The organism is Sphingomonas citri, assembly GCF_019429485.1.
In the GTDB taxonomy this organism is placed as follows: Bacteria; Pseudomonadota; Alphaproteobacteria; order Sphingomonadales; family Sphingomonadaceae; genus Sphingomonas; species Sphingomonas citri.
Map to the genome: position 1 here is coordinate 1 of NZ_JAHXZN010000001.1, position 55271 is coordinate 55271.

Below are 55271 nucleotides of genomic sequence, written 5' to 3' on the forward strand. Positions count from 1 at the left end.
GAGCGCCGCGCCCGGCGCCGGCCGCGCGCCGCGCGCGGCACCCGCGCGCTCGCTCACGTCCGCGGCGGGTCGCGCCGGCCGACCGGCGCCGGACCGCTCGCTCGTTCCTCCGGCCGGCCGCGCCACCCTCGCACTTCGCGGTGCATCGCCCGCGGCGCCCGCCACCCGCGTCCCCGCGCCGCGCCCGGCGCGCTGGTCGCGCACCGTCACCGGCTCGACCGGCAGCCGCGTCGCCGCGGGCGAGCGCAGCGTCTGGCGGAAGCCGGCGAGATCGGCGGCGCGCACCTCGCCGACACCGCCCACCGGCAGGTCGCCGAGCACGAACGGGCCGTAACGGGTGCGGATCAAGCGCCCGACGCGAAGCCCCAGGTGCTCGAGCACGCGCCGGACCTCGCGGTTCTTGCCCTCGCGCAGCGTCATCTCGATCCACACGTTGGCGCCGGTGCGGCGCTCGAGATTGGCGTCGATCGCGCCGTAGCGCACGCCCTCGACCTCGACGCCGTGGATCAGCTCCTCGAGCTGCCCCTGCGTCACCGCGCCATAGGCGCGCGCGCGATAGCTGCGCTCCACGCCGGTAGCGGGGAGCTCGAGCTCGCGCTTGAACTCGCCGTCGGTGGTGAGTAGCAGCAATCCCTCGGTGTTGAGGTCGAGCCGCCCCACCGGCACCACGCGCGGCAGGTTCTTCGGCAGCCGGTCGTAGATGGTCGGCCGCCCGCTGAAGTCGCGCTCGGTGGTGAGCACGCCGGCGGGCTTGTGGAACAGGAACAGCCGCGCCGGCGCGGGCGCGGCGACGGGCTGGCCGTCCACCGTGACGCCGTCGAGCGTGGCGAGCAGCGTCGCGGGCGTGTCGAGCACGACCCCGTCGCGCGCCACGCGCCCCTCGGCGATCATCCGCTCGATCTCGCGCCGCGAGGCGACGCCGGCGCGCGCGAGCAGCTTGGCGATACGATGCTCGGCGCGTCGCGCCGCGCGCCCTTCGGGATGGGGGTCGACCATCGCGGCCGCTTAGCCGATCGTCGCGCACTTAGCGGCATTTATTTGCACCCGCGCGCCCGCCCGCGCGTTGTGCCGGCGTAACGACGGTGAGGGCACATGGTCTTCGGGCGCAAACAGCGGGTTCTCGAGCGGCTGCTCCTGGTCGAGGACGAGCCGCTGGTGGCGTTCGACGCCGAGCATCTGCTCACCGATCAGGGCTACAGCATCGTCGCCACGGTGGATCGAGTCGCCGACGCGCTGGCGGTGCTCGCCGCCGAGACGCCGGTCGACCTCGTGCTGGTCGACGTTACACTCGCCGACGGCAGCGGCGTCGAGGTGGCGCGGGTCGCGCGGGCGCGGGGCGTGGCGGTGCTGTTCGTCACCGGCGACTGCCCCGACGAGGCGGCGACGCTGGCGAGCGGCTTCCTCGCCAAGCCCTACGCGCAGCGCGACCTGCTCGCCGCGATCGTGGCGATCGAACAGAGCGTCGCGGGCAAGCCGCCGCGGCGGCTGCCCGGAGGATTCCAGCTGTTCCACTCCGGCGGTGCGGCGACCGCCTGAGCGCGCGCGAATGTTGCGAATGTTGAGTCGCCGGCACGGTTCGTGTGCGGGACTCAACATTGGCCTTGATTTGAGATCCTGAGTGAGATCCTGTCCGTAAGATCCAGCGCCGGCTGGGCTTTGTTCATTTCCTTGACCTTTGCGTGAGAACGAGGCGCGGCTGTCGCGCGAAGCGAACGTTGAGTCATGTTGGAGGGAGGCCGGGGTCGCGCGCGTCGCTGCGACCACATGAGCGGTGGCGGAAGGCGGCATGCGCCCACTTTGCCACGGCGACGCAGGTGTAGGACAGCGCGATCGCCTCGCTGCCGCGAGACTGCATGCCGGGCCGCGGCGATCCGGTCGTTCACATGGATCGCGCGAAGGCGCGGAGGCGCGGAGAGCGCCCGCCTTCGGCCCGCGGCGCGCACCAGACCGATGCTGGAGGATCAGAGCGGCTGCGCGGCGGCGTGAGGTGACATTTCGGCGCCCGCGCGCGAACACCGTCTTTGCGCCGTCGCGTGAACTCACTGCTCGCGCTACGCCGCCCCGTCCACCGTCCGCACCGCCCTGCCGCAAGCCCGCGGCCGCCGCGCCTTCCGCTCGCGGCGGGGATCGTCTAGCGCTCGCTGTCCGGCGCGCGCCGCGGCGGGGCAGAGGACGGAGCGGATCGAGTTGATGGCGACGCGCGCGGACGGCACGACCTGGCGGGACGGGATCAGGCCCTATGTCGAGCGGGGGCCGCTCGCCGCCTTCGCGCTGGGCGTCTCCTCCGGCTTCCCCTACGCCATGATCGCCGCGACGCTGACGACGCGGCTGGCGCAGGACGGGATCGACAAGAAGACCGTCACCGCCTTCAGTCTCGCCTTCCTCGCCTATAACCTCAAGTTCCTGTGGGCCTGGGTGGTCGACGGCGTGCGGCTGCCGTTGATCGGGCGCCTGGGCCAGCGCGTGTCGTGGCTGCTGTTCGCGGGCACGCTGGTGATCGCGGCCGTAGTGCATCTCGCCTTCGCCGATCCGAGGGCCAGCATCGCCGCGACCGCGGTCGCCGCGGTGCTCGTCGGCGTCGCGGGGGCGACCTACGACATCGTCATCGACGCCTATCGAATCGAGATCCTCGAGCCGCGCCAGCTCGGCGTGGGCTCGGGGATGAGCCAATATGGCTGGCGCATTGGCTCGGCCGGGGCGGCGTCGCTCGCGCTGATCGTGGCGGCGCGCTACGGCTGGACGGCGGCCTATTGCGCCTGTGCCACTTTGGCGCTGCCCGCCATGCTCGCCGCGCTGGTGGTGGGCGAGCCGCGCCGCCACCGCGATCCGGTGCGTCGCCGCGGCATGGGCGAGGCGCTCGCGGCGACGTGGCAACCGTTCACCGAATTCTTCCAGCGGCCCGGCGCGGTGGTGATCCTGCTGTTCATCCTGATCCACAAGATCGGCGACACGCTGGGGCAGTTGGTGCTGCGGCTGCTGCTCGACTCGCTCGGCTTCAGCAACGACGAGATCGCGCTGTACGACGTCGGGGTCGGCTTCTGGGCCTTCCTCGTCGGCATCTTCATCGGCGGCTGGCTCTACGCGCGGTTGGGCATGAAGCGCTCGGTGCTGCTCAGCCTCGTGCTGATGGCGGTGTCCAACGTCAGCTTCGCGCTGCTCGCCGCGACGGGGCACAGCAATCTGGGGCTGGCGGGCGCGATGATCTTCGAGAACGTCGCCTCGGGGATCGGCGGCGTGACCGTGGTCGCCTATTTCTCGGCGCTGTGCGACCTGCGCTTCACCGCGGCGCAATATGCGCTGATCTCGGCCGCCTCGAGCATCGTTGGGCGGATCGTCACCGGCACGACCGCGGGCGCGCTGGTGGAGCGGTTCGGCTATGTCGGCTTCTACTGGCTGACGGTCGCGGCCGCGCTGCCGGGCGTGCTGCTGTTCTGCTGGATGGGGCGCTCGGGGCTGATCGATCGCTCGGTCGGCAGCGCCGGCACCGAGGGACCGGGCGACGCGCGCGACGGGCGGATGGCATAGGGAGCGCCCGCTGGTTCCTTCCCGCCGTCATCCCCGCGGAGGAGGGGATCCAGAGCCGCTGCCGTGGCGACTCCATCGCTAGCGTCAGCGTGTCTGGATCCCCGCCTCCGCGGGGATGACGGTGAGAAGGCGATCACATGAGGGAGAAAAACCGCGAGGGCCACCTGAGCCTCTTTCCCGCCCTCTTCCCACGCCCTCACAGCGACACCGGTCGTCCCTCGTCGGCGAAGGCGGCGGCTACCGCGGCGGCGCTGGCGAGCACGCCGTCGACATGGCGCTGTCCGAGCAGGTCCTGCATCAGCAAGCGCGCGCTCTCCACGCGTGTCTCGACGCGCGCGAGGATCGACAGCAACACCTGCTCCGACGGCGTCATGCGCGCGCAGCAGCACGGCGCGATCGCGATCGGCGCGGCGGCGTTGGCCGCCATGTCCGCCATCAGCGCGCGGATCAGCGTCAGCGGGCGGCGGAACGCCTCGCCGAAGGCGGTGAACAGCGCGTGCGCGGCGCGTGCGTCGGAGAGCCCGTGCGCGCCCATCCGCCGCATCGCGAACAGGACGACGCGGGCGTTGCCGCACTCGGGCAAGGCATAGGGCAGGGCCTGGAGGGTGGCGGCGGCGGAAAGCTCGGACATACGGGCGACTCCTCGATCGTCCCGCAGGGTCGTTCACGCGCTATTGATAGTCAATCGCAAAGTTGTGGGTCAGTCGGGCAGCTCGTCGTTCGCCTTCAACGCCTCACCGGCGAGGTACAACGAGCCGAGCACGAGCACCGCGCCGGGCCGGCTGCGCGCCACCTCGGCGAACGCCGACCCGATCGTCTCCGCGGTCGCGGTGGCGGGCACGCCCAGCTCGCGCGCGAGGGCGGCGAGATCGGCCGGATCGTGGTGCGCGTGGCCGGGCACGGGCAGCGTGACGAGCTGCCCGACGCGGTGCGCGATCGGCGCGAGCAGGCCGCGCGGGTCCTTGTTCGCCAGCATGCCGAGCACCAAGGCGAGCGAGCGCGCCTCGCCCGCGCCGGCGACCCGGTCGATCGCGGCACCGAGCGCGCGACCGGCCGACTCATTGTGGCCGCCGTCGAGCCACACCGGGGTGGCGCCGAGTGGGGCGGTGAGCGGTCCTCGCGCGAGCCGCTGGAGCCGTGCCGGCCAACGTGCGCCGCGGGCCGCTTCCGCGAGCGCGGCGTCGCCCACCGCGAGCCGGTCCTGCGCGCGCAGCATCGCCGCGGCGAGCGCGAGATTGTGCGCCTGGTGCGCGCCCGGCAGCGCGGGGAGCGGAAGGGTGACGCTGCCGCGCCGGTCGCTGAGCACGACGCCGGTCTCGGCGACGCGGTGCTGCCACGCCGCGCCCTCGGCCAGCAGTGGCGCGCCGGCCGCCGCGGCGGCGCGCGCCACCGGCTCGGCCGCCTCGGGCGGGTAGCGCATCGTCACCAGCGGCGCGCCCGGCTTGGCGATCCCCGCTTTCTCCGCCGCGATCTGCGCGAGCGTGTCGCCGAGGAAGGCCTGGTGGTCGATCCCCAGCGCGGCGACGCCGCAGACCAGCGGCGCGGGCAGCACGTTGGTGGCGTCGAGCCGGCCGCCGAGCCCGACCTCGATCACGCAGGCATCCGCGGGCGTGCGCGCGAAGGCGAGGAAGGCGGCGGCGGTGGTCACCTCGAAGAAGCTCGCGCCGAGGTCGCCCGCGACGTCGAGCACCTCCGCCAGCAGCGGCGCGAGCGCGTCGTCCGCGATCAGCCGGCCGGCGAGGCGGATGCGCTCGTTGAAGCGGACGAGGTGCGGGCTGGTATAAGCGTGGACGCGGTGCCCCGCCGCCTCGAGCGCGGCGCGGAGATAGGCGCAGGTCGAGCCCTTGCCGTTGGTCCCGGCGACGTGAAACACCGGCGGCAGATGGCGCTGCGGGTCGCCGACGCGCGCGAGCAGCCGCGTGATCCGCTCCAGCCCGAGCACGTCGGCGCCGGGCGAGAGCGCCCACAGCCGGTCGAGCTGCGCCTGGACGCGCGGGTCGGCGGAGACGGCGTGGTCGGCCATCGGGCGGGGGCGCGTCGCCTCAGGCGGCGCGGCGCTCGCCGCAGAGATAGCCGATCACGGTGGCGAGCCGGTCGCGCAGCTCGCGGCGGTGGACCACCATGTCGATCAGCCCGTGCTCGAGATAATATTCGCTGGTCTGGAAATCCTCGGGCAGCTTCTCGCGGATCGTGTTCTCGATCACGCGCCGCCCGGTGAAGGCGAGCGTCGCCTTGGGCTCGGCGATCTGCACGTCGCCCAGCATCGCATAGGCCGCCATGACGCCGCCCGAGGTCGGGTCGGTCAGCACGACGATATAGGGCAGGCCGGCGTCGTGGAGCAGCTGGATCGCCACCGTGCTGCGCGGCATCTGCATCAGGCTGAGGATGCCCTCCTGCATGCGCGCGCCGCCGCTGGCGGTGAAGACGATGAAGGGCGCGCGGTCCTTGATCGCGGCCTCGACGCCCTGGACGAACGCCTCGCCGACCGCCTGGCCCATCGAGCCGCCCATGAAGGCGAAGTCCTGCACGCCGATGACGACGCGCTGGCCATGGATCGTGCCGCGCGCGTTGACGAAGGCGTCCTGCTCGCCGGTGCTGGCGCGCGCCGTCTTGAGCCGGTCGGCGTAGCGCTTCGAGTCGCGGAACTTGAGCGGATCCTCGGCGGCGCGCGGCGGCGCCAGCACCTCGGTGCTGCCCTCGTCGAGCAGATAGGCGAAGCGCTCCTTCGGCCCGATGCGCTCGTGGTGGTCGCAGTTGGGGCAGACGAACTGGTTTTCCTCCAGCTCCTTGTTGAACACCATCGTGCCGCAGCCCTTGCACTTGTGCCAGAGCGTGTCGGGCGCCTGCGTCTTGCCGCCGGGCACGAAGCCGCCGATCGCGTTGCGGACGTTGCTGAGCCAGCTCATGCGGTCACCTCTCTTGCCTCGGCGGTGGCTGCGAGGGCTGCCGCGAGCGATTGGACATAGGCGGTGACGGGCGCCGCCGCGGCCGCGCCGTGCCGCGCGACCAGCTCGACGATCGCCGACCCGACCACCACGCCGTCGGCGACGCGCGCGATCGCGCCCGCCTGCTCGGGGGTGCGCACGCCGAAGCCGACCGCCACCGGCAGGTCGGTCGCGGCCTTGAGCCGCGCCACCGCCTCCTCGATCGACGCCTGCACCGCCTGCTGCTTGCCGGTGATGCCCGCGACCGAGACGTAGTAGAGGAAGCCGTCCGCCCCCGCGAGCACCTCGCCGATCCGCTCGCCGACGGTGGTCGGCGTGGCGAGGCGGATCATGGCCACGCCGGCGTCGCGCAGCGCAGGGCCGAGCGCCTCATCCTCCTCGGCGGGGACGTCGACGCAGATCACGCCGTCCACGCCCGCGTCGCGCGTCGCGGCGGCGAACCACTCGGGGCCGCGCCGCAGCATCGGGTTGGCATAGCCCATCAGCACCAGAGGCACCTGCGGGTGGCGCGCGCGGAAGTCGGTGGCGATCCGCAGGATGTCGGCGGTGCGCGTGCCCGCGGCGAGCGAGCGGATGTTGGCCGCCTGGATCGCGGGGCCGTCCGCCATCGGATCGGTGAAGGGCATGCCGAGCTCGATCACGTCGGCGCCGCCCGCGACCAAAGCGTCGAGGATCGCCGGCGTCGCGGCGGCGTCGGGGTCGCCCGCGGTGACGAAGCACACCAGCGCGGCCCGGCCCTTGGCGAAGGCGTCGGACAGCCGCGTCACATGCTCACTCCCAGCGCCGCCGCGACGGTGAAGATGTCCTTGTCACCGCGCCCGCACAGGTTGGCGAGGATGATGCGGTCGGCCGGCATCTGCTTGGCGCGCTGCGCCACCGCGGCGATCGCGTGCGACGGCTCGAGCGCGGGGATGATGCCCTCGGTGCGGCACAGCAGCTGGAAGGCGTCGAGCGCCTCGGTGTCGGTCACGGCGGTGTACTCGACCCGGCCGATGTCCTTGAGCCAGGCGTGCTCGGGGCCGATGCCGGGATAGTCGAGCCCGGCCGAGATCGAGTGCGCCTCGGCGATCTGCCCGTCCTCGTCCTGGAGCAGATAGGTCTTGTTGCCGTGGAGCACGCCGGGGAAGCCGCCGGCGAGGCTGGCGGCGTGCTTGGCGTCGAGCCCCTCGCCCGCGGCCTCGACGCCGAGCATCGCGACGTCATCGTCGAGGAACGGGTGGAACAGCCCGATCGCGTTCGACCCGCCGCCGATCGCGGCGACGAGCAGGTCGGGCAGGCGCCCCGTGCGGTCGAGCAGCTGCGCGCGCGCCTCGCGCCCGATCACGCTCTGGAAGTCGCGCACCAGCTCCGGATAGGGGTGTGGGCCCGCGGCGGTGCCGATGATGTAGAAGGTGTCGTGGACGTTGGCGACCCAGTCGCGCAGCGCCTCGTTCATCGCGTCCTTGAGCGTGCGCGCGCCGCTCTCCACCGCGCGCACCTCGGCGCCGAGCAGCTTCATGCGGAAGACGTTGGGCTGCTGCCGCTCGACGTCCTTGGCGCCCATGTAGATCACGCACGGCAGGCCGAAGCGCGCGCACACCGTGGCGGTGGCGACGCCGTGCTGGCCCGCGCCGGTCTCGGCGATGATCCGCGTCTTGCCCATACGGAGCGCGAGCAGGATTTGGCCGATGCAATTGTTGATCTTGTGCGCGCCGGTGTGGTTGAGCTCGTCGCGCTTGAACCACACCTGCGCGCCGCGCTTCTGACCATCGGGGCCCTCGTCGGCGCTCTGGCGCAGCGTCTCGGTCAGCCGCTCGGCGTAGTAGAGCGGCGAGGGGCGGCCGACATAATGTTCGAGCAGATCGTCGAACTGCGCCTTGAACGCGGGATCCTGCCGCGCCGAACGATAGGCGCGGTCGAGCTCGAGAATGAGCGGCATCAGCGTCTCGGCGACGTAGCGGCCGCCGTAATCGCCGAAATGGCCGCGCGTGTCGGGCTGCTGGCGCAGGCTGTTGGCGCGCGCCGCAGGATCGAGAGCGGGGGTGAGCGTGTCGGTCATAGCTGGGCGACCCGTTGCAGGAAGGCGGCGATCTTGTCCACGTCCTTGACGCCCGGCGCGCGCTCCACGCCCGAGGAGACGTCGACCAGCCGCGCGCCGGTGCGCATCGCGGCCTCGGCGACGTTGCCGGCGTCGAGCCCGCCCGACAGCGCCCAAGGGAGCGGGTGGCGCGCGCCCTCGAGCAGCCGCCAGTCGAAGCGCACGCCCATGCCGCCGGGCAGCGCGGCGTCGTCGGGGGTCTTGGCGTCATAGAGCAGCCGGTCGGCGGCGCCGGCGTAGGCGGGGGCGGCGGCGAGGTCGGCGGCGGTCTTCACCGCCAGCGCGACCCAGCTTTCGACACCGGCGGTTCGGCGCAGCGCGGCGGCGCGCGCGGGCGTCACCTTGTGGAGCTGGATCGCGTCGAGCCGCGCCGCGACGACCGCCTCGACGACGAGCGAGTCGGCGGGATCGACGAAGACGCCGACGCGGCGCGCGCGCTCGCCGGTGCGCGCGGCGAGCGCGGCCGCCTGGTCGAAGGCGAGGTGACGCGGCGAGCGCGGGAAGAAGACGAAGCCGACATGGCTCGCGCCCCCGGCGAGCGCGGCGTCGAGCGTGTCGGGCGTGGAGAGGCCGCAGATCTTGGCGGTGACGGGCATGACTGACTCGAGCGGTGGAGGCGGCGACATAGGCGTGGCGGGGCGGGATTGCCACGTCGCGGCGGCCAACACGACAACCGGGTCACGGTCGTCGAGGTTCTCGCGACGGCGGCCCCCGTCTATGCCGTCGTCGCGACCGTTCCGACCCCTCCTCCCGAATTTTTTCCACCCGTCATCCCGGACGTCGTCCGGGATCCACTCCTCCGCGAGAGTAATACCTACAGAAGGTGCGGGACGGTGGATCCCGGACCAAGTCCGGGATGACGGCAGGGTGGGGCAAGGCAGGTCTCACGCCGACCCAGGTGCGGGTCGTGACCGCGCGATCGCTGTGCTACAGTGTCGCGGCGATCGCGCGCGCGGCGGCGTCGGGGTCGTCGGCCTGGGTGATCGGGCGGCCGATCACCAGGATCGAGGCGCCGTCGTCGGCGGCCTGCCGCGGCGTCACCACGCGCTTCTGGTCGCCGACGGCGCCGTCCGCCGGCCGGACCCCGGGCACCACGAAGAAACCGTCCGGCCACACCGCCTTGGCCGCGCGCACCTCGGCCCCCGAGCAGACGATGCCGTCGAGCCCGGCGGCGCGTGCCAGCTCGGCGAGGCGCAGCACGTGGTCGTGCGCGCTGCCCGCCACGCCGGTGTCGGCGAGGTCGCGCTCGTCGAGGCTGGTCAGCATCGTCACCGCGACCACCCTGGTGTCGGGGTGCGCCGCTGCCTTGGCGTCTTCCAGCATCGCGCGGCCGCCGGCGGCGTGGACCGTCAGCACCGCGGGCGCGAGCGGCGCGAGCGACTGCACCGCCTTGGCGACGGTGTTGGGGATGTCGTGGAGCTTGAGGTCGAGGAAGACGGGGAGGCCGACCTCCTCCAGCGCGCGCACCCCGGCGGGGCCGTTGGCGCAGAAGAACTCGAGGCCGAGCTTGATCCCGCCGACATGGTGACGGACCTTGGCGGCGAGCGCCTGCGCGCGGGCGAGATCGGGCGTGTCGAGGGCGACATAGACGCGGCTGCTCATCACGCGACTCCGGGCGGCACGGCGGTGGGGATCGCGGCGGGCGGTGGCGGCGTGACCGGGACGATGGTGCCCGGCGCGACCGGCTCGCCCGCGCGCGCGGCGGCCAGCGCGCGCTCGGTCTCGAGCGACCGTTCCGCGGCGGTGAGCCGCTGGCGCAGGCGGTAGCGCATCCAATGCTGATAGACGAGCGTCGGCACGAAGCCGAGCAGGAAGGTGGTGAGCAGCAGCAGCGGCAGGTTCACCTCCGCCACCAGGCCGCCGAACAGCTGGATCGAGACGTTGGTCCAGTTGCCGAAGGTGAACACCGCGGCGAGGAACGCCATCAGGCACCAGAACAGGAGCTTCAGGAACTGCATCGCCGCACGCTAGGCGGCGCGTCCCGAATTTACCAGTGCGCGGTGGCGCACCGCGGCGGCGCGGAATGGGACTGGCGTGGCTCGGAAGAGGGAGGCGGCACGACGTGATTACCCTCACGACGCCACCGACGTTTCGGTGGAGCGCGCTTCCGTAAACGTTCGCCGCTCCCGGCTCCCCTTCGTCATAACCGCGCAGGCGGGGATCCATGCACGCTGACGCCTCCCTTCTTGCCGCCACGTCTGCGCGTCTGGATTTCCGCCTTCGCGGGGATGACGAGAGAGGGCGGTGAGGACAGTGACGACGATAGCGCGAGCAACCATCCGGGACAGGGAGGCACGTCGCCGCGTCTCCGCCCGTCACCCCACCTCGCGCCGCAGCGCCGCCACCAGCCCCGGCGAGTGCGTGAGCCGCGCTTCTTCCTCGTCGAGGATGGCACGGAAGGCGGCGCGCTTGATCGCCGCGACGCGCCCCGCGCGCAGCCGCGTCGCCGCGGGTAGTGTCGAGACGGTGATGTCGATCATCCGCTCGGCGCCGTGCAGCCGCCCCCAGAGGTAATCGTTCTCGCGATAGGCGCGGCTGAAGAAGGCCCCGAAGCTGTTGAACTGGATGCCCTTCAGCGTGGCCGCCGCGCCGCCCGAGCGGATCGAGCGGGCGTCGTCGGGCGAGACTCGGTCGACCTTGATCGGGTCGAACTCGTCGAGCCCCTCGCCCTGCAGCAGCGGCAGCGTCGCCACGTCGACGAAGGGGAAGCCGAGATAGTTGAGCAGCATCGGCCGCCGCACCTCGCGCGGTACCGCCGCCAGCGCGGCGGCCATGCGCGCGTCGGTGGCGGCGTCGCGCGCGGTGAGGTCGAGCGAGGCGCCGAACGCGTCGAGCAGCGGCGCGGCGTCGTCGCGCAGCGCGCGCACCTCGCGCCGCAGCGCCGCGTGCGTGTCGGTGCGCTTGGCGGCGAGATAATCGGTGAGCGAGTCGTAGATCGCGTCGCGCAGCGGCTGGAGCGCGGTGGCGCTCGCCTCATGCTCCAACTCGCCGAGCCGCCGCGCGAGCAGCCGCAGCCGGCGCACGCGGAAGTTGAGATCGAAGGTGCGCAGGAAGGCGACCATCGCCTCGCTCGCGCCGCCGGCATAGACCGCGTCGGCACCGAGCCCGCGCGCGGCGAGCGCGGCGTCGAGCCGCTGGCGCGTGCGACTCCACCGTTGCGCGCCAGGTGAACCGCCGATCGAGTGGAGCAATGCGGCGACGAACTCGATCACCCCGGCGGCCTTGAGCTGGCCGTAGCCGACATAGCTGAAGCCGGCACGCTCGGCCGCCGCCTCCTGCGCGCGGCGGCGCCACGCCACCAGCCGCGCGGGGGTCGGGCGGTCGAGGAAGAAGGTGCGCCCGAACAACTCCTCGATCCCGGCGTCGACCTGCGGCCGGATCGCCTCGGTGATCGCGCGCATCCGCTCGATCCGGCGCGACCGTTCGGCCAGCGCCTCGAGATTGTCGCGGATCGGCTGCTGACGCGGCAGCTCGCTGATCGCGCCGAGGATCGTCTGGAAGAAGCCGGGTGGCCCGGCACTGCCCGCGCCGAGCGTCAGCTTATGGCCGGGCGAGGGGTCGACATAGACGAAGCGGCGGTCGATCTCGCGCTTCGCCGGGCGCTCGCGCAACGCGTCGATCGCGGGGCGAAAGGGCGCGTTGGCGAGCACCGAGCCGTCGATCAGCACCGCGCGCTCGGCGGCGCGTGCGGCGGCGTGGCGCGGCAGAACGCGCTCGAGGAAGTCGCGTCTCCCCGGCCAGCGCCGCCGCCGCGCGCGCAGCACGCGGTCCAGCTCGGCCACCGTGAAGGGCGGGAAGGCGCCGGGGAAGCTCGAGGTCGCGCGCGCGGCGAAGGCGAGCTCGGGGACGGCGGCGAGCGTGTCGAGCGCGACGCCATGGTCGCTGAACGGCAGCACCAGGCGGTGCTCGGTCTCCATCACCTCGGGCGGCGAGTGGAGCTGGAGCCGCTCGGGGTGGCCGCCAAAATCGGTGACGGTGAGGAACAGGTCGAGCGGCTGGCCCGGTGGCAGGAGCCTGGGGCCGCGCGGCGCCGCCGCCATCGCCTCGAAGGCGTCGAGCAGCATCGCGGTGAAGCCCTCGCCCGAGAAGGGCGGTTCGAACCAGCGCGAGCGCACGAAATGCGAGAGCTTGGCGCGGACCTCGTCGCGGGTCGCCTCGTCGAGCGCCTCGAGCTGGTCGGCGCTGCGCCCCGCCGCCATCCAGGCGAGCGGCAGCGCCCAGACCTTGGAGAAGCGCGAGGCCGGCGCGGCGTCGGCGTCGATCAGACGCTCGACGTCGGCGCCCTCGAGCCACAGGTCGGTGAGCGGATCGAGCGACTGACCGCTCGCGATCGCCTGCGCCAGGAACACGCCGTTGATCCCGCCCGCGCTCGCGCCCGCGACGATGTCGGGCAGCACGCGCACGCGCCAGCCCGCGCTCTCCTCGATCTCGTCGAGCAGTGCGCGATAGACGCGCGCGCTGGCGCCGTCGCAGGTCGCGTCGTCACGGGCGGCCCGGCTGGCGCGGGCAAGATGCCACACCTCCTTGACGATGCCGTGCATGTAGACCGCCAGGCTGATCCCGCCGTAGCAGACGAGCGCGAGCCGCAGCTCCTTCTCGCGCACCGCCGCCGTGCTCATGCGGCGACGATCTCGGCCCAGATCGGCAGATGGTCCGAGGCGACCCGGGACGCGGGTGACTGGTGGACGCCGCAGGCGGCCACGCGCAGCGCGCGCGACACCATGATGCGGTCGAGACGCGCGATCGGGCGGCGGGCGTGGAAGCTCGGCCCGGTCTCGGCGAAGTGGAAGTCGCGCGCGAAGTCGCTGAGGCAGCCCGAGGCGCGGCTCCACTCGTTGAGGTCGCCCATCATCACCGTCGCGGGGCCGGGGGCGCGATGCGCGGCGTGCTGGAGGATCGCCGCCGCCTGCCGGCGCCGCCACAGCCCCGAGAGATCGAGGTGCATGCCGATCACGCGCACCGCCTCGCCCCCGATCGCCCCATCCATCGCGATATCGACGCACACCGCGCCGCGCGGCTCGAGCGCGGGGAGGTGGAGCTGCTGGCAGTCGAGGATCGTCGCCCCCTTGCGCACCAGCAAGGCATTGCCGTGCCAGCCCATGCTGGTGGCGCGCATCCCGAGCCCGACCGAGCGCCAGTCGCTGTGCTCCTCGAGCAGGTGCGGGGTGAGCACCGCGGCGCGCTGGCCGAAGCGGCGGTCGGCCTCCTGCAACGCCACCACGTCGGCGTCGATCTCGCGCAGCACCTGGAGGATCCGTTCGGGGTTGCGGCGGCGGTCGGTGCCGATCGCCTTGCGGATGTTGTAGCTGGCGACCTTGAGCCTCATCGCACGCGTAACGAGTCGGGCCGCCCCGCGGTTGCAGCAGCGGGCGCTAGTTAGCGTGACGGTAATCACCTGGCGCTACGATGGCCGGCGAGGCAGTGGATGGACGCGGGATGAAGCGAGGGATCAAGCTGGCGCTGGTGCCCGTGGCGGCGGTGCTGGTGATCGGGCTGGGCGCGGCCGGCGGAGTGGTATTCTCGCGCGACGGCGTCGCGGCGGCGGTTGAATCGGACGTGCGCGCGGACGCGGCGCCCGTCGTGCCGGCGGTGCTGCCGGTGCAATTCTACGCCTTCGATCCGCCGCTGACGGTCAACATCAGGGACACCGACGCGGTGCTCCAGGCGGGTGTGTCGGTGAGCACGCGCGACCCGAAGGTGCTCGACGCGCTGCGGCGCGACGATCCGGCGCTGCGCTCGGCGATGATCCTCGCCTTCGGCGACGCCAGCGAGGCCGCCGACATGACCGACGCGGGCAAGCAGCAGCTGCTCGGCGCGATCACCGGCGCGGTCAACCGCCAGCTCGCCGCGGACGGCTACACCGGGCACGTCGACGCCGCTTACTTCACCGACTTCATCGTGCAGGGCGGCAGCGACGACCAGTGAGCAGGGCGCGACGCGCCGTGGAACGGCGAGTCGTTCGGCCGGTTTGTGTCACTTCGATGGCGCACGCGGGTGCGCTGCGGGCGGCGCCGCGCGCCGCCACGAACCGGAGAGTGAGCGTGAGCGCCAGAGTCTGCACCAGCGTGCCGCTGGTCGCCGCGCGTGACGGCGTGGTGATCATCGAGTCGAGCTGCGGCCGCTCCTTCAACGTCAGCGCCGAGGTGGCGATGCAGATGAGCGAGCATCTCATCCGCAGCGCAGCGCGGGCGCGCGGGCAGCATCGCATGATCGGGGACCGCGGCGAGGGCGTGTAGGCCGCGAACGGTCGAAGGGCGTCTCGCCGAGCGGTGTCTGCCGTTTCTCCAAAGATACCACCGCGCCGCAGTCTCGTACCCGAACTTCGGCTCATCGCAGGTCGCGCTACCGATGAACTCGCACTGCGCCCACACCGGATCGCTGGCGATCGCGGTCGCGCCGCACGCCATGTCGCAAGCGCAATGTTCTCAATATGTTCTGTCCTACATCGCGGCCTCGCGCTATGGCTGAGCGCGTGGAAGGAGGTGCCCGATGATCCTGCTCGACGCCCCGTTGATCACGGCCATGGCCGCGGTGATCGGCAGCTTGGCCGCGTTGGTCTGGTCCTGCCGCCGACGGCCGTGACGACGACGATCTGCTGAACCGCGCTCCTGCGTCGGCAGGATCAGCGGTCCTCCAGGTCATGATCGTCCGTGACTGGGCTCCCGCTCGAGCGGGAGCGCCTTTTCACCCTTCACTTCCGCCTCAGCGGTCGTAGGCGCCGCGGATATGGCCGAGCCAGCCGGCGTTGCCGAGCGGCTCCTCGCGCGGGCGAGCCGGCGCGCTCGGCTTGGCGACGAAGGTCTTGGCGCGCGCGTCGTCGGGGTTGATCGGCTGGGCGAAGCGCAGCCCGGCGGCGCCCTGATCGACCCAGATCACCGTCGCGCCCACCGCGGCCAGCGAACCGACCGTGACGAGCACGGTCGCGCCGCGCTGCAGCCGCTCCGCCTGGTCAACCCGCACGCCGGTGCTCGACAGGTCGCGCACGCGGTGGCGAGTCGCGCCGCCGTGGCCGAAGCGCTCGATCAGCGCGCCCAGCATCACGCGATGGCGCTCCGCGCGCGGCTGATGCTCGCGCGCGGCCGAGTCGCTGCTGACCGCGCCGCTCACGTCAGATGTCCTCGTAGCCGTCGTCGTCACGCGCGCCGCCCGACAGCAGCATGATCACCTCGCGCGGCAGGCGCTGCTCGAAGCGGATGCCCGCCTCGCCGTCGTCGCACCACGCCACCGTGCCGACGAGCGTCTCGAGGCCGCCGATGCGTAGCCAGACGCGTTGCGCGGGCTTGAGCGCGACGCCGCGCAGCCGGCAGCCGCGGTTGGAGACATCGATCACCTGGACCGACTCGCTCTCGCCCAGGAACAGGCGAAGGCTGCCCTCGAGCGCCGTCGGCATGCGCAGCTCGCGGCGGTTGTCGCTCCACGACGCCGCCTCCAGCCACACGTCATCGCCGCCTGCGCTCACCTGCTCCACGTCACGTCCACCTGCCTCGCACGATGATCCGCTTATCGCGCGATAGGCTTAACAGCCCGTAACGGCGTGGTGCATCCGTGCCGCGCTGGCCTTTTCGCGGCAGGGCGATAGGAGCGGGACATGATCGAACCGCGTTCCCCCACCGATGGCCAGCGCCGGTGGACCGCGCGCCGCTATCGCGCCCTGCTGCGCGCGCAGGGGCCTCGTTCCGTACGGTTTCGCACGCGCATGGCGATCCTGACCGGAGCGGTCGCGATCGGCGTCGCCGCCACGCTGTTCGCGCTCGCCGCCGACTCGGTGGGAGCGCTGTTCGCGAGCTACGCACGTCGGTACCGCTATGCCCCGCTGCTCACCACGCCGCTGCTCTTCGCCGTCCTGGTGTGGCTGACGCGGCGCTGGGTCCCGCTCGCGCGCGGATCGGGCATCCCGCAGGTGATCGTCGCGCAGCAGGATCCGGAGCGCGCCACCGGCTCGCTGGTGTCGATCCGCACCGTGGCGGGCAAGACGCTGCTGACGCTCGCCGCGTTGCTCGGCGGCGCCTCGACCGGGCGCGAGGGGCCGACGGTGCAGATCGCCGCCGCGGTGATGGGGCTGAGTCACCGGTTGCTGCGCGTTCCGCTGCGCGGCGCGGTGCTAATCGCGGGCGGCGCGGCGGGCGTGGCGGCGGCATTCAACACGCCGCTCGCCGGGCTGCTCTTCGCGATCGAGGAGCTCGCCTCCGCCTATGAGCAGCGGGTGACGCTGCTGGTGATCGCGGCGATCGTGATCGCGGGCATGGTCGCCCAGTCGGTGCAGGGCGATTACGTCTATTTCGGCGTGATCGGCGCGCATCTGGCGCTCGGCCCGGCGCTGCTGGCGGTGCCGGTCGCGGGGATCGCTGGCGGGTTGAGCGGCGGGTTGTTCGCGCGGCTGATGCTGGCGCTCGCCACTGGCCCTGGCCGGCTGACCGTCTGGTCGAAGCAGCGCCCGGTCGCTTTCGCGGCGATCTGCGGCGTGGTGGTCGGAAGCCTGGGCGTGGCCACCGGGCTGACCTGGGGCACCGGTTATGACGCGGCGCGCGCGATGATCGTCGGGGTCGACGCGCCCTTGTGGTTCGGCCCGGCCAAGTTCCTGGCCACGCTGGCGACCGCGGTGGCGGGGCTGCCCGGCGGCATCTTTGCGCCGTCGCTGGCGGTGGGCGCGGGGCTGGGCAACCTGCTGCGCCCGCTGTTCCCGGACGAGCCCGCCTCGGCGATCGTGATCCTCGGCATGGTCGGCTATTTCGCCGGCGTGGTGCGCGCGCCGCTGACCGCGGTGATCATCCTCTCCGAGACGACCGCGAGCCGCGGACTGATGCTGCCGATGTTCGCCGCCGCCTTCCTCGCCGACGGCGCGAGCAGCCTGGTGTGTCGCGAGAAGCTGTACCACGGGCTGGCGCGCACCTTCGCGCGACCCTGAACCCGCTCGATTTGCGGCTCAGTCGCCCACGGCGGCGCGCCCGCGTCCGGACAGGCTGCGCAGCGTGATCGACCAGCGCGTCGCCGCCATCGCGGCGATGCTGTGCTCCCACTCGTACCGCGCCTCGCCAGCGAGATGGTAGAGCCCGCGCGGCGGCAGCGGCGCGGTGCGACGCTCGAACCGCTCGCCGAGGCGGCGGCGGAAGCGCATCGCGGCGGGCGCGCCGAGCGAGACGCCGACGACGTGATCGAAGTGCGGCCGGTCGCGGTGCCAGCCGATGCCCGCGCCGGGATCGTAGCGGATCAGCAGCGCCTGCTCGAGCGTGCCCGGCGGGAGGCCGACCGCCTGCTCGGCGCGATCGCGCACCGCCGCGAGCCACGGCGGCAGCGGGTCGGTGCGCGCCAGCGCGGCGCGATCGAAATCATAGTGGATGCCGAAGCTGTGTGTCAGCCGCTTGCCGAGCCAGCCCTGGAAGCGGAAGGGCGCGAGCGCGAGCGAGTCGATCCTCTCGACGAGCGCGCGCTCCTCGTCGACATCGACGAACGCGGGGACGCTGCGCAGGCCGGGGATCAGCGACAGGTCGAAGAGGTCGTCCATCGGGCTCCCATATAAGCGAGAGGCCGCCCCTCGCGGGACGGCCTCTCCATTGTCGGCCGGGGCCGGCAGTGTGTCAGGCGGCGGCATGCCCCGCAGAAGCGATCATGCCCGCGCCCTGTGCCGATACCGGCTTGTGACAATGAGACATTCGATCACCTCCTTCCCGTTGTTGACGATGACGCGAAGATGGTTGTTTTCACGCGACTTTCAAGTGGTCGAGCGACGTCACCAATCGACGCCGATCTTGCCGAAGTGCCCGGCCGACTGCTGGAAGCGGAAGGCATCGGGCAGCCGCTCGAGCGGGAAGCGGCGGTCGATCACCGGGCGGATGCCGGTGGCCTCGATCGCGCGGACGAACTCCTGCTGCTGCCGGCGCGAGCCGACGATCAATCCCTGCAGCCGCGCCTGCTTGCCCATCAGCGCCGCGGTCGGCACGTCGCCGGTGACCCCGGCGACGGTGCCGATCAGCGCGATCTGCCCGCCGACGCGCACCGCCTCGATCGACTGGGTCAGCGTGCCCGCGCCGCCGAGCTCGAGCACGTGATCGACCCCGCCGCCGCTCCAGTCGCGCACCGCCCGGCCCCAGTCGGCGACCTCGCGATAGTTGACGACATGGTCGGCGCCGAGGTCGCGCGCGCGCTCCAGCTTCTCACCCGATGAGGAAGTGACGATCGCGGTCGCGCCCATCGCCTTGGCGATCTGGAGGCCCCAGATCGCGACGCCGCCGGTGCCGAGCAGCAGGACCGTGTCGCCCGCCTTGAGCGCGCCCTCGCCGACCAGCGCGCGCCAGGCGGTGAGCCCCGCGGTGGTGATCGTCGCCGCCTCGACCGCGTCATAGCCCTTGGGCGCGCGCGTGAAGGCGGTGGCGGGACGGACGACGGTCTCGGTAGCGTGGCCGTCGATACCGTCGCCGGGCGTGCGGCGGAAGTCGCCGATCGTGGGCGCGCCGTCCTGCCAGTCGGGGAAGAAGCAGGAGACGACCGCGTCGCCGACCTGGAAGTCGGTCACGCCCTCGCCCACCGCCTCGACCGTGCCGGCACCGTCGGCGAGCGCGATGACGCGGTCGCCTGCGGGCATGCCGCCGGTGACGACGCCGAGGTCGTGATAGTTCAGCGAGCTGCCGTGCAGGGCGACGCGGATCGCGCGGCGGCCGGGCGCGCCCGGGTCGGCGCGCTCGGTGAAGCCGAGCGTGTCGAGGGTGGGCGGGGCGCCGATCGTCATGGCCTTCATGTCGGGTCCTTCATGCTTCGCGTGTCGATGGAGCGGGCGGCGATGTCGTGTCGCCGCACGCGCGTTCAAGCGCCGTCGCGCGCGCCTTCACGTGTCGCCGCGCTCAGGCGGGCACGCCCTGCGCCGCGGGGAGCTCGACGATGTCGGACGATTCCGCCCACAGGTTGATCCCGCCGTCGCGCGCGAGCGAGTCGATCCGCGCCAGCTCGTCCTCGGCGAAGTCGAGCCGCTTCACCGCGTCGAGCGAGTCGTCGAGCTGCTCGACCGTGCGCGCGCCGATCAGCGCCGAGCTGACGCGCGGATCGCGCAGCACCCAGGCGATCGCCATCTGCGCCAGCGTCTGCTCGCGTGCCGCGGCGATCGCGTTCAGGTCGCGGATCGCGGCGAGGTTCTGCTCGCTCAGCAGCGACTGGCCGAGCGAGCCGCCGCGCGTGGCGCGCGCGCCCTCCGGCACGCCGTGGAGGTATTTGTCGGTTAGCATGCCCTGCGCCAGCGGCGAGAAGGCGATGCAGCCGGTGCCGAGCGACTCCAGCGTGTCGAGCAGCCCGCGCTCGATCCAGCGGTTGAGGATCGAGTAGCTCGGCTGGTGGATGAACAGCGGGACCTTCTCCTCGGCCAGGATCGCCGCGGCGCGCGCGGTCAGGCCGGGCTCATAGGAGGAGATGCCGACGTACAGGGCCTTGCCCTGACGGTGCAGCTGCACCAGCGCCCCCATCGTCTCCTCCAGCGGCGTGTTCGGGTCGACCCGGTGCGAGTAGAAGATGTCGACATAGTCGAGCCCCATGCGGCGCAGGCTCTGGTCGCAGCTGGCGATGAGATATTTGCGCGACGAGCCGACATCGCCGTACGGCCCGGGCCACATGTCCCAGCCCGCCTTGGTCGAGACGATCAGCTCGTCGCGATGCGTGGCAAAGTCGGTCGCGAGCACGCGGCCGAAGGCCTCCTCGGCTGAGCCGTAGGGCGGCCCGTAGTTGTTGGCGAGGTCGAAGTGGGTGACGCCCTGATCGAAGGCGCGGCGGAGGATCGCACGGCCGGTCTCGAACACGTCGCTGCCGCCGAAGTTCTGCCACAGGCCGAGGCTGATCGCGGGCAGGCGCAGCCCGCTGCGGCCGACGCGACGGTACGGCATCCGCCCATCATAGCGAGCGGAATCAGCGGTGTAGGGGGCGGGGTAGGGCATGCGACGGCTCCGTGACGACCGGGTAATGGCGCCCCTAACGTCCGTCGACGCGGGGCGGTGCCGCCCAACGCGGCGACCCGCGATCATCGCTCGCCAAACCGCCGCGAGCCTCTATGATCCGACGGCAGAGGGGAGATGCGAGGATGGAGCAGGGCGAGGCCGCGCTCGAGCGGCTGGCGGAGGACCCGCGCTACCGGCGGCTGGTCCGGCGCCGCGGTCGGCTCGGGCTGGCGCTGACCGCGGTGATGCTCGTCGCCTATCTCGGCTTCGTGCTGCTGGTCGCCTTCGACAAGCCGCTGCTCGCGCGGTCGCTGGCGGGCGGGGCCACCTCGCTGGGCATTCCCATCGGGCTGGGCGTGATCCTGCTGGCGATCGCGCTGACCGGGATCTACGTGTACCGCGCCAACCGCGAGTTCGACGCCGAGGTCGCCGCGATCGTCGCCGAGGCGCGGCGATGACCGGCTCGGGCGGCGGCACCGGATGGCCCGCGCTGGCGATGTTCGGCTGTTTCGTGCTGCTGACCCTCGCGATCACGCGCTGGGCGGCGCGGCGGACGCGCACCGCGGCCGACTTCTACGCCGCCGGCGGCGGCATCACCGGCTTCCAGAACGGCCTGGCGATCGCGGGCGACTTCATGTCGGCGGCGTCGTTCCTCGGCATCTCGGCGCAGATCTTCGCCGACGGCTATGACGGGCTGATCTACTCGATCGGCTTCCTGGTCGGCTGGCCGATCGTATTGTTCCTGATGGCGGAGCGGCTGCGCAACCTGGGCCGCTTCACCTTCGCCGACGTGGCCTCGTTCCGCTTCGCGCAGACGCCGGTGCGCACGCTGGCGGCGATGTCGACGCTGCTGGTCGTGCTCTTCTATCTGATCGCGCAGATGGTCGGGGCGGGGCAGCTGATCCGGCTGCTGTTCGGCCTGCCTTATCCTTATGCGGTGGCGATCGTCGGCGTGATGATGACGCTGTACGTGCTGTTCGGCGGCATGCTCGCGACCACCTGGGTGCAGATCGTCAAGGCGGTGCTACTGCTCGGCGCGGCGAGCTTCATGGCGACGGCGGTGCTGTGGCAGTTCGGCTCGCCCGAGGCGCTGTTCGCGCGCGCGGTGCAGGCCAAGGCAGCCGCCGCCGCCGCCAAGGGCGCGGCGCCGGCCGAGGCGCTCGCCGCCGGGCGCGCGATCATGGGGCCGGGCGGCTTCATCAAGGACCCGGTCTCGGCGATCTCGCTCGGGCTCGCGCTGATGTTCGGTACCGCCGGGCTGCCGCACATCCTCATGCGCTTCTTCACCGTACCCGACGCGCGTGCGGCGCGCACCTCGGTGCTGTGGGCGACGGGTTGGATCGGCTATTTCTACCTGCTGACCTTCGTGATCGGCTTCGGCGCGATCGTCCTGGTCGGCACCGACCCGCGCTACCTCGACGCCGCGGGCGCGCTGCGCGGCGGCGGCAACATGGCCGCGGTACACCTCGCGCACGCGATCGGGGGCGACCTGTTCCTCGGCTTCGTCTCGGCGGTGGCGTTCGCGACCATCCTCGCGGTGGTCGCGGGGCTGACGCTATCGGGCGCCTCGGCGGTGAGCCACGATCTCTACGCCAGCGTGTTCCGCCGCGGCCGCGCGGACCAGGCGGCGGAGCTGCGCGTCTCGCGCGTGACCGTGGTGGCGCTCGCGCTGGTCGCGATCGCGCTCGGCATCCTGTTCGAGAAGCAGAACGTCGCCTTCATGGTCAGCCTGGCGTTCGCGATGGCGGCCTCGGCCAACTTCCCGGTCCTGCTGCTGTCGCTGCTGTGGCGCGGCTGCACCACGCGCGGCGTCGTCGCGGGCGGGGCGGTCGGGCTGGCGCTCGCGCTCGGGCTGACGATCCTGTCGCCCGCGATCTGGGTGACGGTGCTGGGTCACGGCGCCGCGATCTTCCCCTATGGCTCGCCCGCGCTCTTCTCGATGCCCGCGGCGTTCGCGACGATCTGGCTGGTCTCGCGCCTGGATCGAAGCGGCCGGGCGGCGGTGGACCGCGCCGGCTATGTCGCGCAGCGGGTTCGGTCCGAGACCGGCATCGGGGCCGTCAAGGCGAGCGATCACTGATCGGTTCGGAGTGGCGGGAAAGAATCTTTACATAGCCTTAACACCCTCTTTTCAGATCATCGTTTCTGCGGCACGGTCTATCGTGTGGTGCGCCATGTCGGCGACGCGGGAGACCGAGAATGAAGAGGGAATGGACCTTGGCGTTGAGCGCGCTGGGGCTGATCGCGGTACAGCCGGCGGGCGCGGACCGAAGCACCGCGCAGTTCACCTCGGTGACGGTGTTCGGCGACAGTCTGGTCGACGCCGGCAATCTCTACCTCTCCAACGGCGGAACCCGCCCCGACCCGAGCCAAGGCTATTTCCAGAACCGCTTCACCGACGGCTTCGACTATCCCGATCTGATCTCGCTCAAGCTCTTCGGCGTGCCGACCACGCCCTCGCGCGCCGGCGGGAGCAACTATGCCTATGGCGGCGCGCGCGTGGTCGACACCGGTGACGTCATCCCCGACCTGGGCGCACAGCTCAGCACCTTCGCCGCCTCGGGCAAGGCGATCGATCCCAATGGCCTGTACATCCTCAACTTCGGCGGCAACGACGTGTTCGGCGCCAAGGGCGTGTTCGGCCCGGTCGGCGCGATCGGCGACTATCCCGACGTGAACAGCTATCTCGAGGCGGCGGCGAACCAGTATGTCGCCGGGATCAAGGCGCTCAACGAGCGCGGCGCGCGCAACATCCTGTTCACCGACTTCCCGCTCGCCGGCGACCCGTACACCATCGCGGCCAATAACTATCTGCGCACCGCGCTGGGCGGGCTGACCGTCAGCGCAGGGACCGACCTGTACTTCTACAGCCTCAGCGAGTTCAACGTGCGGGTGCTGCAGCACCCCGACCAGTTCGGGTTGCCGCCGCTGCGTGCCGATACCAACTGCGTCGCCGCGGGCGCGCAGGCGAGCGGCTGCGCGGGCTTCTTCTCGTTCGACGGCGTCCACGTCACCGGCGCGGTGCAGGCCGCCGGCTTCCGCGACATGGACCAGCGCTTCGGCCTGACCAGCGCGGTGCCCGAACCCTCGGTCTGGTCGATGCTGATCCTCGGCTTCGGCCTGGTCGGCGCGGCGCTGCGGCTCGGCCGCCGGCGCCGTGTCGCCGCGGCAAGCGCGGCCTGACCGCACGACGGGCGGCGGGACCGACGCGCGCACGATGGTGCGCGAGGAGGCTCACGGCGATCGTCCCGGCGGCATCGGGACGACGTTGGCGTGACGCGCGAGCCAATACCAGCGGCCATGGTGGCGCTGGTAGATGTTGGTATAGCGCCGTCGCAGCGGGGCGGTGCCGTAGGTCCGCCCCAGCTCGCTCGCCGCGGTGGGGGTGAACCGCTCGCTGCCCATCACCACGCCGGTGTCGCCGCTGACGCGAACGCGCTCGATCGTCCGGTCGAACTCTTCCGCGCCGATTCGTCCGTCCCGCATCATCGCCAGGAACTCCTCGCGCGAGAGGACGCGGCCGGTCGGCGCGTTGATCGTCAGCTCGGGCGCGGACAGCGCCGCCAGCTTCGCGACGTCGGCCTGCGCCACCATCTCCTTCTGCGCCATGTCGAGCCGCGCCAGCGCCGCCTCGACACCGCGTGGGGCGGCGGGCGCTGTCGTCGCGACCGCGGAGAGGAGGCCCGCGACGGCGGTCGCGACGATCGACATATGACGCATCGCTGATCTCCCATTGAGCCGGGCAGAATGGCCTGGAGCGAGCCCGGAAACAATCGCCCTGACGGAGCGCGGTGGCGCAAGGGGCAGCCCGGGCATGGAGGCGCCGGCACCGCCTGATCCGCTCCTGCGACCTACCGCGCGCGCGAGGGAAGCGACTCGGTTCGCCCGAGGGGTGGGCTGATCGCTGGACTCGCTCACGGCCACCCGCGGCCGCCGAGACCGATGCGGCGGCAGCGAGCACGCGCGCTCGGTCGGTGGCTCCGTCAAGATCTGGAGCGTGGTCATGTTGAACCGCCGCGATGCTGGACGTCGGCGAGCGGGGGCCGCCGCTCGAACGCGGTGAAGGCGGAGGCGTGGTGCCGGTTGCAGGGATCGAACCCGCGACCTTCGGTTTACAAATCTTCTGGTAAACTTTTCCTAACCAAGGTTAACCCAAGATCAACGGAAATCAGCCATTTTTCAGCATTCTGTGCTATGCCTAGTGGCCTCTCCGAGGTCGATAGCGGGTCAAATCCCCACACTTTTCCCCACACAATGTTCGACTTTTCTCCCCTACCGCGCTAGCGGAGAGGCGAGCCGGATTAGCTCAGATGGTAGAGCAACCGCCTTGTAAGCGGTAGGTCGTCGGTTCGAGTCCGACATCCGGCACCGCAATGGGCCGCGTTCCGGTACTCAGTGTCCTGGTAGCCGATCATAGATGTAATTTCCAATTACACCGACGATGATGGCAAGAACCACTCCGCCTCCAAGGACTTTAAGCATAGCAATTCGTCGATCTTGACGAGGAATATTGTCTCCCCAGTAAAATACGTACCGCGGAAACAAAGGTCTTAAAAGTTTCTCTAAAGGATCAGACAGTAAAAGCAGAAACATCGGCAACAAGACAAGAGGCATGAAGTAGTATGTCATGTCGCTTTCTGTTGAACGCATGGTGTCTACTCTGAAGATGTATTCTGCTAAGGTCCGAGAGGTTCTTCTGATCTCTTTTATTCGTTCGATTTTGCGGTCGGTGGCCGATTCCATCATGAATGTCATGGCGGACAAAGCGCTGACACCGATCAATGGGAAGGCTCGCACAAAGTTTTTTGCGGAGAAAGCGTTTCGGATTTTTGAGCTTTTTACCTTATCTATCCGCTCTTCAATGGTGGACGCCGTCACAAAGGTCCAATCCTTGTCGTTGGATGAGACTGCAAATGATATTGGGATGCTGTCTGAATTTTGTTCATATGCAACATCGCTGAATGTCACCTCCACGTAACATTCAGGATCGACAGGATTAATCGCTTTCAAGCTCATCCTCACAACAGCCCGCGTGCCGTCGTTTTCTTCGCTGACTATCTCCGAAACGCTAGCGTGGTCTGCAATCACCCCGTTCCTGTATTTCACAGCGTATTTGAAAGCGGCGTCGATACCGCCCGACGCTTTCTTTATCTGTTCGTTTTGGGCGTCTTTGATGCGGGTTAGCTCTACTTCATTCAAGAAGAATCCGCTCTTGATCTTCGGCGTCACCTCAGTCTTCACGTGACTCATCCCCCCCGAAAATACCCGTCTTCTTGCCCGATGACCAATCAGTGTCACTTCGCTTGCTAGCGCTTAGCGGTGCAAGCATCCCCCTACCCAACGAGAACGCGCGTCGCTTTACTAGTACGAGATGGTTGAGCGGCTCAAGCTGCTCCATCTGGAGGCGAGCGGTTAAAGCCTAGAAGACGACACCATTCCGGTTGAACCGGTGAACGCTGCCTTAGAGATCTGCGGGTACGTCGGTTGCACGCGGTTGAAAGGCAAGCGAGCGGCCCCTCCACCTAACACATAGCGAACAGCTCACGCGTACTAGGAGACTGCTCAGCGAGATGCGCGGAACCCCTTACGGAGGCCCGGCGAAAAATCCCCACACAAATCCCCACACTGGCTATCGAACCGGCAGAAATCCGCAGATTTCCGCCACTTTTTCCAGGGGAAAGAACGTCTTACAAAACCGCTGCTCTACCAGCTGAGCTAAACCGGCGCGGCGGCCCTCATGCGTCAGCCGACGCCGAAGGTCCAGCCCTCGGTCCGCGCCACCGCCGCGGTGAGCCCCCTCGGCTGCCACAGACCGGGTTCGTTCACGCGCGTGCGCAGCCAGGCGGCAGCGAGGATCGCGTCGGTGGCATGGTCGTCGTAGCGCGCGAGCGGCGCGTGGGGCATGCTGCCGAGCGCCGCCAGCGCGGCGTCGAGCGCGGCCGCGTCGCGCAGCTTGCTCCGTCCCTTGCGCAGACCCGCGGCACGCGCGGCGATCGCGGTGTAGATCTCCACCACCAGCGCCCCCGTCGGCGGCACCGCGTCGAACGGCCAGACCGCGATACGCCCGTCGAGGTGGTGGAGCAGGCGCATGCCCGCGAAGCTCGCCTTGGCGACCTGCGCGGCGCCGATCGCGTCATAGACGGTGGAGGGCTTGGTGCTGCCGTCGTGCGCCACCTCGCACACGCGCCAGTGGAGGAAGTCGCGCTTGGCGCCGTCGGCCGCGCCGAGATAGAAGTGGCGGCCGCGCCGCGCCTCGAGGAAGGACGCGGCGCCGAGGTCGTCGTCCGGGCTCGCCTCGTCGACGTAGCGCCACAATGCCGGCGCGTCGTTCGTCTCGGTCTCGCCGGGCAGATGCGCGCCGCGCGCGATGAACGGTGCGGAGAAGCTGAAATCGAAGCCGACCAGCATGGCGCGGTCGCGCCGCGCGAGCAGCCAGTCGAGCACCTCCGCGCGTGACCAGTCGCGGCCCGACGGGGTGACCAGCGCGGGCGCGTCGTCGCCCAGGCCGCAGCGCGCTACCGCGATGCCGCGGTGGCGGCGGCCGCGCGCCCCCGACCAGTCGATCGCGACGAACTCGGTGAAGCGGCCGGGCGGCGGCGCGCTCACCGCGCCGCGATCACGTCCGCGGTGAAGCGCGCGACGTCGAAGCGCGCGCCGGTCGGATCCTCGCCGCGGCGAACGATCACGAGCCGCTCAGACGGCACCACCATGACATATTGTCCGCGATTGCCCTGCGCCGAGTAGCTCCCCGCGGGCAGTCCCTGGCGCGGGCCGAACAGCCAGATCGAGGCGCCGTAGCCCTCGTCGCGCTCGGGCTGAGGCAGGCGCGGCGTCGTCATGTAGCGCATCCAGCCGGCGGGCAGCAGGCGCCGCCCCTGCCACACGCCGTCCTGAAGCCAGAACTGGCCGAGCCGGGCGAGGTCGCGCGCGGTGGTCCATACCGCGCTGGAGAGCAGGTAATTGCCCTGCCAGTCGCTCTCGACCACCGTGTGCCGCATGCCCAGCGGTGTGAGCAGCCGCCCGGGCAGTTCGCGATAGCGCGCCTCGCCGAGCGACGCGCGCAGCGCCCGCACCGCGAGCAGGATATCGTTGTTGGCGTAGCGGAAGTGCGTGCCCGGGCGCGACGACAGCGGCCAGCCGGTGGCCTGCTCGGTCACGGCGGTACCGCCGAAATACAGCGCGTCCGTGCGGTTGCCGGCGGTGTCGCTGTGGAGCCCCGAGCTCATCCGCAACAGCTGGTCGAGCGTGATCCGCGCGCGCGGGTCGCCGGGGCGGCGCCATTCGGGCACGGACGCGGGGCGCAGCGGGTCGACCCCGCTCATGCCGACCAACGTGCCGGTGATGCTCTTCGCCACCGACCAGGTGCGGTTGGGGACATAGGGGCCGAAGCCCTCGCGGTAGCGCTCGGCGACCACCTGACCGTCGCGCAGCACGACGACGCCGAGCGTCTCGGTGCCGCGCCCGTACGCGCCCTCGAACGCGCGCGCCACCGCACCGGCTAGCGCGGGCGCGGGGCGGGGGGCGATGCCGGCGTCGCCGAGCGGCCAGCGCCGCGGGTCGGGTCCGGGTGCGCGCGGCAGTCCGGGCGCCGGAGCGCGCGCGATCGCCTCGGCACCGATCGGCGCGAGCGTGCAGCCCGTGCCCGCCGCCCAGCTGGCGTGTCGCGGCGGCTGAGCGGGATCGAAGGCGACGCTCACCGTCCGCGCCGGTCGGTCCACCCGCGCCGCCAGCGTGGGCACGATCGCGTCATATTCCGGATAGATGCCGCGTAGCTCGAGCGTCTCGACCGAGCGCTCGCTGCGCCCGGCAGTGTACAGCCCGTCGCACAGATTGTAGGCCTTGTACCCCGCCGCGATCGCGCGCGCGTAACGCTGGTGGTCGTCGTAGCGCACAGATTGCGGCGACTGCGCCGCGGCGGGTGCGGCGAGCAGGGCGGAGAGGAGGAGCTTAGTCGCGGTGCGCATGCCGCCGCTCATCCCACCAGGCGAGCCGCTCGGCAACGCGCTTCTCATAGCCGCGATCGGTCGGCGCGTAGAAGCGTTGCGGCGGCAGCTCGTCGGGCCAGTAGGTCGCGCCCGAGAAGCCGCCCTCGCTGTCGTGGTCATATTCGTAGTTCGCGCCATAGCCGATCTGCTTCATCAGCTTGGTCGGCGCGTTGAGGATGTTGGCGGGCGGCATCAGCGAGCCGGTCTCGCGCGCCACCTTCCACGCCGCCTTCTGCGCGGCATAGACCGCGTTCGATTTGGGCGCGGTGGCGAGATAGACGCAGGCCTGCGCGATCGCCAGCTCGCCCTCGGGTGACCCGAGGAAGTCATAGGCCTCCTTGGCGGCGAGGCATTGCGCCAGCGCCTGCGGGTCGGCGAGCCCGATGTCCTCCACCGCGGCACGCGTCAGCCGGCGCAGCAGGTAGAGCGGCTCCTCACCAGCGGTGAGCATCCGCGCGAGATAATAGAGCGCCGCCTGCGGGTCCGAGCCGCGGATCGATTTGTGCAGCGCGCTGATGAGGTTGTAATGCCCCTCGCGGTCCTTGTCATAGACCGCGACGCGGCGCTGGAGGAAGCTCGACAGGCCGGCCGGGTCGAGCGGGGCAGGTAGGTCGACCGAGAAGAGCGTCTCGACCTGGTTGAGCAGGAAGCGCCCGTCGCCGTCGGCGCTCGCCACCAACGCGTCGCGCGCGGCGGGGTCGAGCGGCAGCGCGCGGCCGACCTCGGTCTCGGCGCGCGCGATCAGCTGCTCCAGCGCGGAACGGTCGAGCCGGTGGAGGATCAGCACCTGCGCGCGGCTGAGCAGCGCGGCGTTGAGCTCGAACGACGGATTCTCGGTGGTGGCGCCGACCAGCGTCACCGTGCCGTCCTCGACGTAAGGAAGGAAGCCGTCCTGCTGCGCGCGATTGAAGCGGTGGATCTCGTCGACGAAGAGCAGGGTGCGCTTGCCCAGCCGGGCATGGTCGCGCGCCTCGGCGAAGGCCTTCTTGAGGTCGGCGACACCCGAGAACACCGCCGAGATGGCGGCGAAGCGCAGCCCCACCGCCTGGGCGAGCAGCCGCGCGATCGTGGTCTTGCCGGTGCCGGGCGGCCCCCACAAGATCATCGACGAGAGCCGCCCCGCCGCCACCATCCGCCCGATCGCGCCCTCGGCGCCGGTGAGATGGTCCTGCCCGACGACCTCGTCGAGCGCGCGCGGACGCAGCCGGTCGGCGAGCGGCGCGTCGGCCGCGGCGGGCGGGTCGGGGGGAGCGGCCGGGTCGAGCCCGGCGAACAGGTCGGCCATCGCGCCGATGTAGGCGCACGCGGCCGGCGCGTCATCTCGCGATCTGACGATATATCGCAGACCATCTTGACGAAAGAGCTGTACGATATATCTTGAGCGCATCGCATAAAGGAGTCGATCATGTTTGGACAGATGCACGGACACGGCCGCCACGGTGGCATGGGGCGCGGCTGCGGTTCGCGCGGCGGTCGCGGCGGCGGCTGGGAGCGGGTCGCCGCGGAGTTCGCCACCCGCTGGGACGAGGCGGCGCGCGGCGGCGGGCGTCGGCGGATGTTCGACGGCGCCGAGCTGCGGCTGGTGCTGCTCAAGCTGATCGCGGACGAGCCGCGCCACGGCTATGAGCTGATCAAGGCGATCGAGGACCTCACCGGCGGCGCCTATGCGCCTAGCCCGGGAGTGGTCTATCCCGCGCTGTCGATGCTCGCCGAGATGGAGCAGATCGAGGAGCAGGCGAGCGAAGGCGCGCGCAAGCGCTTCGCCGCGACCGACGGGGGGCGCGCCCATCTCGCGGAGAAGGCGGCGGAGGTGGCGACACTGCTCGAGCGGCTCACCGGGCTCGGTGCCGAACGCTCGCGCGGCGACCACGCCCCCGTGCGGCGCGCGCTCCACAACCTGCGCCACGCGGTGCAGAACCGGCTGCACGGCACGGCCGACGAGGAGGAGATGTTCCAGGTCGCCGCGCTGATCGACGCGCTGGCGCAGACGATCGAGCGGCGGAAGTGAGCGTCTCGGTCGCGCGCGTGCCGACGCACTCGGCGAGCCGCTATCTCCAGCAGCTCGCCAAGCACTGGAGCCACAAGATGACGGTGCGCTACTCGGCGGAGGAGGGCGAGATCGACTTCCCCAACGGCGCGCGCCTGGCGATGCGCGCCGACAGCGAGACGCTCGACGTGGTGCTCACCGTGCCGGAGGGCGAGGACGTGGCGCGGATGCGCGAGGTGGTGTCGAGCCACCTCGACCGCTTCGCCTTCCGCGAGGCGCCGCTCACCTTCGACTGGCGCGAGGGCTGAGGAGGGATCACAGCCGGCTCAGCCACGAGGCGCTGGCCGGCCTCACCACCACCGTCTCGCCTTGTGCCCCGGCGAAGGCCGGGGCCCAGTTGGGAGGACGATGGTGGCTCTCACCTCGGCCTTCCCAGCTGGGCCCCGGCCTTCGCCGGGGCACGATTAGGTACGAGAGCGTCGCGAGCGAAAGTCGTCGACCGCGTCACCGCCCCGCCAGCAGCTCGCGGTACACGTCAAGCACCGCCTCGTTGGCGGTGTCCCAGCGGAAGCTCTTGGCGTGCTCGTGCGCGGCCTCGCCCATCGCGCGTCGCCGCGCCGGGTCGCGCGCCAGAGTCGCGATCGCGGCGGCATAGCCCTCGATGTCCTGCGGCGTCACCAGCAGCCCGGTGACGCCGTCGTCGAGCAGGTCGACCGCGCCGGTCGCGCGCGCCGCCACCACCGGCACGCCCGCGGCCATCGCCTCCGAGGTCACCTGGCCCCAGGTCTCGGTGACGCTCGGGTTGAACAGTAGGTCCATCGACGCCACCGCGCGGCCGAGGTCGTCGCCGCTCTGGAAGCCGGCGAAGGCGGCCTGCGGCACGCGCTCGGCGAACCAGTCGCGCGCGGGCCCCTTGCCGACGATGAGCACGCGGTGCCTGATCTCCATGGCATCGAGCCGCGCCAGCACGTCGGCGAAGACGCCGAGCCCCTTCTCCAGCACCAGTCGCCCGAGGAAGCCGATCGCCAGTTCGTCGTCGGCGATACCGAGCGAGCGTCGCCACGCCAGGTCGCGCGCGGACGGGTGGAAGCGGCGATGGTTGACGCCGCGGCCCCAGAGCGACACCGGAGTCGTCACGCCGAGCCCGCGGATCACCTCCGCCATGGACGGCGTCGGCACCAGCACGCGGTCGGCACGGTCGTAGAAACGGCGCAGGATCCACTTGATCGCGGGCTGCACCACGGCGAGGCCGTAATATTCGAAGTAGGTCTCGAAGCGCGTGTGCACCGCCGACACCACCGGGATGCCGTGTCGCCGCGCCCAGGTCACCGCGGCATGGCCGAGGAACTCGGGCGATGACACGTGGACGATATTGGGCGCGAACGCTTCCAGGTCGCGGCGCGGGCGCGCGGGCAGGCCACGCCCGAGCTTATATTCGCCGCGGCCGCCGGGCATCGGGATGGCGGGCACGTCGACGACGGTGCCGCGCGCCTCGAACGCGGGGGTTGGCGTGGTCGGCGAGTAGACTCGCACCGCCACGCCGCGGTCGAGCAGGTGGCCGACAAGCAGGTTCTGCGCCTGGTTGGCGCCGTCGCGCACGTAATTGTAGTTGCCGCTGAAGAAGGCGACGCGCGGCGAGGGCGTGCCGCCGTCGGCGGCAGAGGAGGCGGGAGGCGAGCTCATCGCGCGCCCGCTAGCTCGTTTCTGCGGCAAAATCGCGGCTGATCGGCATCGCGGGTCAGGCCGGCTCGATCTCGTCGCTCCGTCGGAGCCGCCGGATGCGCGGCTCGCGGTCGAGCATCGCGACGCGCCGGATCGTCTGGCGCAGCTCGTCGCGCTTGTCGTGGATCGAGGCGATCACCGGCCCCATTGCCACGCCGAGATCGACCAGCACCGCCTCGGACAGTTGTAGCGAGCTCTCCAGCGTCTCGGGGACGGCGTCGGTGACGCCGGCCTTGTAGAGCTCAGCGGCGTGGACCGTGTCGCGCGCGCGCGCGATGATCGGCAGGTCGGGGAAGGACTCGCGCAGCCGCCGCGCCAGCCGCACCGTCAGCACCGGATCGTCCATCGTCAGGATCAGCGCGCGCGCACTGGCGAGATCGAGCCGATCGATCAGCTCGGCGCGCGAGACGTCACCGAACACCACGGGATAGCCCGCGGCGCGCGCCTCCGCGACCGCGTCGATGTCGGCCTCCACCGCGACGAACGGCTGCTGGTGGCGCGCCAGCATGTCGGCGACGAGCTGACCGACGCGACCGAAGCCGAACACCACCGCGCGCGTGCCCTGCTCGGCCGAGACCGCGTCGGGCAGGGGGTCGCGTCCCTCGATCCGGCGCGACACGACGCGACCCAGCTTGGCGAGCAGCGGCGTGATCGTCAGCCCGATCGCGGTGACGGTCTGCCAGAAGGCGGCGGTGGAGCCGAGGATCAGCTGCGCCTGCGCGGCGGTGGCGAGCACGATCAGCGTCGTCTCGGACGGGCTGCCCATCAGCAGGCCGGTCTCCAGCGCGATGCCGCGACGCGCGTTGGCGACGCGCAGCAGCAGGTAGGTCACCACCGCCTTGGCGCTCACCACCCCGATCACCGCGGCGAGCAGCGACCCCCAGTTCGCGAGGATCAGCTTGAGGTCGAGGCTCATTCCCACCGTGATCAGGAACACGCCGAGCGCGAGGCCCTTGAACGGCGCGGTCATCACCTCGACCTCGCTGTGATACTCGGTCTCGGCGATCAGCAGGCCGGCGAGCAGCGCGCCGACGATCGGCGACAGCCCCGCCGCGGTGGTGGCGACGCTGGCGACGATCACCACCAGCAGTGAGGCGGCGAGGAACAGCTCGGGGCTCTTGGTGCGCGCCGCCTGCGCGAACAGCCGGGGCAGCACCAGCCGCCCGCCGACGTACATCGCCATCACCGTGAGCGCGCCGCGCAGCGCGACGCCGGCGATACCGACCCAGCCGGCCGCCGCGGTCGGCGCCATCGCGCCGAGCGAGAAGATGATCGGCACCAGCGCGAGATCCTGGAACAGCAGGATGGCGAAAGCGCCGCGCCCGACCGGGCTGGACGTGCCGACCAGCGGCAGCACCAGCGCGGTGCTCGACAGCGCGAGCGCGAGCCCGAGCCCGGCCGAGCCACTCCAGTTCTGACCGAGATAGTGGAGGGTGACGCCGATCAGCAGCGCCGAGCCGAGCAACTGCATCGGCCCGGTCCCGAAGACGAGCTGTCGCATCGCCCACAGGCGCCTGAAGGAGAGCTCTAGCCCGATCGAGAAGAGCAGCAGCACGATCCCGAACTCGGCGAAGGGCTCGATCGCCTCGGGATCGGAGATGGTGAGATAGTAGAGCCATGGCGCGCGCGGCACGAGCGCGCCGAGCCCGGCGGGACCGACGAGCACGCCCACGAGGATGAACCCGATCACCGGGCTGATGCGGAAACGCGCGAACGCCGGAATGACCAGCCCCGCCGCGCCGAGGATCACGAGCGCGTCGCTGAAGCCCTCATTCTGAAGTCCGATTGCCATGATCGGGGTTGTAAGCGGGATCGAGCGCGCTTGTCGCGTTGTGCCGAGAGAAAAAGTGCGGGGCCGGCGGATGGGTTGGTCGTCGCCGGTGGCCCGCTGCCGATCTCCCGAGCCCGTCATCCTCGCGAAGGCGGGAGTCCAGACGCGCGGACCTGAGAAGGAGCCGCGACGCCGGCGTTTATGGCTCCCGCCTTCGCGGCCATCACGAAGGATCGTCGAAAGGAGATCGGCGACGAGCCCTCGTTGCTCCTTCCGTTCCGCCGGCGTCGCGAAGGGCGAGGCGACGCATCCGCGCTCGGCACCCTGCCTCGCGCACGTCTAGCGATCCAGGAGGGCGGCGCGCCGGAACGCGCCGCCCTCTGTCAGCTCAGGCCCAGGCGGCCATCTTCTTCTCGAGGTTGACGCGCACCGCCTCGAAGAACTGCTCGGTGGTCATCCACTTCTGGTCCGGCCCGATCAGGATCGCGAGGTCCTTGGTCATGTCGCCGCTCTCGACCGTCTCGACGCAGACCTGCTCCAGCGTCTCGGCGAAGCGGGTGACGTCGGGCGTGCCGTCGAACTTGCCGCGATACTTGAGCCCGCCGGTCCAGGCGAAGATCGAGGCGATCGGGTTGGTCGAGGTCGCCTTGCCCTGCTGGTGCTGGCGATAGTGGCGGGTGACGGTGCCGTGCGCCGCCTCGGCCTCGATCGTCTTGCCGTCGGGGGTCATCAGCACCGAGGTCATCAGCCCGAGCGAGCCGAAGCCCTGCGCGACCTGGTCGGACTGAACGTCGCCGTCATAGTTCTTGCAGGCCCAGACGAACTCGCCGTTCCACTTGAGCGCGGAGGCGACCATGTCGTCGATCAGGCGATGCTCGTAGACGATGCCGGCGGCCTTGAACTGGTCGACGAACTCGCTCTCGTACACCTCGGCGAAGATGTCCTTGAAGCGGCCGTCATAGGCCTTGAGGATGGTGTTCTTGGTCGAGAGATACACCGGCCAGTTGCGGCCCAGGCCGTAGTTGAGCGAGGCGCGCGCGAAGTCGCGGATCGACTCGTCGAGGTTGTACATGCCCATTGCGACGCCGGCAGACGGGAAGTCGAACACCTCGTGCTCGATCGTCTCGCCGCTCTCGCCTTCCCACTTCATCGTCAGCTTGCCCTTGCCGGGCACCTTGAAGTCGGTCGCCTTATACTGATCGCCGAAGGCGTGACGGCCGACCACGATCGGGTGGGTCCAGCCCGGGATCAGGCGGGGCACGTTCTTCATCACGATCGGCTCGCGGAAGACCACGCCGCCGAGGATGTTGCGGATCGTGCCGTTGGGCGAGCGCCACATCTTCTTGAGGCCGAACTCCTCGACGCGCGCCTCGTCGGGCGTGATCGTGGCGCATTTCACACCGACGCCATACTTCTGGATCGCCTTGGCGCTCTCCACCGTGACGGCGTCGTCGGTGGCGTCGCGGTGCTCGATGCCGAGGTCGTAATAGTCGAGGTCGATGTCGAGGTAGGGCTTGATCAGGCGCTCGCGGATCCACTCCCAGATGATGCGAGTCATCTCGTCGCCGTCGATCTCCACGACGGGCGTCTTCACCTTGATCTTGGCCATGCCGGTGTCCTTGCTGAGAAGCGTTGCCGCGGTCGATAGGGGCAAGGGCGCGGGGGATCAACCGGGGGGTGGAAGCTCGCGCCTCTCTCCTCCCCCGTCATCCTGAGCTCGCCTCAGGATCCATCGCGCCGCACACTCAGCGACGGCGGTGCCTGCCGGACGGTGGATCCTGAAACGAAATCAGGATGACGCGGGGAGGGGGATACAGCTCGAACCAGAAGATGGGAGGTTTCGGCCGCGATGCCGCGGGAGCCTTTCGCTCGCACCGCCGTTCGTATCGTGATGCGAACGATCCGCTATCCCGCTCTCCTCGCCGTCCTGCTCCCCGCCCCGGCGCTCGCCGACACGCTGCCGCTCACCCGCGGCTATTATGTCGAGACCGGGACGCCGTGCCGCGGCGCGCCGAACGTGGCGCTGCGCGACTATCAGGGCGACGGGATCGGCTCGAGCAAGGCCGGCCAGTGCCACGCCCGCGTGCTCGCCCGGATCGGCCAGCGCTACACGCTGCGGCAGAGCTGCGTGCAATATGGCGGGCCGCGCCAGTATCGCGCCGCCGAGCGGCTCAAGATCCGCGTCGATAGCCGCACCAGCTACACCGACCTGCGCGCCGGCGCGCATTACCGCTGGTGCCGGACGACTAACCTGTGACGGTGACGCCGGCGAGCAAGCGCGTTGTCACCGCGCGCGCCGGTCGATAGGACGAAGCGATGACTTCGCTCGACAAGCCGCCGGTCGTCACCACGACCGTGAAGTGGCGCTTTCCCGCCGTCCACCCCGAAGGACAGAAGTTCACCGCGATCGCCTTCGGCATCACGCTGCTGATGACGATCGTGTCCAAGGTGTTCTTCTGGCCGTTCCTGGGTCTCACTCTCTGGGTCGCCGCCTTCTTCCGCGATCCCGTGCGCACCACGCCAGTGGGCGACGATCTGATCGTCTCGCCTGCCGACGGGCTAATCACGATGATCGAGCGCGTGCCCGTGCCGCGCGAGCTGATCGGCGACCTCGGCGAGATGCCGATGGTGCGCGTGTCGGTGTTCATGTCGGTGTTCGACGTCCATATCAACCGCTCGCCGATCGCGGGGACGATCCGCCAGGTAGTGTATATCTCGGGCAAGTTCCTCAACGCCGACCTCGACAAGGCGTCCGAGGAGAATGAGCGCCAGCATTTCGTCGTCGAGGGCTTCGACGGGCGCCGCGTCGGCTTCACCCAGATCGCGGGGCTGGTGGCACGCCGCATCGTCGGCTTCGCCAAGATCGGCGACATCGTCGCCGCCGGCCAGCGCGTCGGCCTGATCCGCTTCGGCAGCCGCGTCGACGTCTACCTCCCCGAGGGCTATGCGCCGCAGGTGGCACTCGGCCAGCGCGCGATCGCGGGCGAGACCGTGCTGGCGCGCTTCGGCGCCGAGCGCGTCAGCGGCGTCGCGCAGTAAGCATGCGCCGCCCCGTCCGCCGCCCGCTCCGTCGCCCGCCCGGCGGACTCCCGCTGCGCGCGGTCGCGCCCAACGCGGTGACCGCGCTGGCGCTCTGCTCCGGCCTGTCGGGGATCCGCTTCGCGATCTCGGGCCATTGGGAGCTGGCGGTGACGATGGTGCTGCTCGCCGGCGTGCTCGACGGGCTCGACGGACGCGTCGCGCGCATGCTCCACGGCGAGAGCCGGTTCGGTGCCGAGCTCGACTCGCTCTCCGACGCGATCTCGTTCGGGGTGTCGCCCGCACTGATCCTGTATCTGTGGTCGCTCCACGCGCTGCCGCGCTTCGGCTGGATGGCGGCGCTGGTGCTCGCGGTCTTCTGTGCGCTGCGACTGGCGCGCTTCAACGCCAACATCGACGCCGACGACCAGCCACACAAATCGGCCGGCTTCCTCACCGGCGTGCCCGCACCGGCAGGGGCTGGCCTGGCGATGCTGCCGCTGTTCCTGTGGTTCGTCACCGACGAGCCGCTGCTGCGCGACCCGCGGCTGGTGGCGCCCTGGACAGTGGGCATCGCGCTGCTGATGGTGTCGAGCCTCGCGACCTTCTCCTGGTCGTCGCTGCGGCTGCGCCCCAACATCCGCTTCGAGGCGATCGCGGTCGTGGTCGCGGTGGGGGCGGCGGCGGTGAGCGCGCCGTGGCAGACCGCCGCGGCCGCGGGCATCGCTTATCTGCTCGCCATGCCGTTCAGCGTCGCGAGCTACACGCGGGTCAGGCGGCTCCGCGCTGGCGGAGCGGCGCCACTGCCGGCACCGCCGACCCCGCCCAGCGCCTGACCGCGATCCGCCGCTCGGCACGTACCAGCGTCGCGAGCGGGGCCGGGCGCGCCACCGCCATCTCGCCGCGCAGCGCGCCGACGATCTTGTCGAGACTGGGCGCCAGCGTCGCGTGGAGCGCATAGCCTGCGGTCGAGAGCGCGCCGCCGAAGATCGCGAGGGTCATCACCGTCATCATTGTTCGACTCCCGTTCCGCGGCTTGGCCAGTAGAACCTCCGCGTTGCCAGAGGGTTCCGAGATCAATGTCAGATCGGTACTGGTCCGATCCGGCATCGAAACGTTCTTACCGTGCTTCTGCCGTTCACCCTGTGTTCCACCGTCTTGTTCCAACTATGTTCACGCCTGTCAAGCGTTTGTTCTCCCGCTTGCGATCGTTCGGCCGATCGGCTAAGGCGCGCCCCTCAACCCCGCATGGGAAGCAACACACACACCGGTGCGCCGCCTTCGAGGCCGCGTCACTCGCTTCCCAGAGGCTTAACCGGAAGGAATTCAATTATGGCGGCACCTGTCGTCACGATGCAGCAGCTCATTGAGACCGGCGCTCACTTTGGCCACCAGACGCACCGCTGGAATCCGAAGATGAAGCCCTACATCTTCGGCGAGCGCAACGGTGTCCACATCATCGACCTGTCGCAGACCGTGCCGCTGTTCGCGCGCGCGCTCGACTTCGTCAGCTCCTCGGTCGCCTCGGGCGGCAAGGTGCTGTTCGTCGGCACCAAGCGCCAGGCGCAGGAGCCGGTCGCCGAGGCGGCGCGCCGCGCCGGCCAGCATTTCGTCAACCACCGCTGGCTCGGCGGCATGCTGACCAACTGGAAGACGATCAGCAACTCGATCAAGCGCCTCAAGGCGCTCGAGGAGCAGCTGTCGGGCAACACCGCCGGTCTGACCAAGAAGGAGGTGCTGCAGCTCACCCGCGAGCGCGACAAGCTCGAGCTGTCGCTCGGCGGCATCCGCGACATGGGCGGCATCCCGGACGTGATGTTCGTGATCGACGCCAACAAGGAGGAGCTCGCGATCAAGGAGGCCAACACGCTCGGCATCCCGGTCGTCGCGATCCTCGACTCGAACGTGTCGCCCGACGGCATCGCCTTCCCGGTGCCCGCCAACGACGACGCGGCGCGTGCCATCCGCCTGTATTGCGAGGCGATCGCCATCGCGGCGACGCGCGGCAACCAGCAGCAGCAGGCCGGCCGTGGCGTCGACCTGGGCGCGATGAGCGAGCCGCCCGCCGAGGAGGCGCTCACGGTCGAGACGCCCGCGGCCGAGCCCGCCGCCGCCTGACCCGCGTGTCCGCGCGGGCGGCCCTCGCGCGGACGCACGATTGTCACGGAGGCTGCCTAAGCCGCGGCCTCCCTCATTTCCCCTCGGCGCGCGGCGATTCACCGATCGTCGCGCGTCGATGCAAAAACCAGCTGAGGACAAGACGATGGCCGATATCACGGCAGCGATGGTCAAGGACCTGCGCGAGAAGAGCGGCGCGGGCATGATGGACTGCAAGAAGGCGCTCAGCGAGACCTCGGGCGACATGGACGCCGCGCTGGACTGGCTGCGCACCAAGGGCCTCGCGGCGGCGCAGAAGAAGTCGAGCCGTACCGCGGCCGAGGGCCTGGTCGGCGTCGCGGTGAGCGGCACCAAGGGCGCCGCGGTCGAGGTCAACTCGGAGACCGACTTCGTCGCCAAGAACGAGCAGTTCCAGAACTTCGTCCGCGAGGTCACCCAGATCGCGCTCGCCAGCGGCGGCGACGTCGAGGCGATCAAGGCGGCGCAGATGCCGTCGGGCACCACCGTCGCCGAGGCGCTGACCAACAACATCGCGACGATCGGCGAGAACCAGTCGATCCGTCGCGCGCGCTCGCTTTCGGTGAGCCAGGGGGCGGTCGTGGCCTATGTCCACAACCAGCAGGCGCCGGGCCTGGGCAAGATCGGCGTGCTCGTCGCGCTGGAGAGCGCGGCGTCGGACGAGGTGTTGCAGGGCCTCGGCAAGCAGCTGGCGATGCACATCGCGGCGGCCTTCCCCAAGGCGCTCAACGAGGAGGACCTCGACGAGGCCGAGATCGAGCGCGAGCGCGCGATCGCGGCCGAGAAGGCGGGTGAGTCGGGCAAGCCGGCCGACATCATCGCCAAGATGGTCGAGGGTTCGATCGCCAAGTACCGCAAGGAGCACGCGCTGGTCAGCCAGCTGTTCGTGATGGACGGCAAGACCAAGATCAGCGACGTCGTCGCCAAGGCGGGCAAGGATGCCGGCGCCGAGATCAAGCTGGTGGACTATGTCCGCTTCCAGCTCGGCGAGGGCATCGAGAAGGAGGTCTCCGACTTCGCCGCCGAGGTCGCCGCCGCCTCGGGCGTGCCGCAGCCGGTCTGACGCCGGATCGTCCGTCTAGGATGATGCGCCGCCGCCCCGGCAACGTGCCGGGGCGGCGGTTCGCGTTTTTGGAGAGGCGATCCACTCCCATCCGTGGATAGCGAGTGATGTGGCTGACTTGCCCCCTCAACCCGCCGTCATCCTGAACTCGTTTCAGGATCCACTCTTACGCAAGAGCCGCCGCTCCTGGGTGCGCGGCACCGTGGATCCCGAAACGAGTTCGGGATGGCGGCAGTAACGGCAGTGACGGCAGTGACGGCAATGGCGCCGATAACGGCAGGATGGCGCGGCGCGTCTGGACGCGCCTCCCGGCTCCCCGACTGTGTCAACCCATTGCCAGCCGCCGACCCGCCGCCTAGGGTCCGCGCCGCTCCGCCCCCTGTACAACGAGACTCGATGACCCAGCCCCGCTACAAACGCATCCTGCTGAAACTCTCCGGCGAAGTGCTGATGGGCGAGGGCGGTCTCGCGATCGATCCCGCGGTCACCGCCCGCGTCGCGGAGGAGATCGCCGACGTGAAGGCGCAGGGCTATGAGCTGTGCATCGTCGTCGGCGGAGGCAATATCTTCCGCGGGCTCGCCGCCGCGGCCAAGGGCTTCGAGCGCGGCACTGCCGATTACATGGGCATGCTCGCCACCGTCATGAACGCGCTCGCGGTGCAGAACGCGCTCGAGCAGATCGGCGTCGACACGCGCGTCCAGTCGGCGATCCCGATGCACTCGGTGTGCGAACCCTTCATCCGCCGCCGCGCCGAGCGCCACCTGGAAAAAGGGCGTGTCGTGATCTTCGCCGCCGGGGTGGGCTCGCCCTTCTTCACCACCGATTCGGGCGCCGCGCTGCGCGCCGCCGAGCTGAACTGCGACGCGCTGTTCAAGGGCACCTCGGTCGACGGCGTCTACAACGCCGATCCGAAGAAGGACCCGCAGGCGACCCGCTACGAGACGGTCAGCTACGACATGGTGCTGGCCAAGAACCTCAAGGTGATGGACGCCAGCGCGGTGGCGCTGTGCCGGGATTCCAACATTCCCATCGTCGTGTTCAACATCCGCGAGCACGGCAATTTCGCTGCCGTGCTGCGCGGCGAAGGTGTCTCGACGGTGGTGCAGAAGGAAGTGGAGACGACCGATGCCCGCGTATGACAAGAACGACCTCGAGCGCCGCATGAACGGCGCGGTGGAGTCGCTCAAGGGTGACCTCGGCGGGCTTCGCACCGGCCGCGCCTCGACCTCGCTGCTCGATCCGGTGACGGTCGAAGTGTACGGTGCGCACATGCCGCTCAACCAGGTGGCAACCGTGTCGGTACCGGAATCGCGCATGCTGTCGGTTCAGGTGTGGGACAAGACCAACGTCAGCCCGGTCGAGAAGGCGATCCGCTCCGCCGGGCTCGGACTCAATCCGATCAACGACGGCCAGACGTTGCGCCTGCCGATCCCTGACCTGACCGAGGAGCGCCGCAAGGAACTCGCCAAGCTCGCCGGGCAGTATTCGGAGAAGGCCAAGATCGCGGTGCGCAACGTCCGCCGCGACGGCATGGACGCGCTCAAGACTGACGAGAAGAAGGGCGTGATCTCCGAGGATGAGCGCAAGCGGCTCGAGACCGAGGTGCAGAAGCTGACCGACGCGACGATCGCCGACATCGACTCGGTCTCGGCCGCGAAGGAAAAGGAAATCCTCAACAAGTGACGTCGCTCGCGCCTGGGGGGGAGGGGTGATGGCGACCGCCGCGATGCCGCGCGAGGCGCCCGCGGTGCTGCCGCGCCACGTCGCCATCATCATGGACGGCAACGGCCGCTGGGCGGCGCAGCGCCACCTGCCGCGTGCCGCCGGCCATCGCGCCGGCGTCGAGGCGGTGCGCTCGGTCACCCGCGCCGCGCGCGCGATGGGGCTGGAAGCGCTGACGCTCTATGCCTTCTCCTCGGAGAACTGGCGCCGCCCGGAGGACGAGGTCGGCGCGCTGATGAAGCTGCTCAAATTCTTCATCCGCAACGATCTCGCGGAGCTGGTGCGCGAGAACGTGCGGCTGCGCGTGCTCGGCGACTACCGCCGCTTCCCCGCCGACGTGGTCGAGCTGGTCGACGACGCGCTGGAGCGCACTGCCGCCAACACCGGGCCGATCCTCGCGATCGCGCTCAATTATGGTGCGCAGGCCGAGCTGGTCACTGCCGCCCGCCGCCTCGCCGAGCGCGCCGCGCGTGACGGCCTCGCGCCCGAGACGATCGACGCCGCCGCGATCGAGGCCGAGCTGGAGACGCGCGACCTGCCGCCGCTCGACCTGCTGATCCGCACCTCGGGCGAGCAGCGCCTGTCCAATTTCCTGCTCTGGCAGGCGGCCTATGCCGAGCTGCTGTTCGTCGACACGCTGTGGCCCGACTTCGACGCCGCCGCGCTCGCCGCCGCGCTCGACTCGTTCGGCAAGCGCCAGCGCCGCTACGGCGGGCTGTGACGCGGCCCGCATGACCGAGCCGACGCCCGACGCCAAGCTGCGTACCCCTTCCAACCTGCGTCTGCGAATGATCGCCAGCGTCGCGATGATCGCGGTGGCGAGCGTCGCGCTGGTGCTGGGCGATATCGCCTTTTGGCTGCTCGCGGTGGTGATCGCGCTGTTCATGATGGCGGAATGGTCGGACCTGGAGAAGGTACCGCCCAAGACCAAGCGGCTGGCGCAATTCGCGCTGAGCGTGCCGCTGGCGACGATGGCGCCGGCGTGGCTGATCATCGAGCCGCGGCCCTTCTTCACGCTCGGGCTGATCGCGGGCGCGGCCTTCTTCGTCGCCATCGTCACGCGGCTGCCGCAGCTCGCGCTCGGCGTGGTCTATTGCGCGCTGCCGGTGCTCGCTTTGGTGGTGCTGCGGAGGCAGGGCGAGGGGCTGCTCGAGACCTTCTGGGCGATGTCGCTGGTCTGGGCGTGCGACATCGGCGCCTTCTTCGCGGGCCGCTCGATCGGCGGGCCCAAACTGGCGCCGCGGCTCAGCCCCAACAAGACCTGGGCCGGGCTGATCGGCGGCGCCGCGGCGGCCACCGCGCTGGGTGCGCTGCTGCACGCGGCCGCGGGACTGCCGCTGGTGCTGGCGCTCGCCTCGCCGCTGCTCGCGGTGCTGGCGCAGGCGGGCGACCTCTATGAGAGCTGGCTCAAGCGCCGCGCCGGCGTGAAGGACTCGGGCAACATCCTGCCGGGCCACGGTGGCGTGCTCGACCGGCTCGACGGGCTGGTGCCGGTGGCGCCGGTGGCGGCCTTGCTGGTCGTCTCGCTGGGCGCGTTCGGGTGAGGACCGTCTCGATCCTGGGGGCGACCGGCTCGGTCGGCACCTCGACGCTCGACCTCGTCGAGCGCGAGCCCGATCGCTTCCGCGTCGTCGCGCTCACCGCCAATTGCGACGTCGAGCGCCTCGCCGCGGCGGCGCGGCGCACCGGGGCCGAGCTGGCGGTGGTGGCGGACGAGTCGTGCCTGCCCGCGCTGCGCGACGCGCTGTCCGGTACAGGCACCGCGGTGGCAGGGGGCGCACAGGCGATATGCGACGCCGCCGCCTTGGGCGCGGACTGGACGATGGGCGCGATCGTCGGCTGCGCCGGGCTGCGACCGACGCTGGCGGCGATCGAGCGCGGCGGCACGGTGGTGCTGGCCAACAAGGAGCCTCTGGTCTCCGCCGGCGACATCATCACCGCCGCCGCGGCGACCCACGGCGCCACGCTGCTGCCCGCCGACAGCGAGCACAACGCGGTGTTCCAGTGCCTCGACCCGACCCGCCCCGATAACGTCCGCCGGATCATCCTGACCGCGAGCGGCGGGCCGTTCCGCGACTGGACGCTCGAGCAGATGGCGGCGGTGACGCCCGCGCAGGCCGTGGCGCACCCGAATTGGTCGATGGGCGCCAAGATCTCGGTCGACAGCGCGACGATGATGAACAAAGGACTCGAGCTGATCGAGGCGGCGCGGCTGTTCCCGGTGCCGCCCGAGCGGATCGAGATCGTGATCCACCGCCAGTCGGTGATCCACTCGATGGTGGATTACGTCGACGGCTCGATGCTGGCGCAGCTCGGCCCGAGCGACATGCGCGTGCCGATCGCGCACTGCCTCGCCTGGCCCGAGCGGATGGCGACGCCGATGGCGCCGCTCGATCTCGTGAAGCTCGGCCGGCTCGACTTCGAGGCGCCCGACGCGCTGCGCTTCCACGCGCTGACGCTCGCGCGCGACGCCGCCGAGGCGGGCGGGGCGCGGCCGGCGATCCTCAACGCCGCGAACGAGGTGGCGGTCGCCGCTTTCCTGGCGGGCGCGATCGGCTTTCTTGAAATTGCCGCAATCGTCGACGATACGCTACAACGCTACGACCCGGCCGCGCCGGAGACGCTCGACGCGGTGCTCGCGATCGACGCGGAAGCGCGAAGGAGAGCCGGCGAGCGCGTGAAGGATTGCGTCGCTTGATCCAGACTCCTGGCGTATTGATCACCGCTCTGGCCTTCGTCCTGGTGATCGGCCCGCTCGTCTTCGTCCACGAGATGGGCCATTATCTCGCCGGGCGCTGGTTCGGGGTGCACGCCGAGGCCTTCTCGATCGGCTTCGGGCGCGAGATCGCCGGCTGGACCGATCGCCGCGGCACGCGGTGGAAGCTCGCCTGGCTGCCGCTCGGCGGGTACGTCCGCTTCGCCGGCGACATGAACCCGGCGAGCCAGCCCGGCCCCGAGTGGCTCGCGCTGCCCGCGGAGGAGCGCGCGCGCACCTTCCAGGCCAAGCCGGTGTGGCAGCGCGCGATCGTCGTGGCCGCCGGCCCGGTCGTCAATTTCGTACTGGCGGTGCTCATCCTCGCCGGCTTCGCGCTGGCGTATGGCGACGCGCGCACGCCAGCGGTGGTGGGCGAGGCGCTGCCCGGCACCGCCGCCACGGCCGCCGGCCTGCGCGCGGGTGACCGGGTCACCGCGCTCGGCGGGCGCGAGATGGACACGTTCGAGGACATGGTCCGGTACGTGAAGATCCGCGCGGGCGAGCGCGTCCGCGTCGATTACGTCCGGGGCAGCCGCGCCGCCGCGGTGGACGCGACGATCGGCACGCAGCTGCAGCGCGATCGCTTCGGCAACGAATATCGTGTCGGCCTGCTCGGCATCGCGCCGACGACGCCGGTGATCACCGAAGTCGGCGCGTTCGAGGCACCGGTCGTCGCGGTGCGGCGCACCGGACAGATCGTCGGAATGATGGTCGAGACGATCGGCCAGATCGTCACCGGGCGGCGCTCGGTCAAGGAGCTGGGCGGGCCGCTCTCGATCGCCAAGGCCTCGGGCGAGCAGCTCACGTTGGGACCGGACGCGTTCGTCTTCCTGGTCGCGCTCGTGTCGATCAATCTCGGGTTCATCAATCTTTTGCCAGTGCCGATGCTCGATGGCGGCCATCTGCTCTTCTACGCGATCGAGGCGGTGCGGCGGAAACCGGCACCGCCGCAGCTGGTCGAATGGGCGTTCCGGGGCGGGCTGGCGGCGGTGCTCGCGCTGATGCTGCTGGTGACGTTCAACGACCTCAGCAACCGCGGGCTGTGGCAGCAGCTGGCCGGCTTGATCGGGTGAGCAAGGTAAGGCAGGGCGACGCGGCCCGCATGCGTGGCGGTTACTCTCGGGTGGGATTTAGGTGACGGTGCTGAACGTTTCAACTTCGCGGGCGCGTGCCTCGGCGACCTTGCTGGGCTGCACGATGCTGGCCGGCGTGCCGCTCGCCGCCGCGGCGCAGACCCGTCCCGCGCCCGCCGCGACTCCGGCAACCCCGGCGGCGCAGCCACCCGCCGCCACGGCCGCGCCGGCGCCGCAGGCCGCGCGCACCATCACCACGCTGCGAGTCGAGGGGACGCAGCGGATCGAGCCCGAGACGGCGCTGAGCTACACCAAGCTGCGCCAGGGCCAGCCCTATACCAACGAGACGCTCGACCAGGCGATCAAGGACCTATACGCCAGCGACCTGTTCGCCGACGTGACGATCGACGGCGCCGCGACCGGCAATATCGTGATCCGCGTGCGCGAGAACCCGATCATCAACCGCGTCATCTTCGAGGGCAACAAGCGCCTCAAGGAAGACAAGATCGGCAAGGAGGTGCGGCTCAAGCCGCGCCAGATCTTCACCCGCTCGGCGGTGCGCGCCGACGTCGCGCGGATCATCGAGCTGTACCGACGCCAGGGCCGCTTCGCCGCGACGGTGCAGCCCAAGATGGTCAGCCTCGACCAGAATCGCGTCGACGTGATCTTCGAGGTGAGCGAGGGGCCGAAGTCGAAGGTCCGCCAGATCAACATCATCGGCAACAAGGTCTTCGACGACGGCAAGCTACGCGCGCAGATGGCCACCAAGGAGGCGCGCTTCTTCCGCATCCTCTCGTCGGGCACGTCCTACGACCAGGACCGGCTCGCCTACGACCAGCAGAAGCTGCGGCAATTCTACCTGACGGAGGGCTATGCCGACTTCCGCGTCACCTCGGCGGTGGCGGAGCTGACGCCCGACCGCAAGGACTTCATCATCACCTATGTCGTCGAGGAAGGCGAGCGCTACAAGTTCGGCGACGTCACCGTCGACAGCGACATCCGCGACTTCGACGGCAAGAAGATGGCGACCACGCTCGGCATCAAGAAGGGTGACTGGTACAACGCCAAACTGGTCGAGGACACGGTCGAGCATCTCAGCGAGACCGCCGGGCTGTTCGGCTATGCCTTCACCGAGGTGCAGCCCGACTTCCAGCGCGACTCCGAAGCGCACACGATGTCGATCAACTTCCACATCGGCCAGGCGCAGCGCACCTATGTCGAGCGGATCGACATCACCGGCAACACCCAGACGCAGGACAAGGTGGTGCGCCGCGAGGTCCGCCTCGCCGAGGGCGATGCCTTCAACAGCTTCCAGGTCAAGCGCTCGCAGGACCGCATCAACAGCCTGGGCTATTTCCAGGACAAGTTCGAGATCAAGCAGACGCCCGGCAGCGCCGCCGACCGCGTCGTGCTCGAGGCCAACGTCGAGGAGAAATCCACCGGCGAACTCCAGCTCTCGGCGGGCTTCTCGAGCCTGGAGCGCTTCATCATCCAGGCGAACATCACGCAGAACAATTTCCGCGGCAAGGGGCAGACGCTCCGCGCCGGCGTGAACTATTCCAGCTATTCCAAGTCGATCGAGCTGGGCTTCACCGAGCCCTACGTGTTCGACAAGAACATCGCGCTGGGGGTCGACCTGTTCCGCCGCGATTATAACTCGTTCAACTTCTACGGCACCGATCGCCGCACCACCTACAGCCAGGTGTCGACCGGGTTCCAGGTCCGCACCGGCGTGCCGCTGACCGAATATTGGCAGCTCGCCGGTCGTTACACCTTCTCCTACGACAAGGTCGGGCTGGACCAGAATTCCTTCTTCACCAACGGCTCGTGCGACCCGCTCAAGGCCGGGCGCTACCTGTGCGAGGCGCTGGGCAACCGGCTCACCTCGATGGTCGGTTACTCGCTGATCTACGACAGCCTCAACAGCCGCCTGCGCCCGACCGCGGGCCAGCGCTTCGTGTTCAGCCAGGATTTCGCCGGACTGGGCGGCTCGGTCAAATACGTCCGTACCCGCGTCGAGGGCTCGAAGTTCTGGAACATCGGCGGCGGGTTCATCGCCTCGGTCGTGGGTGAGGGCGGCTATATCCGCTCGCTCGAGAAATCGCGCGGCGAGGGGGTCGATCGCGTCCGCATCACCGACCGCTTCTACCTCGGCGAGCCGCAGTTCCGCGGCTTCGACATCCGCGGCGTGGGGCCGCGCGTGAAGCGGCAATATTACACGACCGACGCCAATGGCGCGCAGGTGCTCGTCACCGACCGCGACCAGATCATCGACGACGCGCTCGGCGGCACGGCGTATTACTTGGGCCGCTTCGAGATAGAGATCCCGCTCGGCTCGGGCGCGCGCGAGCTCGGGCTGCGACCGTCGATCTACGCGCAGGTCGGCAGCCTCTTCAACATCACCCGCCCGCTGCCGACCGCGGTGTTCCCGACGACCACGGACGCGAACGGCAATACGGTGGTATTGCCGCTGCCGGTGTACAACGATGCCAAGCAACCACTCTATTATTACACCAATGCCGACGGTCTCAGCGTCTCCACCACCTGCGCCGCCGGCATTCCGGGCGCCAATGGCAGCTGCAACGGCGTGATCGCGAACAACCCGCAGATCGCCTCGCAGCCGTTCCAGGAGACGTTCCTCGGCGACTCGGCGCGGCCGCGCCTCTCGGTCGGCATCGGCGTCAACTGGAACTCGCCGTTCGGCCCGCTCCGCATCGATCTCGCCAAGGCGCTGCTGACCCAGCCCGGCGACGACAAGAAGCTCATCACCTTCAACGTAGGGACTCAGTTCTGATGACCACCTTCAAGCACCTCCTGCTCGCCGTCGCGCTCGTCGCGCCGGCGACGCTGACCGCTCCGGCCGCGACCGCGCAGGTCGGCGGCGTCGCCGTCGCCGATCCCGAGGCGGCGGTCGCCAATTCCAAGGCCTGGGCGACCGCGCGCACGCAGATCCAGACGCAGTACAAGGCGCAGCTCGATCAGGCGAACACGCGTCGCCAGGCGATCCAGACCGAGCTCCAGCCGCTCGTCGCCGCCTATCAGAAGGCCGCCGCCGCCCCCGGCGCGACCGAGGCCTCGCTGCGCACCCAGGCGCAGGCGATCCAGACCCGCGAGCAGACCGCCAACGCCGAGCTGCAGCGCCTCACCGCGCCCGCCTCGCGCGCGCAGTCCTACGCCATCGAGCAGATCTCGGCCAAGCTGCAGGACGCGGTGAGCGCCGCGGCGCGCGCCAAGAACGTGAGCCTGCTGCTGCGCCCGAACGCGGCGCTGTTCGCCAACCCGACCGCGGACATCACCTCGGCGATCACCGCCGAGCTCGACCGCACCGTACCGACCGTCGGCATCACGCCGCCGGCCAACTGGCAGCCGGGCCAGCAGGACGGCGGCGCCGCCGCCGCGGCGCCGGCCGCCACGCCCGCGCCCGCGACCAACAATCGCGCGCCGACCGGCCGATGAGCGACGCCCCGCTCGGTCAGTCGCCCGGCGGGGCGGACGGTGAGTCGGGCGGGCCGATCGGCCCGCTCGACGTCACCCGCGTGATGGCGCTGCTGCCGCATCGCTACCCGATGCTGCTGGTCGACCGCGTCGAGACGCTGGTGCGCGACCGCTCGATCCGCGCCACCAAGGCGGTGTCGATGAACGAGAGCTTCTTCCAGGGGCATTTCCCCGGCCGCCCGATCATGCCGGGCGTGCTGATCGTCGAGGCGCTGGCACAGGCCGCTGGCGTGCTCGCGGTCGAGAGCCTCGGCCTCGCCGGCTCGGGCAAGCTGGTCTATTTCATGGCGATCGAGGGCGCGAAGTTCCGCAAGCCGGTGGAGCCCGGCGTGCTGCTCTCGCTCGAGGTCGAGTTCGTCCAGAAGCGCAGCGCGGTGTGCAAGTTCGCCGGTGTCGCGAGGATCGACGGCGCGGTCGCCGCCGAGGCGAACTTCACCGCGATGATCGCCGACCCGCCCGCCGCGGCGTAGCACCACTCCGCCGTACTTTGACTTTGCCGCGCGCGCGCTGTAGGGCGCGCGGCTTGCTGTCCCAGGCTGGTCGGAACCAGCCGCTCAGGAGCGTGACCGTGAAGAACGATACCCACCCCGACTATCACATGATCAAGGTGCAGATGACCGACGGCACCGTCTACGAGACTCGCTCCACGTGGGGCAAGGAAGGGGACGTGATGACGCTCGAGATCGATCCGCTCGCGCACCCGGCCTGGACCGGCGGCAAGGGTCAGATGCTCGACCAGGGTGGCCAGGTCGCGCGCTTCAACAAGCGCTTCGGCGGCGGGCTCACGCTGCGTAAGTAAACCTGTTGTTAGGCATGGCGGCGTAGCTTCGCCGCCATGTTCGCTGCCGAATATGCCCCCGCCGAGCGCCCCGTCCGCCGCGGACGTCGCGCCCCCGTCGCCGTCTCGGCACCGGTCGAGCAGAGCGGCATGGCGCGCACCCTGTGCAAGGTCATGGACCTCTCGCTGCACGGCTGCCGTCTGCTGACCTTCTCCGCCATGGCGCGCGACGAGTCGATCTGGCTCACGATTCCGGGCCTGGGCGTGGTCGCGGCGATCGTCGTCTGGGCCGACGATCTGGTGGCGGGCTGCCAGTTCCTCTCCCCGCTGACCGACGAGACGTTCGAGTCGCTGGTGACGCGCTACGGCCTGCCGCACTGAGGCGCCCGCGAAGTGTGAGCGGCGCAACCGAAGACGCTGCGGTCTCGCACGCCCCTCTTACTTGGCGTCATCCTGAGCTCGTCTCAGGATCCACCGTCCCGCTCCTCCGGAGGCCGGGGCGTTCGCGGAGCAGTGGATCCTGAGACAAGCTCAGGATGACGCCGGAATAGCTGCTGGCGCCACGCCGACGCCGCGAGCCGGCCGCAGCATAGCGCACGCCCCACGCCGATGCGCTCACGCCCTCACGCTTCCTCCACACTGACCACGCCGTCACGCACCGCGACGATGCGCACGCGCGCGTTCGCGGGGAGGTCGGGGCCGCGCGCGGGCCAGCTCCCATCACCCACGGCGACGCGGCCGCGGCCGTCGATGATCGCGCTCTCCAGTCGCGTCACCTCGCCGACGAGTCGGGCGGCGCGGTCGTTGAGGCGTTCGTCCCCGCCGCCGACCGGATAGTCGCGGTACCAACGCCGCCCCACGATCACCGCCATCACGCTCCAGAGGGCGAAGCAGACGAGCTGCGCCGCGAGCGGCAGCGGTGCGAGCGCGTAGCTGATCGCCGCGGTCACCGCCGCCGCGAGCGCGAGGAAGACGAGGAACACGCCCGGCACCGCCAGCTCCGCGATGCCGAGCAGCAGCGCGGCGGCGAGCCACGCCGCGCCGGGGTCACCCAGCCAGTCCCAGCCCATCACCGCGGTTCGAGTGCCGAGCGCGGCAGGTCGAGGGGTGCCTCGGGCGAGTCCTTCGGCGCGAGCACGCTCTTGGTGAGCTCGCCGATCCCTCCGAGAGTGCCGATCAGTTGCGTGGCTTCGACCGGGAACAGGATGGTCTTGGCGTTCGGACTGGTCGCGAACTTGCCGACCGCTTCGACATATTTCTGCGCGACGAAATAGTTGATCGCCTGAGTCCCGCCCGAGGCGATCGCATCGGACACAACCTGCGTCGCCTTGGCCTCCGCCTCCGCCGCCCGCTCGCGCGCCTCGGCGTCGCGATAGGCCGACTCGCGCCGGCCCTCGGCCTCGAGGATGCGCGCCTGCTTCTGCCCCTCGGCGCGCAGGATCTCGGAGGCGCGCGCGCCCTCGGCGTCGAGGATGTTGGCGCGCTTCTCGCGCTCGGCCTTCATCTGCCGGCCCATCGCCGCGACGATGTCGGCGGGCGGGCGAATGTCCTTGATCTCGACGCGGGTGATCTTGACGCCCCACGGGACGGTGGCGTGATCCACCACCGAGAGCAGCCGCGCGTTGATCTCGTCGCGCTTGGACAGCGTCTCGTCGAGGTCCATCGAGCCCATCACGGTGCGCAGATTGGTGGTCGTCAGCTGGAGCAGCGCGACATAGAGATCGGACACCTCATAGGCCGCCTTGGCGGCGTCGAGCACCTGGAAGAAGACCACGCCGTCGGTCGAGACGATCGCATTGTCCTTGGTGATGATCTCCTGCCCGGGGATGTCGATCACCTGCTCCATCATGTTCACGCGCCGGCCGACGCGGTAGAAGAAGGCGGGGTAGAAGTTGAAGCCGGGTGCGGCGGTGCCGGTGTAGCGGCCGAAATGCTCGATCGTGTACTGATAGCCCTGGCGGACGATCTTGATGCTCGTCAGCAGGTAGAAGACGACCAAAGCCAGGAACAGCAAGGCCAGCGTCACCGTCATCGTCTCTCTCCCCCGCGGTTTCACCACGTCCACGCCGCGATCATAGCCGGCGCGGGGCGGGGGGCCTAGCGAGATGCGGGGAACGCGGTTACATGGCGCGCCACTCCTCGCTCCCAAGGATTCGGCGCCTCATGGATATCCGCCTCGGCCTCACCTTCGACGACGTGCTGCTCACGCCCGCCGAGTCCGCGGTGCTCCCCGGCGAGGCGGACACGCGCACGAAGCTGACGCGCGACATCGCGCTCAACATTCCGATCCTGTCCTCGGCGATGGACACCGTCACCGAGGCGGACATGGCGATCGTGATGGCGCAGCTGGGCGGCATGGGCGTGCTCCACCGCAACCTTACCGTCGACGAGCAGGTCGCCGCGGTGCGCCAGGTCAAGCGCTTCGAGAGCGGCATGGTGGTCAACCCGATCACGATCGCGCCCGAGGCGACGCTGGCGCAGGCACAGGCGCTGATGAAGGCCAACCGCATCAGCGGCATCCCGGTGGTGGAGCGCGACGGCAAGCTGGTCGGCATCCTCACCAACCGCGACGTGCGCTTCGCCGAGAATCCGAACCAGCCCGTCGCCGAGCTGATGACGCGCGAGAATCTCGTCACCGTCTCGACCGGTGTCGCGAAGGAAGAGGCGCGCCGCCTGCTCCACCAGCGCCGCATCGAGAAATTGCTGGTCGTCGACGATGCCTATCGCTGCGTCGGCCTGATCACCGTGAAGGACATCGAGAAAGCGGTAATGTACCCGGAGGCGACCAAGGACGCGGCGGGCCGCCTGCGCGTCGCCGCCGCCACCACGGTCGGCGACAAGGGCTTCGCGCGCACCGAGGCGCTGGTCGACGCCGAGTGCGACCTGATCGTCATCGACACCGCGCACGGCCACAACCGCGACGTCGCGCGCGCGGTCGAGCGCGTGAAGAAGCTGTCCAACTCGGTCCAGGTCGTCGCTGGCAACGTCGCCACCGGCGAGGCAACGCGCGCGCTGATCGACGCCGGCGCGGACGGCATCAAGGTCGGCATCGGTCCGGGCTCGATCTGCACCACCCGCGTCGTCGCCGGCGTCGGCGTGCCCCAGCTCACCGCGGTGATGGACTGCGCCGAGGCCGGCGCCGCCGCGGGCGTGCCCGTGATCGCCGACGGCGGGCTTCGCACCTCGGGCGATCTCGCCAAGGCGCTGGCCGCGGGCGCGTCGACCTGCATGGTCGGCTCGTTGCTCGCCGGGACCGAGGAAGCTCCGGGAGAAACCTTCCTTTATCAGGGGCGTGCGTACAAATCCTATCGCGGCATGGGAAGCGTGGGCGCGATGGGGCGCGGCTCGGCGGACCGTTACTTCCAGGGCGAGGTACGCGACCAGCTCAAGCTCGTGCCCGAGGGGATCGAGGGGCAGGTGCCTTATAAGGGGCCGTCGCGCGACGTGATCCATCAGCTGGTCGGCGGCATCAAGGCGGCGATGGGCTATACCGGCTCGGCGACGATCCGCGACCTCCAGGAGCGCGCGCGCTTCGTCCAGATCACCGGTGCGGGGCTCAAGGAGAGCCATGTCCACGACGTCACGATCACGCGCGAGGCGCCCAATTACCCGACCCGCTGAATGACTCCCGCGGCGCGCACTCAGGCGGCGATCGAGCTGCTCGACTCGATCGTCGCGGCCGCGGAGCAGGGCGGCGCCGCCGCGGACACGCTGATCGCGCGCTACTTCGCGACGCGTCGCTACGCCGGCTCGAAGGACCGGCGCGCGGTGCGCGAGCTGGTCTATGCCGCGATCCGCGCGCTCGGCGAGCGACCGGCGAGCGGACGCGCCGCGCTGCTCGCGCTGGCACGCCACGACGCGGCGCTCGCTGCCACCTTCGACGGCTCACCGCACGGTCCCGCGCCGATCGGCGACGAGACCGCCGCGACCCCCGGCGTCCTGCCCCATTGGTTGGCCGAGCGGTTCGCGGCGTCTGGGCTCGGCGACGACGAGCAGGCTGCCTTAGTCGAACGCGCGCCGCTCGACGTCCGCGTCAACCGGCTGCGCGGGGAGGCACCTGCGATCGACGGCGCGGCGGCGATCCCCGGCCTGCCTGACGCGCTCCGGCTACCCGCCGGTATCGACCTCGCGCCTCATGCCGGGCTGATCGAGGCGCAGGACGCGGGCAGCCAGGCGGTGACGCTCGCCGCCGGCGCCGCGCCGGGCATGACGGTGCTGGACCTCTGCGCCGGGGCCGGGGGCAAGAGCCTCGCGCTCGCCGCCGCGATGGCGAACCGGGGCCGGATCATCGCCAGCGACGTCGACCGCGCGCGGCTGGCCCGGCTTGCGCCCCGCGCAAACAGAGCGGGGGCGACGATCATCGAGACTCGCCTGCTCGATGGCGGGCGCGAGGCCGAAGCGCTCGCCGACATCGTCGCCGACATCGTGTTCGTCGACGCGCCCTGTTCGGGCAGCGGCACCTGGCGGCGCAACCCCGAGGCCCGCTGGCGACTCACCCCCGAGCGGCTCGAGCGCTACGCTGCGATGCAGCGCCACGTGCTCGCGCTGGGGGCGCCGGCGGTGCGCCCCGGCGGTGCGCTGGTGTTCGTCACCTGCTCGCTGCTCGACGCCGAGGGGGCGGACCAGATCGAGCGCTTCCTCGCCGATCATCCCGGCTGGCAGGCCGAGCCGCTCGCGCTGCCGTTCGGACGCGCGCGCGAGCAAGGCGTCCGCCTCACTCCAGCGCACGACGGCACCGACGGTTTTTTCGTCGCGCGGCTGCGGGCGCCATGCTAGGCGCTGGCGATCGTGTCGAAGCTGGAGCCGTTCATGCGTTTCACCTCGGTCGCCACTGCGGCGGCGCTGGCGCTGGTGTCGATCTCGACCTCGCTGCACGGCCAGCGCCCGGACGACCAGATCGACGCGCGCAGCATGGCGCTGCTCCAGCAGGGCAAAGCGGCGCGCACCGCGGGCAATATCGACGGCGCGACCGATCTGTTCGAGAGCGCGGTGGCGGTGGATCCGCGCAACCGACAGGCCTTCATCGCGCTCGCGCAGGTGGCGGAAGCGCGCCAGTTGCCGGGCAAGGCGATCCGGCTCTATCGCGAGGCGCTGCTGCTCGAGCCGAACGACATCGCCGCGCTGACCGGGCAGGGCGAGGCGATGGTGGCCAAGGGTGCGGTGGAGCGCGCCAAGCAGAACCTCGCCCGGGTGCGCAGCTTGTGCCAGGGCCAGTGCACCCAGGCGACCGAGCTCGCCGCGGTGATCGCCAAGGGTCCGCCGGTCACCACCGCCCAGGTCAGCGCCCCCAGCACCGTGCCGCCCGC

At 70.5% G+C, this 55271-nt stretch carries 56 protein-coding genes and 1 tRNA gene (1 of these 57 running past the window's edge); 30 read left to right on the forward strand and 27 right to left on the reverse strand.

All coding sequences use genetic code 11. The annotated features are described in order from the left end of the window. Positions 1 to 996 (reverse strand): pseudouridine synthase (locus KZ820_RS00005; RefSeq protein ID WP_258047646.1); only part of this gene is annotated, 996 nt, incomplete at its 3' end. A gap of 96 nt (positions 997 to 1092) precedes the next feature. On the opposite strand from KZ820_RS00005, the gene KZ820_RS00010 reads away from it, so the two are divergent. Both KZ820_RS00010 and KZ820_RS00015 read left to right on the forward strand, forming a co-directional pair. Further along, the gene (locus tag KZ820_RS00010; RefSeq protein ID WP_219746713.1) at positions 1093 to 1536 is read left to right on the forward strand and encodes a response regulator; all 444 of its coding nucleotides are present in this window, start codon (positions 1093 to 1095) and stop codon (positions 1534 to 1536) included. Between the two features lie 654 nt (positions 1537 to 2190). After that, positions 2191 to 3525 (forward strand): AmpG family muropeptide MFS transporter, encoded by a 1335-nt coding sequence (locus KZ820_RS00015; protein ID WP_219746714.1) that lies wholly within the window; start codon positions 2191 to 2193, stop codon positions 3523 to 3525. A gap of 196 nt (positions 3526 to 3721) precedes the next feature. Here KZ820_RS00015 and KZ820_RS00020 read toward each other — a convergent pair whose 3' ends face one another. The 10 genes from KZ820_RS00020 to KZ820_RS00065 all read right to left on the reverse strand — a co-directional run bounded on the left by KZ820_RS00020 (position 3722) and on the right by KZ820_RS00065 (position 13873). Next, on the reverse strand, positions 3722 to 4156 hold the full coding sequence (locus tag KZ820_RS00020; RefSeq protein WP_219746715.1) for a DUF6628 family protein: 435 nt from the start codon (positions 4154 to 4156) through the stop codon (positions 3722 to 3724). Positions 4157 to 4225: 69 nt separating this feature from the next. After that, positions 4226 to 5548: a bifunctional folylpolyglutamate synthase/dihydrofolate synthase gene (locus KZ820_RS00025; RefSeq protein ID WP_219746716.1), complete on the reverse strand. Its 1323-nt coding sequence runs from the start codon at positions 5546 to 5548 to the stop codon at positions 4226 to 4228. Between the two features lie 19 nt (positions 5549 to 5567). Beyond that, positions 5568 to 6431: an acetyl-CoA carboxylase, carboxyltransferase subunit beta gene (gene accD / locus KZ820_RS00030; RefSeq protein ID WP_219746717.1), complete on the reverse strand. Its 864-nt coding sequence runs from the start codon at positions 6429 to 6431 to the stop codon at positions 5568 to 5570. Beyond that, a complete protein-coding gene (gene trpA, locus KZ820_RS00035) occupies positions 6428 to 7237 on the reverse strand; it encodes a tryptophan synthase subunit alpha (RefSeq protein ID WP_219746718.1) in 810 nt (269 codons plus the stop codon). The genes accD and trpA overlap by 4 nt, the downstream gene beginning before the upstream one ends. After that, a complete protein-coding gene (gene trpB / locus KZ820_RS00040; protein WP_219746719.1) occupies positions 7234 to 8508 on the reverse strand; it encodes a tryptophan synthase subunit beta in 1275 nt (424 codons plus the stop codon). The genes trpA and trpB overlap by 4 nt, the downstream gene beginning before the upstream one ends. After that, positions 8505 to 9143 (reverse strand): phosphoribosylanthranilate isomerase, encoded by a 639-nt coding sequence (locus tag KZ820_RS00045; protein ID WP_219746720.1) that lies wholly within the window; start codon positions 9141 to 9143, stop codon positions 8505 to 8507. The genes trpB and KZ820_RS00045 overlap by 4 nt, the downstream gene beginning before the upstream one ends. A 331-nt stretch (positions 9144 to 9474) precedes the next feature. Continuing rightward, entirely contained in the window at positions 9475 to 10149 is a 675-nt protein-coding gene (pyrF, locus tag KZ820_RS00050; protein WP_219746721.1) for an orotidine-5'-phosphate decarboxylase, read from the reverse strand. Beyond that, positions 10149 to 10505, reverse strand: coding sequence for a hypothetical protein (locus KZ820_RS00055; protein WP_258047648.1), 357 nt, complete (start codon positions 10503 to 10505; stop codon positions 10149 to 10151). Before KZ820_RS00055 ends, pyrF begins: the two co-directional genes overlap by 1 nt. Positions 10506 to 10862: 357 nt before the next feature. Beyond that, positions 10863 to 13166: a patatin-like protein gene (locus tag KZ820_RS00060; protein WP_258047649.1), complete on the reverse strand. Its 2304-nt coding sequence runs from the start codon at positions 13164 to 13166 to the stop codon at positions 10863 to 10865. After that, positions 13163 to 13873: an endonuclease/exonuclease/phosphatase family protein gene (locus KZ820_RS00065; protein WP_219746722.1), complete on the reverse strand. Its 711-nt coding sequence runs from the start codon at positions 13871 to 13873 to the stop codon at positions 13163 to 13165. The genes KZ820_RS00060 and KZ820_RS00065 overlap by 4 nt, the downstream gene beginning before the upstream one ends. 110 nt (positions 13874 to 13983) lie before the next feature. Between KZ820_RS00065 and KZ820_RS00070 the strand changes: the two genes are divergently transcribed. Next, positions 13984 to 14472, forward strand: coding sequence for a flagellar basal body-associated FliL family protein (locus KZ820_RS00070; RefSeq protein WP_219746723.1), 489 nt, complete (start codon positions 13984 to 13986; stop codon positions 14470 to 14472). Between the two features lie 116 nt (positions 14473 to 14588). After that, positions 14589 to 14783, forward strand: coding sequence for a hypothetical protein (locus tag KZ820_RS00075; protein ID WP_219746724.1), 195 nt, complete (start codon positions 14589 to 14591; stop codon positions 14781 to 14783). A gap of 466 nt (positions 14784 to 15249) precedes the next feature. Here KZ820_RS00075 and KZ820_RS00080 read toward each other — a convergent pair whose 3' ends face one another. Next, entirely contained in the window at positions 15250 to 15654 is a 405-nt protein-coding gene (locus KZ820_RS00080; protein WP_219746725.1) for a PilZ domain-containing protein, read from the reverse strand. A 1-nt stretch (position 15655) separates the two neighbouring features. Next, positions 15656 to 16015, reverse strand: coding sequence for a PilZ domain-containing protein (locus KZ820_RS00085; protein WP_219746726.1), 360 nt, complete (start codon positions 16013 to 16015; stop codon positions 15656 to 15658). Between the two features lie 120 nt (positions 16016 to 16135). On the opposite strand from KZ820_RS00085, the gene KZ820_RS00090 reads away from it, so the two are divergent. Beyond that, on the forward strand, positions 16136 to 17452 hold the full coding sequence (locus KZ820_RS00090; RefSeq protein ID WP_219746727.1) for a chloride channel protein: 1317 nt from the start codon (positions 16136 to 16138) through the stop codon (positions 17450 to 17452). A gap of 18 nt (positions 17453 to 17470) precedes the next feature. Here the strand turns inward: KZ820_RS00090 and KZ820_RS00095 are convergent, their stop codons facing one another. From KZ820_RS00095 to mgrA, 3 genes are all read right to left on the reverse strand, one after another. After that, a complete protein-coding gene (locus KZ820_RS00095; protein WP_219746728.1) occupies positions 17471 to 18049 on the reverse strand; it encodes an alpha-ketoglutarate-dependent dioxygenase AlkB in 579 nt (192 codons plus the stop codon). A gap of 225 nt (positions 18050 to 18274) precedes the next feature. Continuing rightward, the gene (locus KZ820_RS00100) at positions 18275 to 19279 is read right to left on the reverse strand and encodes a zinc-dependent alcohol dehydrogenase family protein (protein WP_219746729.1); all 1005 of its coding nucleotides are present in this window, start codon (positions 19277 to 19279) and stop codon (positions 18275 to 18277) included. Positions 19280 to 19382: 103 nt separating this feature from the next. Beyond that, positions 19383 to 20459 (reverse strand): L-glyceraldehyde 3-phosphate reductase, encoded by a 1077-nt coding sequence (gene mgrA, locus KZ820_RS00105; RefSeq protein ID WP_219746730.1) that lies wholly within the window; start codon positions 20457 to 20459, stop codon positions 19383 to 19385. 143 nt (positions 20460 to 20602) lie between these two features. On the opposite strand from mgrA, the gene KZ820_RS00110 reads away from it, so the two are divergent. The 3 genes from KZ820_RS00110 (at position 20603) to KZ820_RS21695 (ending at position 23642) form a co-directional block, all read left to right on the forward strand. Then, positions 20603 to 20917 (forward strand): DUF485 domain-containing protein, encoded by a 315-nt coding sequence (locus tag KZ820_RS00110; RefSeq protein WP_219746731.1) that lies wholly within the window; start codon positions 20603 to 20605, stop codon positions 20915 to 20917. Further along, entirely contained in the window at positions 20914 to 22539 is a 1626-nt protein-coding gene (locus KZ820_RS00115; RefSeq protein WP_219746732.1) for a cation acetate symporter, read from the forward strand. Before KZ820_RS00110 ends, KZ820_RS00115 begins: the two co-directional genes overlap by 4 nt. A 119-nt stretch (positions 22540 to 22658) precedes the next feature. Beyond that, positions 22659 to 23642: an SGNH/GDSL hydrolase family protein gene (locus KZ820_RS21695; RefSeq protein WP_258047651.1), complete on the forward strand. Its 984-nt coding sequence runs from the start codon at positions 22659 to 22661 to the stop codon at positions 23640 to 23642. A 51-nt stretch (positions 23643 to 23693) separates the two neighbouring features. Here the strand turns inward: KZ820_RS21695 and KZ820_RS00125 are convergent, their stop codons facing one another. After that, the gene (locus KZ820_RS00125; RefSeq protein ID WP_219746733.1) at positions 23694 to 24179 is read right to left on the reverse strand and encodes a nuclear transport factor 2 family protein; all 486 of its coding nucleotides are present in this window, start codon (positions 24177 to 24179) and stop codon (positions 23694 to 23696) included. 575 nt (positions 24180 to 24754) lie between these two features. Between KZ820_RS00125 and KZ820_RS00130 the strand changes: the two genes are divergently transcribed. After that, positions 24755 to 24827, forward strand: a tRNA-Thr gene (locus tag KZ820_RS00130). A 24-nt stretch (positions 24828 to 24851) separates the two neighbouring features. Here KZ820_RS00130 and KZ820_RS00135 read toward each other — a convergent pair. The 4 genes from KZ820_RS00135 to KZ820_RS00150 form a co-directional block, all read right to left on the reverse strand. Continuing rightward, entirely contained in the window at positions 24852 to 25700 is an 849-nt protein-coding gene (locus KZ820_RS00135; RefSeq protein WP_219746734.1) for a hypothetical protein, read from the reverse strand. Positions 25701 to 26201: 501 nt separating this feature from the next. Then, positions 26202 to 27065, reverse strand: a complete 864-nt coding sequence (locus tag KZ820_RS00140) for a hypothetical protein (protein WP_219746735.1) — start codon at positions 27063 to 27065, stop codon at positions 26202 to 26204. Then, positions 27062 to 28423, reverse strand: a complete 1362-nt coding sequence (locus KZ820_RS00145; RefSeq protein WP_219746736.1) for a serine hydrolase domain-containing protein — start codon at positions 28421 to 28423, stop codon at positions 27062 to 27064. The genes KZ820_RS00140 and KZ820_RS00145 overlap by 4 nt, the downstream gene beginning before the upstream one ends. After that, positions 28407 to 29729 (reverse strand): replication-associated recombination protein A, encoded by a 1323-nt coding sequence (locus KZ820_RS00150; protein WP_219746737.1) that lies wholly within the window; start codon positions 29727 to 29729, stop codon positions 28407 to 28409. The genes KZ820_RS00145 and KZ820_RS00150 overlap by 17 nt, the downstream gene beginning before the upstream one ends. 120 nt (positions 29730 to 29849) lie before the next feature. Between KZ820_RS00150 and KZ820_RS00155 the strand changes: the two genes are divergently transcribed. Next, a complete protein-coding gene (locus KZ820_RS00155; RefSeq protein ID WP_219746738.1) occupies positions 29850 to 30452 on the forward strand; it encodes a PadR family transcriptional regulator in 603 nt (200 codons plus the stop codon). After that, a complete protein-coding gene (locus KZ820_RS00160; RefSeq protein WP_219746739.1) occupies positions 30449 to 30739 on the forward strand; it encodes a DUF2218 domain-containing protein in 291 nt (96 codons plus the stop codon). The genes KZ820_RS00155 and KZ820_RS00160 overlap by 4 nt, the downstream gene beginning before the upstream one ends. A gap of 196 nt (positions 30740 to 30935) precedes the next feature. On the opposite strand, the gene KZ820_RS00165 is transcribed toward KZ820_RS00160, so the two are convergent. From KZ820_RS00165 to KZ820_RS00175, 3 genes are all read right to left on the reverse strand, one after another. Then, a complete protein-coding gene (locus tag KZ820_RS00165) occupies positions 30936 to 32114 on the reverse strand; it encodes a glycosyltransferase family 4 protein (protein ID WP_219746740.1) in 1179 nt (392 codons plus the stop codon). Between the two features lie 55 nt (positions 32115 to 32169). Continuing rightward, a complete protein-coding gene (locus KZ820_RS00170) occupies positions 32170 to 33945 on the reverse strand; it encodes a cation:proton antiporter domain-containing protein (protein ID WP_219746741.1) in 1776 nt (591 codons plus the stop codon). A 367-nt stretch (positions 33946 to 34312) separates the two neighbouring features. Continuing rightward, a complete protein-coding gene (locus tag KZ820_RS00175) occupies positions 34313 to 35533 on the reverse strand; it encodes an NADP-dependent isocitrate dehydrogenase (RefSeq protein ID WP_219746742.1) in 1221 nt (406 codons plus the stop codon). Between the two features lie 282 nt (positions 35534 to 35815). Here KZ820_RS00175 and KZ820_RS00180 point away from each other — a divergent pair, with 282 nt between their 5' ends. From KZ820_RS00180 to KZ820_RS00190, 3 genes are read left to right on the forward strand one after another with little or no spacing between them, the layout of a single operon-like run. Further along, positions 35816 to 36181, forward strand: coding sequence for a hypothetical protein (locus KZ820_RS00180; protein ID WP_219746743.1), 366 nt, complete (start codon positions 35816 to 35818; stop codon positions 36179 to 36181). A 59-nt stretch (positions 36182 to 36240) separates the two neighbouring features. Further along, positions 36241 to 36963, forward strand: coding sequence for a phosphatidylserine decarboxylase (locus KZ820_RS00185; RefSeq protein WP_219746744.1), 723 nt, complete (start codon positions 36241 to 36243; stop codon positions 36961 to 36963). 2 nt (positions 36964 to 36965) lie between these two features. Continuing rightward, entirely contained in the window at positions 36966 to 37778 is an 813-nt protein-coding gene (locus KZ820_RS00190; RefSeq protein ID WP_219746745.1) for a CDP-alcohol phosphatidyltransferase family protein, read from the forward strand. Here KZ820_RS00190 and KZ820_RS00195 read toward each other — a convergent pair. Continuing rightward, a complete protein-coding gene (locus KZ820_RS00195; RefSeq protein ID WP_219746746.1) occupies positions 37714 to 37944 on the reverse strand; it encodes a hypothetical protein in 231 nt (76 codons plus the stop codon). The two genes, KZ820_RS00190 and KZ820_RS00195, sit on opposite strands and share 65 nt — an antisense overlap. Before the next feature lie 330 nt (positions 37945 to 38274). On the opposite strand from KZ820_RS00195, the gene rpsB reads away from it, so the two are divergent. The 13 genes from rpsB to KZ820_RS00260 all read left to right on the forward strand — a co-directional run bounded on the left by rpsB (position 38275) and on the right by KZ820_RS00260 (position 50346). Continuing rightward, positions 38275 to 39060 (forward strand): 30S ribosomal protein S2, encoded by a 786-nt coding sequence (rpsB, locus tag KZ820_RS00200; RefSeq protein WP_132907756.1) that lies wholly within the window; start codon positions 38275 to 38277, stop codon positions 39058 to 39060. Positions 39061 to 39205: 145 nt separating this feature from the next. Then, positions 39206 to 40141, forward strand: a complete 936-nt coding sequence (gene tsf / locus KZ820_RS00205) for a translation elongation factor Ts (RefSeq protein ID WP_183920024.1) — start codon at positions 39206 to 39208, stop codon at positions 40139 to 40141. Between the two features lie 396 nt (positions 40142 to 40537). Next, positions 40538 to 41281 carry a UMP kinase gene (pyrH, locus tag KZ820_RS00210; protein WP_219746747.1) on the forward strand — a complete coding sequence of 248 codons (744 nt, stop codon included), beginning with the start codon at positions 40538 to 40540 and terminating at the stop codon, positions 41279 to 41281. Beyond that, positions 41268 to 41825 carry a ribosome recycling factor gene (gene frr / locus KZ820_RS00215; protein WP_219746748.1) on the forward strand — a complete coding sequence of 186 codons (558 nt, stop codon included), beginning with the start codon at positions 41268 to 41270 and terminating at the stop codon, positions 41823 to 41825. Before pyrH ends, frr begins: the two co-directional genes overlap by 14 nt. Positions 41826 to 41853: 28 nt before the next feature. Continuing rightward, the gene (locus tag KZ820_RS00220; RefSeq protein WP_219746749.1) at positions 41854 to 42585 is read left to right on the forward strand and encodes an isoprenyl transferase; all 732 of its coding nucleotides are present in this window, start codon (positions 41854 to 41856) and stop codon (positions 42583 to 42585) included. Positions 42586 to 42595: 10 nt separating this feature from the next. Beyond that, the gene (locus tag KZ820_RS00225) at positions 42596 to 43408 is read left to right on the forward strand and encodes a phosphatidate cytidylyltransferase (protein ID WP_132907761.1); all 813 of its coding nucleotides are present in this window, start codon (positions 42596 to 42598) and stop codon (positions 43406 to 43408) included. Then, positions 43405 to 44562, forward strand: a complete 1158-nt coding sequence (locus tag KZ820_RS00230; protein WP_219746750.1) for a 1-deoxy-D-xylulose-5-phosphate reductoisomerase — start codon at positions 43405 to 43407, stop codon at positions 44560 to 44562. Before KZ820_RS00225 ends, KZ820_RS00230 begins: the two co-directional genes overlap by 4 nt. Beyond that, a complete protein-coding gene (locus KZ820_RS00235; RefSeq protein WP_219746751.1) occupies positions 44559 to 45692 on the forward strand; it encodes a M50 family metallopeptidase in 1134 nt (377 codons plus the stop codon). The genes KZ820_RS00230 and KZ820_RS00235 overlap by 4 nt, the downstream gene beginning before the upstream one ends. A 61-nt stretch (positions 45693 to 45753) precedes the next feature. Continuing rightward, positions 45754 to 48486, forward strand: a complete 2733-nt coding sequence (bamA, locus tag KZ820_RS00240; RefSeq protein WP_444547587.1) for an outer membrane protein assembly factor BamA — start codon at positions 45754 to 45756, stop codon at positions 48484 to 48486. Then, the gene (locus tag KZ820_RS00245; protein ID WP_219746752.1) at positions 48486 to 49148 is read left to right on the forward strand and encodes an OmpH family outer membrane protein; all 663 of its coding nucleotides are present in this window, start codon (positions 48486 to 48488) and stop codon (positions 49146 to 49148) included. Before bamA ends, KZ820_RS00245 begins: the two co-directional genes overlap by 1 nt. After that, a complete protein-coding gene (fabZ, locus tag KZ820_RS00250; protein ID WP_219746753.1) occupies positions 49145 to 49657 on the forward strand; it encodes a 3-hydroxyacyl-ACP dehydratase FabZ in 513 nt (170 codons plus the stop codon). Before KZ820_RS00245 ends, fabZ begins: the two co-directional genes overlap by 4 nt. Before the next feature lie 98 nt (positions 49658 to 49755). After that, entirely contained in the window at positions 49756 to 49986 is a 231-nt protein-coding gene (rpmE, locus tag KZ820_RS00255) for a 50S ribosomal protein L31 (RefSeq protein ID WP_132907765.1), read from the forward strand. Positions 49987 to 50022: 36 nt separating this feature from the next. Then, a complete protein-coding gene (locus KZ820_RS00260) occupies positions 50023 to 50346 on the forward strand; it encodes a PilZ domain-containing protein (protein WP_132907766.1) in 324 nt (107 codons plus the stop codon). Positions 50347 to 50588: 242 nt separating this feature from the next. On the opposite strand, the gene KZ820_RS00265 is transcribed toward KZ820_RS00260, so the two are convergent. Then, entirely contained in the window at positions 50589 to 51035 is a 447-nt protein-coding gene (locus tag KZ820_RS00265; protein ID WP_219748022.1) for an NfeD family protein, read from the reverse strand. After that, positions 51035 to 51997 carry an SPFH domain-containing protein gene (locus KZ820_RS00270; protein ID WP_219746754.1) on the reverse strand — a complete coding sequence of 321 codons (963 nt, stop codon included), beginning with the start codon at positions 51995 to 51997 and terminating at the stop codon, positions 51035 to 51037. The genes KZ820_RS00265 and KZ820_RS00270 overlap by 1 nt, the downstream gene beginning before the upstream one ends. A 131-nt stretch (positions 51998 to 52128) precedes the next feature. Here KZ820_RS00270 and guaB point away from each other — a divergent pair, with 131 nt between their 5' ends. The 3 genes in view from guaB to KZ820_RS00285 are tightly spaced (at most 33 nt apart) and all read left to right on the forward strand, a layout consistent with a single transcriptional unit that may run on beyond the window. After that, on the forward strand, positions 52129 to 53586 hold the full coding sequence (guaB, locus tag KZ820_RS00275) for an IMP dehydrogenase (RefSeq protein WP_219746755.1): 1458 nt from the start codon (positions 52129 to 52131) through the stop codon (positions 53584 to 53586). Continuing rightward, positions 53587 to 54741 carry an RsmB/NOP family class I SAM-dependent RNA methyltransferase gene (locus KZ820_RS00280; protein ID WP_219746756.1) on the forward strand — a complete coding sequence of 385 codons (1155 nt, stop codon included), beginning with the start codon at positions 53587 to 53589 and terminating at the stop codon, positions 54739 to 54741. Between the two features lie 33 nt (positions 54742 to 54774). Further along, a protein-coding gene (locus KZ820_RS00285; RefSeq protein ID WP_219746757.1) for a tetratricopeptide repeat protein crosses the window boundary here: on the forward strand, positions 54775 to 55271 show its 5' portion. It continues 25 nt past the right edge of the window; only the first 497 of its 522 coding nucleotides appear in the window; it begins with the start codon at positions 54775 to 54777; the stop codon falls past the right edge of the window.

Bases quoted from the DNA above. Each gene is read 5' to 3' on its own strand.
- KZ820_RS00010 (WP_219746713.1), top strand. From the start codon at position 1,093: ATGGTCTTCGGGCGCAAACAGCGGGTTCTCGAGCGGCTGCTCCTGGTC.
- KZ820_RS00015 (WP_219746714.1), top strand. From the start codon at position 2,191: ATGGCGACGCGCGCGGACGGCACGACCTGGCGGGACGGGATCAGGCCC.
- KZ820_RS00020 (WP_219746715.1), bottom strand. From the start codon at position 4,156: ATGTCCGAGCTTTCCGCCGCCGCCACCCTCCAGGCCCTGCCCTATGCC.
- KZ820_RS00025 (WP_219746716.1), bottom strand. From the start codon at position 5,548: ATGGCCGACCACGCCGTCTCCGCCGACCCGCGCGTCCAGGCGCAGCTC.
- accD (WP_219746717.1), bottom strand. From the start codon at position 6,431: ATGAGCTGGCTCAGCAACGTCCGCAACGCGATCGGCGGCTTCGTGCCC.
- trpB (WP_219746719.1), bottom strand. From the start codon at position 8,508: ATGACCGACACGCTCACCCCCGCTCTCGATCCTGCGGCGCGCGCCAAC.
- KZ820_RS00045 (WP_219746720.1), bottom strand. From the start codon at position 9,143: ATGCCCGTCACCGCCAAGATCTGCGGCCTCTCCACGCCCGACACGCTC.
- pyrF (WP_219746721.1), bottom strand. From the start codon at position 10,149: ATGAGCAGCCGCGTCTATGTCGCCCTCGACACGCCCGATCTCGCCCGC.
- KZ820_RS00055 (WP_258047648.1), bottom strand. From the start codon at position 10,505: ATGCAGTTCCTGAAGCTCCTGTTCTGGTGCCTGATGGCGTTCCTCGCC.
- KZ820_RS00060 (WP_258047649.1), bottom strand. From the start codon at position 13,166: ATGAGCACGGCGGCGGTGCGCGAGAAGGAGCTGCGGCTCGCGCTCGTC.
- KZ820_RS00065 (WP_219746722.1), bottom strand. From the start codon at position 13,873: ATGAGGCTCAAGGTCGCCAGCTACAACATCCGCAAGGCGATCGGCACC.
- KZ820_RS00070 (WP_219746723.1), top strand. From the start codon at position 13,984: ATGAAGCGAGGGATCAAGCTGGCGCTGGTGCCCGTGGCGGCGGTGCTG.
- KZ820_RS00090 (WP_219746727.1), top strand. From the start codon at position 16,136: ATGATCGAACCGCGTTCCCCCACCGATGGCCAGCGCCGGTGGACCGCG.
- KZ820_RS00095 (WP_219746728.1), bottom strand. From the start codon at position 18,049: ATGGACGACCTCTTCGACCTGTCGCTGATCCCCGGCCTGCGCAGCGTC.
- KZ820_RS00100 (WP_219746729.1), bottom strand. From the start codon at position 19,279: ATGAAGGCCATGACGATCGGCGCCCCGCCCACCCTCGACACGCTCGGC.
- mgrA (WP_219746730.1), bottom strand. From the start codon at position 20,459: ATGCCCTACCCCGCCCCCTACACCGCTGATTCCGCTCGCTATGATGGG.
- KZ820_RS00110 (WP_219746731.1), top strand. From the start codon at position 20,603: ATGGAGCAGGGCGAGGCCGCGCTCGAGCGGCTGGCGGAGGACCCGCGC.
- KZ820_RS00115 (WP_219746732.1), top strand. From the start codon at position 20,914: ATGACCGGCTCGGGCGGCGGCACCGGATGGCCCGCGCTGGCGATGTTC.
- KZ820_RS21695 (WP_258047651.1), top strand. From the start codon at position 22,659: ATGAAGAGGGAATGGACCTTGGCGTTGAGCGCGCTGGGGCTGATCGCG.
- KZ820_RS00125 (WP_219746733.1), bottom strand. From the start codon at position 24,179: ATGCGTCATATGTCGATCGTCGCGACCGCCGTCGCGGGCCTCCTCTCC.
- KZ820_RS00145 (WP_219746736.1), bottom strand. From the start codon at position 28,423: ATGCGCACCGCGACTAAGCTCCTCCTCTCCGCCCTGCTCGCCGCACCC.
- KZ820_RS00150 (WP_219746737.1), bottom strand. From the start codon at position 29,729: ATGGCCGACCTGTTCGCCGGGCTCGACCCGGCCGCTCCCCCCGACCCG.
- KZ820_RS00155 (WP_219746738.1), top strand. From the start codon at position 29,850: ATGTTTGGACAGATGCACGGACACGGCCGCCACGGTGGCATGGGGCGC.
- KZ820_RS00165 (WP_219746740.1), bottom strand. From the start codon at position 32,114: ATGAGCTCGCCTCCCGCCTCCTCTGCCGCCGACGGCGGCACGCCCTCG.
- KZ820_RS00170 (WP_219746741.1), bottom strand. From the start codon at position 33,945: ATGGCAATCGGACTTCAGAATGAGGGCTTCAGCGACGCGCTCGTGATC.
- KZ820_RS00175 (WP_219746742.1), bottom strand. From the start codon at position 35,533: ATGGCCAAGATCAAGGTGAAGACGCCCGTCGTGGAGATCGACGGCGAC.
- KZ820_RS00180 (WP_219746743.1), top strand. From the start codon at position 35,816: ATGCGAACGATCCGCTATCCCGCTCTCCTCGCCGTCCTGCTCCCCGCC.
- KZ820_RS00185 (WP_219746744.1), top strand. From the start codon at position 36,241: ATGACTTCGCTCGACAAGCCGCCGGTCGTCACCACGACCGTGAAGTGG.
- KZ820_RS00190 (WP_219746745.1), top strand. From the start codon at position 36,966: ATGCGCCGCCCCGTCCGCCGCCCGCTCCGTCGCCCGCCCGGCGGACTC.
- KZ820_RS00195 (WP_219746746.1), bottom strand. From the start codon at position 37,944: ATGACCCTCGCGATCTTCGGCGGCGCGCTCTCGACCGCAGGCTATGCG.
- rpsB (WP_132907756.1), top strand. From the start codon at position 38,275: ATGGCGGCACCTGTCGTCACGATGCAGCAGCTCATTGAGACCGGCGCT.
- tsf (WP_183920024.1), top strand. From the start codon at position 39,206: ATGGCCGATATCACGGCAGCGATGGTCAAGGACCTGCGCGAGAAGAGC.
- pyrH (WP_219746747.1), top strand. From the start codon at position 40,538: ATGACCCAGCCCCGCTACAAACGCATCCTGCTGAAACTCTCCGGCGAA.
- frr (WP_219746748.1), top strand. From the start codon at position 41,268: ATGCCCGCGTATGACAAGAACGACCTCGAGCGCCGCATGAACGGCGCG.
- KZ820_RS00220 (WP_219746749.1), top strand. From the start codon at position 41,854: ATGGCGACCGCCGCGATGCCGCGCGAGGCGCCCGCGGTGCTGCCGCGC.
- KZ820_RS00225 (WP_132907761.1), top strand. From the start codon at position 42,596: ATGACCGAGCCGACGCCCGACGCCAAGCTGCGTACCCCTTCCAACCTG.
- KZ820_RS00245 (WP_219746752.1), top strand. From the start codon at position 48,486: ATGACCACCTTCAAGCACCTCCTGCTCGCCGTCGCGCTCGTCGCGCCG.
- fabZ (WP_219746753.1), top strand. From the start codon at position 49,145: ATGAGCGACGCCCCGCTCGGTCAGTCGCCCGGCGGGGCGGACGGTGAG.
- KZ820_RS00260 (WP_132907766.1), top strand. From the start codon at position 50,023: ATGTTCGCTGCCGAATATGCCCCCGCCGAGCGCCCCGTCCGCCGCGGA.
- KZ820_RS00265 (WP_219748022.1), bottom strand. From the start codon at position 51,035: ATGGGCTGGGACTGGCTGGGTGACCCCGGCGCGGCGTGGCTCGCCGCC.
- KZ820_RS00270 (WP_219746754.1), bottom strand. From the start codon at position 51,997: ATGACGGTGACGCTGGCCTTGCTGTTCCTGGCTTTGGTCGTCTTCTAC.
- guaB (WP_219746755.1), top strand. From the start codon at position 52,129: ATGGATATCCGCCTCGGCCTCACCTTCGACGACGTGCTGCTCACGCCC.
- KZ820_RS00280 (WP_219746756.1), top strand. From the start codon at position 53,587: ATGACTCCCGCGGCGCGCACTCAGGCGGCGATCGAGCTGCTCGACTCG.